The organism is Treponema sp. Marseille-Q4130 (assembly GCF_014334325.1).
In the GTDB taxonomy this organism is placed as follows: domain Bacteria; phylum Spirochaetota; class Spirochaetia; order Treponematales; family Treponemataceae; genus Treponema_D.
The window spans coordinates 288,358-333,834 of record NZ_JACSET010000003.1; the positions used below are offsets into that span (position 1 = coordinate 288,358).

36 protein-coding genes and 1 pseudogene (1 of these 37 only partly in view) are annotated in these 45,477 nt (G+C 47.7%); 30 read left to right on the forward strand and 7 right to left on the reverse strand.

The genetic code is table 11. The features are described from left to right. From H9I36_RS05010 to H9I36_RS05030, 4 genes are all read left to right on the forward strand, one after another. A protein-coding gene (locus tag H9I36_RS05010; RefSeq protein WP_187384281.1) for an Ig-like domain-containing protein crosses the window boundary here: on the forward strand, positions 1-7,727 show its 3' portion. 1,873 nt of this gene lie to the left of the window's left edge; only the last 7,727 of its 9,600 coding nucleotides appear in the window; the start codon falls outside the window, past its left edge; it ends in the stop codon at positions 7,725-7,727. Between the two features lie 304 nt (positions 7,728-8,031). Beyond that, positions 8,032-8,304, forward strand: a complete 273-nt coding sequence (locus H9I36_RS05015; protein WP_187384282.1) for a type II toxin-antitoxin system Phd/YefM family antitoxin — start codon at positions 8,032-8,034, stop codon at positions 8,302-8,304. Continuing rightward, positions 8,292-8,609 carry a type II toxin-antitoxin system RelE family toxin gene (locus tag H9I36_RS05020; RefSeq protein ID WP_187384283.1) on the forward strand — a complete coding sequence of 106 codons (318 nt, stop codon included), beginning with the start codon at positions 8,292-8,294 and terminating at the stop codon, positions 8,607-8,609. The genes H9I36_RS05015 and H9I36_RS05020 overlap by 13 nt, the downstream gene beginning before the upstream one ends. A gap of 182 nt (positions 8,610-8,791) precedes the next feature. Beyond that, a complete protein-coding gene (locus H9I36_RS05030; RefSeq protein WP_255422663.1) occupies positions 8,792-8,968 on the forward strand; it encodes a PIN domain-containing protein in 177 nt (58 codons plus the stop codon). A 188-nt stretch (positions 8,969-9,156) separates the two neighbouring features. Here the strand turns inward: H9I36_RS05030 and H9I36_RS05035 are convergent. Continuing rightward, positions 9,157-9,393 (reverse strand): annotated as a pseudogene (locus tag H9I36_RS05035) (lysophospholipid acyltransferase family protein); the annotation flags it as partial. Between the two features lie 90 nt (positions 9,394-9,483). Between H9I36_RS05035 and H9I36_RS05040 the strand changes: the two are divergent. From H9I36_RS05040 to H9I36_RS05075, 8 genes are all read left to right on the forward strand, one after another. Next, positions 9,484-9,741 (forward strand): type II toxin-antitoxin system HicA family toxin, encoded by a 258-nt coding sequence (locus H9I36_RS05040; RefSeq protein ID WP_187384285.1) that lies wholly within the window; start codon positions 9,484-9,486, stop codon positions 9,739-9,741. Next, positions 9,738-10,088 carry a type II toxin-antitoxin system HicB family antitoxin gene (locus tag H9I36_RS05045; RefSeq protein ID WP_021329492.1) on the forward strand — a complete coding sequence of 117 codons (351 nt, stop codon included), beginning with the start codon at positions 9,738-9,740 and terminating at the stop codon, positions 10,086-10,088. The genes H9I36_RS05040 and H9I36_RS05045 overlap by 4 nt, the downstream gene beginning before the upstream one ends. Positions 10,089-10,424: 336 nt before the next feature. After that, complete coding sequence (gene lspA, locus H9I36_RS05050) at positions 10,425-10,976, forward strand: signal peptidase II (RefSeq protein ID WP_187384286.1); 552 nt, start codon at positions 10,425-10,427, stop codon at positions 10,974-10,976. After that, entirely contained in the window at positions 10,966-11,367 is a 402-nt protein-coding gene (locus H9I36_RS05055) for a hypothetical protein (protein ID WP_187384287.1), read from the forward strand. Before lspA ends, H9I36_RS05055 begins: the two co-directional genes overlap by 11 nt. A gap of 12 nt (positions 11,368-11,379) precedes the next feature. Further along, entirely contained in the window at positions 11,380-12,102 is a 723-nt protein-coding gene (locus H9I36_RS05060; RefSeq protein ID WP_187384288.1) for a 5'-methylthioadenosine/adenosylhomocysteine nucleosidase, read from the forward strand. A 23-nt stretch (positions 12,103-12,125) separates the two neighbouring features. After that, positions 12,126-13,625 carry a DUF1538 domain-containing protein gene (locus H9I36_RS05065; RefSeq protein WP_187384289.1) on the forward strand — a complete coding sequence of 500 codons (1,500 nt, stop codon included), beginning with the start codon at positions 12,126-12,128 and terminating at the stop codon, positions 13,623-13,625. Continuing rightward, positions 13,622-14,269 (forward strand): P-II family nitrogen regulator, encoded by a 648-nt coding sequence (locus H9I36_RS05070; protein WP_187384290.1) that lies wholly within the window; start codon positions 13,622-13,624, stop codon positions 14,267-14,269. The genes H9I36_RS05065 and H9I36_RS05070 overlap by 4 nt, the downstream gene beginning before the upstream one ends. Further along, on the forward strand, positions 14,266-15,267 hold the full coding sequence (locus tag H9I36_RS05075; protein ID WP_187384291.1) for a biotin--[acetyl-CoA-carboxylase] ligase: 1,002 nt from the start codon (positions 14,266-14,268) through the stop codon (positions 15,265-15,267). The genes H9I36_RS05070 and H9I36_RS05075 overlap by 4 nt, the downstream gene beginning before the upstream one ends. Before the next feature lie 65 nt (positions 15,268-15,332). On the opposite strand, the gene H9I36_RS05080 is transcribed toward H9I36_RS05075, so the two are convergent. Together H9I36_RS05080 and H9I36_RS05085 are read right to left on the reverse strand one after the other, a co-directional pair. Continuing rightward, positions 15,333-15,881, reverse strand: a complete 549-nt coding sequence (locus H9I36_RS05080) for a C39 family peptidase (RefSeq protein ID WP_255422664.1) — start codon at positions 15,879-15,881, stop codon at positions 15,333-15,335. A 152-nt stretch (positions 15,882-16,033) separates the two neighbouring features. Continuing rightward, positions 16,034-17,368: an acetate kinase gene (locus H9I36_RS05085; RefSeq protein ID WP_187384292.1), complete on the reverse strand. Its 1,335-nt coding sequence runs from the start codon at positions 17,366-17,368 to the stop codon at positions 16,034-16,036. 210 nt (positions 17,369-17,578) lie between these two features. Here H9I36_RS05085 and H9I36_RS05090 point away from each other — a divergent pair, with 210 nt between their 5' ends. The 4 genes from H9I36_RS05090 to H9I36_RS05105 all read left to right on the forward strand — a co-directional run bounded on the left by H9I36_RS05090 (position 17,579) and on the right by H9I36_RS05105 (position 21,864). After that, entirely contained in the window at positions 17,579-18,844 is a 1,266-nt protein-coding gene (locus H9I36_RS05090; protein WP_187384293.1) for an ABC transporter substrate-binding protein, read from the forward strand. Positions 18,845-18,920: 76 nt separating this feature from the next. Beyond that, positions 18,921-19,802 carry a carbohydrate ABC transporter permease gene (locus tag H9I36_RS05095; RefSeq protein ID WP_187384294.1) on the forward strand — a complete coding sequence of 294 codons (882 nt, stop codon included), beginning with the start codon at positions 18,921-18,923 and terminating at the stop codon, positions 19,800-19,802. Continuing rightward, positions 19,799-20,641 carry a carbohydrate ABC transporter permease gene (locus H9I36_RS05100; RefSeq protein WP_187384295.1) on the forward strand — a complete coding sequence of 281 codons (843 nt, stop codon included), beginning with the start codon at positions 19,799-19,801 and terminating at the stop codon, positions 20,639-20,641. The genes H9I36_RS05095 and H9I36_RS05100 overlap by 4 nt, the downstream gene beginning before the upstream one ends. A gap of 56 nt (positions 20,642-20,697) precedes the next feature. Continuing rightward, entirely contained in the window at positions 20,698-21,864 is a 1,167-nt protein-coding gene (locus H9I36_RS05105) for an aminotransferase class I/II-fold pyridoxal phosphate-dependent enzyme (RefSeq protein ID WP_187384296.1), read from the forward strand. 364 nt (positions 21,865-22,228) lie between these two features. Here the strand turns inward: H9I36_RS05105 and H9I36_RS05110 are convergent, their stop codons facing one another. Then, on the reverse strand, positions 22,229-23,236 hold the full coding sequence (locus H9I36_RS05110; protein ID WP_187384297.1) for an ABC transporter substrate-binding protein: 1,008 nt from the start codon (positions 23,234-23,236) through the stop codon (positions 22,229-22,231). A 159-nt stretch (positions 23,237-23,395) separates the two neighbouring features. Between H9I36_RS05110 and H9I36_RS05115 the strand changes: the two genes are divergently transcribed. From H9I36_RS05115 to H9I36_RS05130, 4 genes are all read left to right on the forward strand, one after another. Beyond that, positions 23,396-24,442, forward strand: a complete 1,047-nt coding sequence (locus H9I36_RS05115; RefSeq protein ID WP_187384298.1) for a GumC domain-containing protein — start codon at positions 23,396-23,398, stop codon at positions 24,440-24,442. A 2-nt stretch (positions 24,443-24,444) separates the two neighbouring features. After that, entirely contained in the window at positions 24,445-25,923 is a 1,479-nt protein-coding gene (locus tag H9I36_RS05120) for an SLBB domain-containing protein (RefSeq protein ID WP_187384299.1), read from the forward strand. A gap of 62 nt (positions 25,924-25,985) precedes the next feature. Then, positions 25,986-27,593, forward strand: coding sequence for an ATP-binding cassette domain-containing protein (locus H9I36_RS05125; RefSeq protein WP_187384300.1), 1,608 nt, complete (start codon positions 25,986-25,988; stop codon positions 27,591-27,593). A 19-nt stretch (positions 27,594-27,612) separates the two neighbouring features. Continuing rightward, on the forward strand, positions 27,613-28,683 hold the full coding sequence (locus H9I36_RS05130; RefSeq protein WP_187384301.1) for a glycosyl hydrolase family 18 protein: 1,071 nt from the start codon (positions 27,613-27,615) through the stop codon (positions 28,681-28,683). A gap of 37 nt (positions 28,684-28,720) precedes the next feature. On the opposite strand, the gene H9I36_RS05135 is transcribed toward H9I36_RS05130, so the two are convergent. Both H9I36_RS05135 and H9I36_RS05140 read right to left on the reverse strand, forming a co-directional pair. Then, positions 28,721-32,428, reverse strand: coding sequence for a UvrD-helicase domain-containing protein (locus tag H9I36_RS05135; RefSeq protein WP_187384302.1), 3,708 nt, complete (start codon positions 32,426-32,428; stop codon positions 28,721-28,723). Between the two features lie 14 nt (positions 32,429-32,442). Continuing rightward, positions 32,443-35,322, reverse strand: coding sequence for a PD-(D/E)XK nuclease family protein (locus tag H9I36_RS05140; protein WP_187384303.1), 2,880 nt, complete (start codon positions 35,320-35,322; stop codon positions 32,443-32,445). Positions 35,323-35,785: 463 nt separating this feature from the next. Here H9I36_RS05140 and H9I36_RS05145 point away from each other — a divergent pair, with 463 nt between their 5' ends. The 9 genes from H9I36_RS05145 to H9I36_RS05180 all read left to right on the forward strand — a co-directional run bounded on the left by H9I36_RS05145 (position 35,786) and on the right by H9I36_RS05180 (position 43,436). Beyond that, positions 35,786-36,517, forward strand: coding sequence for a hypothetical protein (locus H9I36_RS05145; protein WP_187384304.1), 732 nt, complete (start codon positions 35,786-35,788; stop codon positions 36,515-36,517). A gap of 266 nt (positions 36,518-36,783) precedes the next feature. Continuing rightward, complete coding sequence (gene ychF / locus H9I36_RS05150; RefSeq protein ID WP_187384305.1) at positions 36,784-37,923, forward strand: redox-regulated ATPase YchF; 1,140 nt, start codon at positions 36,784-36,786, stop codon at positions 37,921-37,923. Positions 37,924-38,005: 82 nt separating this feature from the next. Beyond that, positions 38,006-39,490: a phosphohexomutase domain-containing protein gene (locus H9I36_RS05155; RefSeq protein WP_187384306.1), complete on the forward strand. Its 1,485-nt coding sequence runs from the start codon at positions 38,006-38,008 to the stop codon at positions 39,488-39,490. A gap of 38 nt (positions 39,491-39,528) precedes the next feature. Next, positions 39,529-40,146 (forward strand): SGNH/GDSL hydrolase family protein, encoded by a 618-nt coding sequence (locus H9I36_RS05160; protein ID WP_187384307.1) that lies wholly within the window; start codon positions 39,529-39,531, stop codon positions 40,144-40,146. Beyond that, positions 40,146-41,276 (forward strand): elongation factor P maturation arginine rhamnosyltransferase EarP, encoded by a 1,131-nt coding sequence (earP, locus tag H9I36_RS05165; RefSeq protein ID WP_187384308.1) that lies wholly within the window; start codon positions 40,146-40,148, stop codon positions 41,274-41,276. Before H9I36_RS05160 ends, earP begins: the two co-directional genes overlap by 1 nt. A 54-nt stretch (positions 41,277-41,330) precedes the next feature. Further along, positions 41,331-41,900 carry an elongation factor P gene (gene efp, locus H9I36_RS05170; RefSeq protein ID WP_021330369.1) on the forward strand — a complete coding sequence of 190 codons (570 nt, stop codon included), beginning with the start codon at positions 41,331-41,333 and terminating at the stop codon, positions 41,898-41,900. A 238-nt stretch (positions 41,901-42,138) separates the two neighbouring features. Beyond that, positions 42,139-42,528 (forward strand): hypothetical protein, encoded by a 390-nt coding sequence (locus tag H9I36_RS12805; protein WP_222864641.1) that lies wholly within the window; start codon positions 42,139-42,141, stop codon positions 42,526-42,528. Continuing rightward, positions 42,479-43,105, forward strand: a complete 627-nt coding sequence (locus H9I36_RS05175; RefSeq protein ID WP_222864642.1) for a nucleotidyl transferase AbiEii/AbiGii toxin family protein — start codon at positions 42,479-42,481, stop codon at positions 43,103-43,105. Before H9I36_RS12805 ends, H9I36_RS05175 begins: the two co-directional genes overlap by 50 nt. A 133-nt stretch (positions 43,106-43,238) precedes the next feature. After that, positions 43,239-43,436 (forward strand): hypothetical protein, encoded by a 198-nt coding sequence (locus H9I36_RS05180; protein WP_187384310.1) that lies wholly within the window; start codon positions 43,239-43,241, stop codon positions 43,434-43,436. A 138-nt stretch (positions 43,437-43,574) separates the two neighbouring features. Here H9I36_RS05180 and H9I36_RS05185 read toward each other — a convergent pair whose 3' ends face one another. After that, positions 43,575-43,793: a hypothetical protein gene (locus H9I36_RS05185; RefSeq protein WP_187384311.1), complete on the reverse strand. Its 219-nt coding sequence runs from the start codon at positions 43,791-43,793 to the stop codon at positions 43,575-43,577. Positions 43,794-44,179: 386 nt separating this feature from the next. Between H9I36_RS05185 and H9I36_RS05190 the strand changes: the two genes are divergently transcribed. Beyond that, entirely contained in the window at positions 44,180-45,460 is a 1,281-nt protein-coding gene (locus H9I36_RS05190; RefSeq protein WP_187384312.1) for a hypothetical protein, read from the forward strand. The last annotated feature ends 17 nt before the right edge of the window (positions 45,461-45,477 follow it).

The following is a 45,477-nucleotide window of genomic DNA, read 5'->3' on the forward strand; positions in this document are numbered from 1 at the left end:
ACTGGGAAACCGTCGTCACGGAAGCTACATCTCTTCCCGACGGCAATTACAAAGTCAAATTCAAGTTTACGGTAGAAGACAATGCGTACGCGGAAAGCTCCGTTACGCGGAGTATATATATCGACAAAAAAGCGCCTGTTATCACCGTTGAAAATATTCATAACGGTGATCTGATAACGGAAGAAAACAGCTATATTCAAACGATAAAAGATTCCGGCGGCAACATAACCGGTCGTCGTTACAGCTTCCGCGGCAAGTGGAGCGATGTAAAAGGAAAAGGTACAAAAACACTCGAATACAGTACAGACGGCGGCGCACATTGGCATATCGTTACCGATTCGGTAAACGGAAGCGCCGTTCCCCAAGTAACGTCGGAAGCGTCGTGGACGGCGAATATCGATGTAACCGAAACAGAAAATTATAGTATTAAATTCCGCGCAACCGATGCTGCGGGATTGCAGACGGAATTTTCCAATTATACGGGCATCAAATTCGATTTCAGTGTGCCGACAATCACTCCGCTTGAAGCGAAAGTCAATACTACTCCTACCGATACGGATGTTGCGGGTAAATACGTCAATAAGTCGATGCAGGGAAAAACGCTTACGGTAGAAGCAAGTGTTTCCGATAATCTTTCGCTCGGCATCAGCAATGCGGCTGTTGAGGCAAATATAACCGCGACTGTTCAGCATAATGGAACCCCTTATACCGGCTCCGACTTGACGGTTACGAAAGAACCGTCTTCGGATAAAAAATCCGCTGTTGTAAAATTCAGGCTTACGATTCCTTCGGATAATACGAAAGACGGCTCCTGGACATTTACGGTAAGCGCGAAAGACGCAGCCGGAAGAGATGTTGTCACGGAACAGTCGGTCGGCGTAACGGTAGATACGACAGAGCCGGCATGGAAAACCGACAATACGCCAAACAAAGTGCCGTATATTTCTCCCGAAAATACCGGCGGCTGGTATAACAGAACAGCTCTTTTGATAAAAGCACTCGCCGAAGATGGCGGAAGCGATGTAGATAAACTGCAATATAAATTAAGCACAGAGTCCAATTGGAATGATGTGGGTAACGGTAACTTTACATTTACGGTAAGCGATACGTTTAACGGAAATATTATCGCGCGTGCGACGGACAAAGCCGGAAATTATATCGAATCGATACATACGGTAAAAATCGATACGGCAGCACCCGATACCTGTACACTCGGTACGGTAGACGGACAAAGCGGCGTTACGACAAAGCTCGTAAACAACGATACGGCTCAGGTTGAATTTACATTTACTGCAAGCGATGCTTCCGGCGGCAGCGGTTTGAATCCGGCCGAAATCAAAGTTATCAAAATCGGGAACACGGTTTTGTCTCCGGCAATTGTGCCGACGGAAAGCGGCGGTACATATACGGCAATCATTCCGCAGGCGAGTCTTGCGGACGGAGCGGTAACGGTACGCCTTACTGACAATGCGGGAAATACGGCCGACTTTGCGCTCTTTACGCTGCAAAAGGATATTGCGCCGCCGACAGTCAGAATAAATACGCCGGCATCAGAAGTGACGGTAAACAAAACGATTACGGTTTCGGGAACGGCGTCAGACAACAGAGAAATTGCAAACAAGGTCGAAGTGTTTATTAAAACGGGAAGCGGCACGAACGATTGGGAAGTCTACAAGACGACACCGGTCGATACATTGATTACGGACGGTGTTTGGACATTTGACCTCGACACGAATAACATAACAGCGCCGTCGGCGGGCGGCATCGATACCTACGATTCTGACGGCAACACGGCAAACGGCAGACAGCTGACGTTTAAAATTACGGCAAAAGACGCCGCCGGAAACGTAAAATCGGAAGAAAGAACGGTAACGGTCGATCAAAACGCCGACCGGCCTGTCATTAGATTTACAAACCTGTCTCTTACCGGTATGACATCCTCAACCCCCGTCTGGTTTAAAGGCTCCGATACGATTTACGGCGGCATCACCGATGACGACGGAGAAGTGAAGTCGGACGGAGCGGAGCAACGGTTTAAATACAGCACCGACGGCGGTGTAAACTGGACGTATATTCCGGTTTCGGGCGGATCATGGAATTTAACGCTTCCCGATGGTCCGAAGACGATATTGTTTAAAGTTACGGATCCGGCGGGTAACGAATTTACTTCGTCGGATGCGGACTCGACAATGAGACCTAAGCTTAACGACGGGACGACAACATTCAGCGAAGATACGAAATTGTATCTGAAAGTCGACACGCACGCGCCTGAAATGCAGAACATTCAGATAAGCAGCGACGGTACAAATTGGTCGGATGATTTTAAAACGGTAGGCGGAAATCCGCTTATGCTCGGCGGTACGACCGATAAATTCTTTATCAGGTTTGAGGCAAAGGACGCAAACGATATAGACGAAAATAATTTATTCGTTAAAGTATCAAATCTTTGGCTCGATAGCGGAACAGAGATAGCAGCCCACAAATATACGACGGCCTCCGCCGGTGCGAATGAAACCCATGTCAACGTTACCTCCGTTCCGATGGCGGACAGATGGAAGCAATACACATTCAGCAATATTTCTTGCAAACCGGGAAGCGGTACGATGAAATTGGAAATCGTCGCGACCGATACGGCAGGCAATACGTCTCCAATCATGCGCGAAGTAAAGGTTGACAACACTGCGCCGAAGGTCGATTTTTCAAGTCCTACAACCGAGACAGGTTCGGGAATATCTCCGACAAAGGGCGACACGCGAGTTTCCGGTGAAATCGATGACAGTACAGCGCAAGTGTGGTTTGCCGTATCTCCGAGCGGAACGGTTTCCCCCGAAAGCGACACCGCTTCGAATAATTCGTATACCTATGTCGATGCGGGCGGTAATGAGCATACGGCTAGTATTTCTTCCTTTGATCCGAGCAAAACCGTTTACAAGCCTGTTGAGGATGTTTCGGCGCGCTGGTACATTATGTTTGATGCCGACACGGATGCTGCCGCAACAGGAACGCACAGCCTGACGCTGAACAAATGGCTCGTCAAGCTCAAGATTACGACGGATGCCGATATTACCAGTACTGCATACGACAAAATTACCAAACTTTACGTTTGGATAAAAGCGACCGATGCGCACGGCAACACGAAAGAATATAAGTTCCCGATATGGCACGATCCGCAGGGCGACCGTCCGTCTGTAACGATAGACTATCCTGCGAACAACGCAAAACTTGGCGGTACCGTCCGCCTTGCAGGAAATGCTACGGACAATAACGAACCTAAAGCGGTATTCGTGCAGATACTTCGTGATGAAAATAATATACCCACAGGAGCTCCGACACCAGCCGATCTCAACTATTGGCAAAGCAAAGGCTATGGCGTATACCTCATGAGCGGAAGCGGAAGCAGCGGTACCGCGTGGACAGGTACGCCCGCGTCCGGTAAAACAGCGGCCGACTACGGTATTCTTGCGACGCTTACCGGCGGCAGCTGGAGCTTACCGATAAACGGAAATGGTGAGCTTAATCCATCCGGGAATACGCCGAATAACGTCAAAATTACCGCCTACGCGTATGACGCTTCGCATAACAAGAGTTTGCCGAAAAGCGTCAACGTTACGTTCGATAAAAACAACCCTGTATTCGGAAGCATACAGCTCGTTAAATCGGCTAATGAAAATCTTTCGACTCCCAACAGCGCACAGCAAACCACCGCTTCCGGCGGCACCTACAGCGTTAAAGACACATGGTACATTTACGGCAGCGTAACGGATGCCGACTCGATAAAAAGGCTGACGATTAAAGACGGCAGTACGACGCATGCGCTCATAACCGGCGGTACTGCAACTTCGAGCTCTGGCTCGTGGAATGTAACGAACACGGGCAATACCGCGACATTCAAATACAAGCTCGATACCGCAATCGGCGTCGGTGAATGTCCGATAGAAATCGAAGCGTACGATGCAACATCGCAGGAGTACAGCTCAAAGTATACCCTTACGATAAGGTACGATAATGAACCTCCGGTACTGCTTGCGTCTTCGGAAACGGGTTACAATATCGATGTGAACGTTTCTCAGTCCGACAGCTTCTATACGTTCGGTTCGAAAGTAAAGGAAAATCCGGTAGGAGGCATTGCACAAAGCGGTTTTAAGCGTCTCGCATTTTACTTTATGCGGCACATCGGCGGCAACTTTGTCTACGATCCGATGCTCGTAAAGACCGACCCGAAAAATAAACTCACTATCGGTGGTAACATCTCCTACGATTCGGGACTCTACTGGAAAGAATACAGCGGCGTATCGTGGAACAGCAGTAATCCGGCAGCCTTAACCTTTTCCACAGATGCAAACGTGCATGCGGGCGGTCTGGTGCAGGCGAACGGCGCCATATACCGCATACAATCGGTAACCGGTTCCGGCATAACGCTCGATACGGCACTTGCCGCAAATCCGGGTGTAACGGTAAAAGTCGCACTCGCACTCGTTGTGGATCACCTCAGTTCGGAAGGCGGTGTAACATCCGCTTCACTTGAAGCGGACGGCTATTATTCCGCTGCAAACCTCTTCAATGACGACGGTGACCGCATGATAGAATCGGTTTCGAAAACCGGCAGCGTATGGACATGGGAAGCGAGTATCTGCTCGCGGAATATTCCCGACGGCCCGATAGAACTGCACTATGTCGCATTCGACGAAGCGGGCAACTACCAAACGGGTGTCGTAAGCAATGCAAAGGTCAGCAATAACCGGCCGCGCATTGCAGGTGTTACCTTCGGTACCGACTACAACGGCAACGGAGCGATCGAAGAAAGCGAAAAAGTTAAGGCATACAGAGCTCCGAAAACGAAAGCTGAGTACGATGCGGATAACGGCGATCACGTGCCCGGCATAACATCGCTTACGGGATTTATCGGAGCCGACAAAGCAATATACGACCCAAGCGGAAAGCAATATAAATACCCAGGACGGAAAGCGGTACAGCTTACAACCGATCTGACGCTCGATGTAAAGGCCGATATGACGGTCAGGGGCTATACGGAAATTACGCCCGAAATCGTCGGCGGCAACGGTGCGATTTACTATCAGTATGACCTGCCCGGAATCGGAGCGGGAGTAAATACGACGGCGTTTATCGCTTCGGGTACGGACAACTATACGATAGCTGAAGGAACGATTAAACTGCAGTTCGGCGATATCCTCAAGCTGAGCGACAATACGGCGCAAAGCGAGAAGACGCTTTCGTTTAGGTTCTGGGATTCTACGGAAGGTGCGGCACTGATCACAACACCCGGCACCGGCTGGCAAGCGGGCAGACAGAGTGCAGATTTAAAAGTGAAAATGACGCTTGCTCGCAAAACGCCGACCGAGCCGAAAACGACGATAGCGCCGTTCTACTGGAACAAGGAAAACGATAACAGCCTGTACGATAACAGCAGAGAAAACGGACACCTCGAAGTCGAAAACGGTTTGCCGGCAGCCTTTAGCGGCAGTACCGGCGTTATGGATAGAGACCCGAAAGTGTCGGGACAAATCGTTATGCGCGGTACGGCACACGACGACAGCTTTATCGAAGGGCTGTATATACGCGTACCGGGCATGGAAAGCGTCTTTACAAGTGCAGGGCTTACTGTAACGCAAACGGTGGATTCCGTTACGTATTACAGGATAGCAGACGGTTCAAGCGGACACTTGACGGGTACGAACAGGTGGAGTACTCACGGATTTAAATTTGAAGCTTACGATGAAACAATCGGCAAAGGCGGACACGATGCGAAGTGGACCTTCTCGTGGGATACGTCAAAGATAATCAATGCCGCAAAAGCCGACGTCGAAGTACATGTACTTGCATACAACAAGGGTACTCCGACCTGTGCGGAAAGTACATCGCATAACGCAACGTATAAGCATGCAAGTGTTGACGGCAAAAACTACTATGCGGATGCTGCATACGCAACTCCCATAGGCAGCGCACCCTCTACAGTGCAGACGACGGCAGGTACGCCTACAAATCGCTACCGCATGGACGTGGTACCGTTTATTACGGAGATAAAAACGGGATTAACAAGTGCCGACGGCGGATTCAAAGGCGCTTTTTCGCGTGCATCTACGGGTGAATATCCGGTGCAGGAAGGTGAAAGGATACAAATATTCGGCTTTAATATCGGTACAAATGCGGCAAAAGTCAGCATTCCCGGTATGACTCCCGATACGCAGCTCGCAGCTTCCGGTTCTCTTGCTAACACGATACTTCTAACAGGTGCGACGTCCGGCGATATTGTGCTGAAAGTAAACAATATTACAGCGATTAACAATATGATCGATGAAAGGAAGGCGTATAACATTGAAGCGAATAACATGAATAACAACAAGCTTACCGTGAAGCGTAAGCTCTTTGTGTGGAAAAACGTAGAATTGATCGATAATGCGGCGTTGGAAAGCCCGCAGTTTGTGATGGACAAAAATTCAAAGTACTATTTGACATACGGGAATTTAAAGAGCTTCGGTAGTGGCAGCGATGCTATGAGATTGTCAACTAAAATTAACGGCGCAGAAAACAATGACTGGGAAAAGTGTTACAGCAAATACCATAACACAGTTATTGCCTATGATGAAAGCGGAAATCCTTATCTCGGAGCCACGAATACGGACAGATCCGGTCAGAGTACGGCCTTTACGCTCTTTTTCCAGGAAGCGCAAATAGGAGCATACGCTTATTCTACTAATTCAAAAAAACGCCGTCTTGAAAACTCTGATAATGCAATTAGAGGAGTATATGATGTAAATCGTGTACAGATTCCGAAAATGGCCGTAAGAGGCAGCGGAACCTTAACTGATCCTGCAAGGTTGGCGCTCGTGTATTTTGATAAAAACGTTGCAAATGATGCTCCTGTGAAATTCCGTTACGGTACGGTAAAATCGCCAACCAATATTTCAGGCGGATTGCAGTACAATATTCAACCGAGTGGCGGTGATGGAGATCCGGATTCTTCGGGTTCTGCCAAAGGCTACGAAGTTGTTGCGAATACCGCTTCCGGACATCAGGGTGGCGGTTATGCTGCGGTGGGACTTACGTCTACCAACCGTGCCGTCGTTGTATGGTACGATGCGGCGAATTCTCAGTTGGTATACAGCTACCGCGATATGGGTACAAGCTACACGGCGCCGGGTATCGGAGCAGATCGGAAAACGACCGACTGGCAGAATCATGCCGTTGTTATCGACGACGGTGCTCCGCTCTATGTAGACCTTGTTATAGACGATGAGGACGGTTTACATATCGGCTATTATTCAAGCGGTAACGGCGGCGTGCGCTATGCGTATCTTGCTCCGGACAAAGTAACGGGGACGGCTAAGCCGGACACAAGCGACTTTAAGATTGCTACGGTAGATACCTACATGAATCCGGGTACATTCCTTAAAATGGGAGTGCGCAAAGAAAACAACAAGCAGGTTCCGTACATCAGCTACTACCATAACGGCTTTTACGGTTCCAAAAATGCCGCCCGCATAGCGTGGCTCAAAGACGGTATTGCCTCTACAGATGACGTTAAAAACGGTGTGTCAAACAATAAGTTCACCGGCGACTGGGTTGTTATGACGGTTCCTGCAAGAAGCGGTATTCAGCAGTATACGATTTGCCAAGGTGTACCGACAAACGGCATCTATGCAAATAAGGTTATCGCAGCGTACTTTACGAATAAGAATTATGAAATGGCAGTGCTGACGAAGAATTGACATCCGTGTTAATTCTTGGACGCGAGGGGCTGTCCAAAAACTTCAGTTTTTGAACAGCTTCCTTGATTTTATATCGCTACTGCTTAACAACAGCGCCATCCGTGGCGGGGATGACGAAGTAAAAGAAGCAGTAACAGCCGGCAGGTGTCAGCTTGCCGGCTGTTTTATATGCAAGGAGCAGTGTTCCAAACCTTTGAGATGAAGAAGCGGGCTCGCGAAAGCTGTAAAATATGCGAACAGGTTTGCCGTTTGCTCTTGCTGTTTTGTACAAAATAATGTACATTATAAGTAATAGGAGGTTTTTATGATTACAACTATGACGATAACAGAAACAAGAAAGAAAATCACATCACTTGAAAATACGATGAATTATGATGATACAATCTCCATTACTAATCATGGGAAAGAAGTATTTGCTTTGATTCGCTGGGATACCTATGAATGTATTCAAGAAACATTGGAAATACTTGCAGACGAGCAATTGTCAAAAGACCTGTCTACCGGAATTAAGCAGATAAATGAAAATAAACTTGTAGATTTTGACACATTTAAGGCGGGTCTGATGTGTACACAATAAAATTAACCCAAATTGCCGCAGAATTTATTGCTAAATTGGACAATAAATCTCAGCAGCAGGTATTGCAAAAGATTGAGGTATTAAAAGAATATCCTCTAAAAGTAGGCAAGCCTTTAAAAGGCAATTTACAAGATTATCGTTCTATTCGTGCCGTTGGACAACGATACAGAATAATTTATCAAGTTAAAGAGAATGAAATTGCGGTTATTATTGTAGCTGTAGGAATCAGGCGAGATGGTGACAAAAAAAGAGATATTTACGAACTAATGAAAAAATATCTGAAAATCGGTTTATTACCGCAATGACAGTAAATAAAATCTGTCCCGGAAAGCGTTTTCGGATAATAAATAACATCATGAGGCCTTTGCATGCTTCCGGTTATAAAACAAAAAAAGAAACGGTTGAAGAAGCTTTAAAACTTTTAATAACATTAAAAAATCAAGCAAGCATAAGAAATTTCCGCGGGAAACTGTTTTAGGATGGTGATTTGGAAAATTTGATTGATTATGTAAGGGGGATTTATGCACCTCATACCGATATGTTGGATAAGGAAATTGCAATACAAGCTGCACATAATTATAGGAAATTGAGAAAGCAGGGCATCATGGTAAGAAAAACAATAGATGGGTATTTGAGCGAAAATCTATACTGTGAATACGATTGAAAATACCGAAGACTTTCAGCGCATTTACCGATGATTGGGGGTATGATGGTGTATTTACCGGCACCCTCTGTGATATAGAATCACTATGTTTTCACAAAGAGGAAAATTAATATAAAATGTCCGATTTGCAAGCTCGGTTCCCGGCTACGCTACACCCGTCCCGTTTCCGCCGCTTCGTGCTGTTCTTCTAAATCCATCATCATATTGTCGGGGGCTTCCGGATTGATGCGGAGGCAGTTACCGTTGATCGACACGAGCAGCATGACGTCGAAGAGGCGCAGATAGCTGTCGATTTCGCGCAGTCCGCGCTTCGTTTCGGGCTTACCCGGTCTGTAGCGCGTCCCGCTCGGGAATACGAGTATCGCCTGACCTCTTTTTTTGCAATCGTCCATAGCGTGCATCGCCGCCAAATTGATTTTGCGCGCGCTGTCGAAAAAAAAGAGGATTACTACAGCAGCTTATAATTACAACCGGAAAACAGTTGCAGTTATAACATATATAGAGTATTATTAGATATGAGCCAAAGAGAAAAACTTATAAAAAGGCTTTTAAATAAACCGGTTGATTTTACATATGATGAATTAAGGAAATTATTAGGAAAACTGGGCTATAAAGAAAGTCAAAGCGGGAAAACGTCAGGTTCTCGAGTAGCGTTTTTTAATGAAAAAACAGGGCACATTATTCGGCTTCATAAACCGCATCCTAAAAATGTATTAAAACAATACCAAGTAGAGCAACTTGTAGAAGAGCTGACAACAAGGGGATTAATATGAAAGATATCTTACAGTATAAAGATTTTATAGGTTCCGTTCATTTCAATGCCGCTGATGAAATCTTTTTCGGAAAAATAGAAGGCATTGACGATCTGGTGTCTTTTGAAGGGAATACGGTCAGTGAATTGAAACAAGCCTTTGAAGAAGCTGTAAATGATTACATAATTTTATGTAAAGCGAGCGGTAAAAGAATAGAGAAATCATACAAAGGCAGTTTTAATGTTCGTATTGCGCCGGAGTTGCATAAAAAGGCGAAACTGCTATCGGTAATGCAAGGTATATCATTAAATCAATTCATACAAAAAGCAGTCGAGCAAGAAGTAATACGTGAATCACTGACTAATTAAGGATTTTTCACCCACTGTGATGGACTTCTGCTTTCACAAAGCGAAGGTCATATATGCCTTACACAGTTCTGGAAAAAGAAATAGCAGTGCTTCCTCCTGCTGCAATAAGTGAAGTTGTTGATTCGGGGATGATCGATTGTCGAAAAGTGCTAAAGATATAATTGAGTCTAATATATGATGTAAAACTATTTGGTAAAAGATATGAAACCTAACAGCCGCGCCAGCCTGACATTTGCTGTGCAATGCATCTGAGCGAATGTTATACGGATTGCCCGGTGGGCAATTTTTTTTCCCCCTGTAGCCTATCGTGTATTTTATCGATATACTTACACTATTATGGATAATCGAACGAAGGCGGAAAGACTGTGGCCGCTCGTGCTGACGCTCGTCGTCGTTGCCGCCGACCAAATCACAAAATATATAGTCGTCAAAACGATACCGCCGTTTACAATCGGCTCGTCCTTTTTCGACGGCATACTGCGCATCGTGCACGTATCGAATACGGGCGTCGCGTTCAGCGTCGGTGACAGCTTGCCGGATACGGCGAGACGTTTTCTATTTGCGATCCTTCCGCTCATCGTCATAGGCGTCGTGTTCTCCGTCTACTTCAGAAACAATACGTTTACGAAGTTGCAGCGGTGGGCGATCTGCGGCATCGTCGGCGGCGGGCTCGGAAATCTCATCGACCGATTTGCGAGATCCGAAGGCGTCGTCGACTTTATCGACGTCGATATCCCGAACATCACAGTGCCCGGATTGTTTTCGCTTGAGCGGTGGCCGACGTTCAACATCGCCGACGCATCGATCGTTGTCTGCTGCGCCGTGCTCATCGTTTCGTTTATGAAAACGGCCGGTGCGGAAAACAGGGAAAGTCAAAATGGAAGATAATAATTATTCGGATATCGACCGTATGGAAATCGAAGCGGAAAAAAAGCGGCGCGAAGCGATTATTAAAAAAAACGAGATAAAGCGCAATACGATTCTTTTTACGATCGCAAGCTGCATCGTTCAAGTGATCCTCATGCTTGCTCTGATGACGGCGCTGTACATCCTCGCAGCTGTTTTGAGCTATCGCGTTTTACACTTGGAATCCGCGTTCCCGATTCAAATCGCTTCTCCGCTCGTATTTATCGGCGGGATGATTTTCGGTTTTATCCTGCATAAAAAGATCATGTATGTGATTATCGATAGATTGAATCTGTACGATAAACTGCAAAAAGGGCTCGGCGATTATTACCGTCCCCGCAAAGCGCGGGATAAAAAGCAGGTTGATTATTAAATCGGGGTATCTATGAAAAAGATCGGCATTATCGGTGCCATGGAAGTCGAAGTGCAGACGCTTACATCTTCCATGACCGGAGAAGACGGAACAGGCGATGCAAAATTAATAAAATCAGCACATCTTTCGTTTTACGACGGCATGCTTTCGGGTGTCCGCGCGGTCGTCGTAAAAAGCGGTGTCGGCAAAGTGAACGCGGCTCTCTGCGCCGAGCGCCTCATATCGGAATTCGGCGTAACGCATATCGTAAATACCGGTATAGCCGGTGCGGCTTCCTCGTCTCTCGACGTCTTAGACATCGTCGTTTCAACGGATGCGATGTATCACGATGTCGACGCAACTCTTTTCGGTTATAAACCCTGCGAAATACCGCAGATGGATACGTACCGCTTTCCTGCGGATGAAAATTTAATCAGGGCTGCCGAAAAAGCGTTTGCAAAAACCGATGCGGCAAAAAAACATAGGTTGTTAAAGGGACGGGTCGCATCCGGTGATCAGTTTATCGCGAGCGGAAAAACGAAGAGGCGCATAAAGGAACTGTGCGATCCCGCGTGTATCGAAATGGAGGGCGCCGCAATCGCGCATACTTGCTATGTGAACGATGTACCCTTTGTGATCATCCGCGCCATGTCGGATGCCGCCGACGACAACGGCGGAAAAGCGATTGCGTTCAACGAAAAAGCGGCCGCCGAAGAGAGCGCTGCCATCGTTATTGAAATGATGAAATTATTATAATCGGAGTGTGTACTTAAGCATCTATGAACCTTTTTGCAAAATTTAAAGAGACGGCATCTTCCGTGCTTCCCGTTATGGCCATCGTGCTCATACTCGGCGTCACTGCAGCTCCTCTCGGAAGCGATCTGCTTTTGCGATTTTTCGCCGGCGGCATTTTGCTTATCACGGGGCTGACGATTTTTTTGCTCGGCGTCGACGTCGGCATTCTTCCGCTCGGAGAGCAGGGCGGTTCGGAGCTGACAAAGCGGCGGAATCTTCCGCTCTTGCTCGGCGCGTCATTTCTCATCGGTTTTCTCGTCACCGCGTCGGAGCCCGATATCCAAGTGCTCGCCGATCAGGTGCGGAGCGTTTTCCCTCTCGTAAACAAAACGCTTTTTATCTTTATGATAGCGGGGGGCGTTGGGCTGTACATCATGTTCGGACTCTTGCGCACTGTCATGCACTTGTCGCTGAAAATAATCCTCGCGATTTCATACGTCGTTATCTTTATAATGGCGTTTGCAGCTCCGCAAAGCTTTATCGGTATCGCCTTCGATTCGGGCGGAGCAACGACGGGACCGATGACGGTGCCCTTTATCATGGCGCTCGGCATCGGCGTTTCATCCGCGCGCATGAATTCGAAAGGGGGATCGAGCGATTCTCAAAGCGATAATTTCGGACTCACGGGTATGGCTTCCGTCGGACCGATCATGGCGGTGCTGCTTTACGGTTTGGTGCTTTCTCATCACGCCGGTACCGTTTCCGAAACGGCTGCAGCGGGCGCGAGCGGAGAAGCGGTGCAGGGACTCGGCGCATTTACTGCGGTGCTGCCTCATATCGTACAGGAAGCGGCTCTTTCGCTTCTTCCCGTCGTCACTCTCTTTGTCGTGTTTCAGATTTTTTTGCTCCGCCTGCCGCCGCGTCGAGTCGCGCGTATGATCGCGGGTTTTATCTATAGCTATATCGGACTCGTTATCTTTCTCATCGGCGTCAACGGCGGTTTTATGACGGCCGGCCGGAGACTCGGGGAATTGCTCGGCATGCGTGCAGCTCAAAGCGGCGGACTGTGGACTGTCCTCCTTATCGGCACGGGGCTCCTTATCGGTGCGGTTGTCGTATGCGCAGAACCCGCCGTATGGGTACTCACCGATCAGGTCGAATCGATTTCCGGCGGTACGATAAAACGAAAAGCGCTCCTCGTCTTTTTGTCGGCCGGAGCTGCGATCGCGATAGGGCTTGCGATGGTACGGGCTCTTACCGGATTCAACATCATGTACATCCTCGTACCCGGCTATGCGACGGCTCTTATATTGATGCTCTTTTGTCCGAAGCTCTTTACCGGTATCGCTTTCGATTCCGGCGGCGTCGCGTCGGGGCCCATAAGTTCGACCTTTGTACTTTCGTTCGCACTCGGCGCATCGCAGGCGGCCGGCGGCAGCTCCGATGCGTTCGGCGTTATTGCACTTATCGCCATGACGCCGCTTATCGCGATCCAAGTGCTCGGCCTCGTATTCCATCATAAAAAGAAGAGAGGAGAAAAATGACAGTATACAATTTAATAATCTGTATCGTTCCGCACGACGAAGGCGAGTTTATCACAAAGACTGCGGTAAGCGCGGGAGCGGGCGGCGGAACGGTTATGATGGGGCGAGGTACGACGGCGAGCGGCGTGCTGCATGCGTTGGCTCTCGGCGATATGCCCAAAGACATCGTATACATACTCGTTCCCGCAGAAAAAAAATCCGATATTGTCGGTGCGATCGCCGCCGCATCGGAGACGAAAAAGAAAAAATTCGGCGTACTTGTTACGACCGATGCGGCGAAATTATTAAAAACCGGAAAGGTTTCGGGAGGCGACGATTATATGGTTCAAAAGACGACACATCAAATGATCACCGTAATTGCAAATAAAGGTTATGCGGACGATATTATGGCAGCGGCGCGGAAAGCGGGAGCTGGCGGCGGCACGGTCATCAATGCGCGGGGAACGGCGACTCCGGGAGATGCGAAATTTTTCGGTATGGAAATCATCCCCGAAAAGGAGATGATATTCATCATTATCGATGCCGAAAAGCTCGACGGTGTTTTCGAAGCCGTCCGCACGCTGCCCTGCCTTGCCGAGCCCGGAAGCGGCATCGCGTTTTGCACTCCGGTCGGCGACTTTACCATCCTCGGAAAAAAATCATGAAAACCGCCGATGCCGTACTGAGTGCGCTTTCAAAGCCCGAGACGGCAGACGGTTTTATTTCAGGCGAAGCGCTTGCCGAACGCTCGGGCGTCTCCCGGCAGGCAGTGTGGAAAGCGGTAAAGCAGCTGCGTTTGCAGGGGACCCGGATCGAAGCCGTGACGAACAGAGGTTATCGTCTTACGGGAGCGGGCGGTCTCCTTTCGGAAAAAGCCGTCGCTTCGCTTATCGATGAGGCGTTCGGCGCGCGCGTTTACGTCTATCAAAAAATCGATTCGACGAATACCGAAGCGAAGCGGCGTCTGGCGGAAACTTCCGACGTGCGCTCCCTCGATCACACCGTTATCGTCGCGTCTTCTCAAACGGCCGGCCGCGGGAGACTCGGACGTGCATTTTATTCGCCGGACGGTTCGGGTTTGTATCTTTCGATCATCTATGCGCCGAAGGAAAAAATCGAATCGCCTGCGCTCCTGACCGCGACGGCGGCAGTCGGCGTATGCCGCGCACTCCTTTCGGTTTACGAAGCCGATGCAAAGATCAAATGGGTAAACGATATTTTTATGCGCGGCAAAAAAGTTTCGGGCATCCTCACCGAAGGTCTTACCGATTTTGAGCGCGGCGGCATATCGTGCGCGGTCGTCGGCATCGGTGTAAATATCGCACCGCAAAATTTTCCGCGTGCCATCGCAGACATTGCAACTTCCGTCCTCGAAGACAAAGACGCGGATACGAAGCGAAGCGCGCTTGCAGCGGCGATCGTAAACGACGTGCTTTCGATTTACGATTCCGGCAAAAAAGGTTTTGTCCGCGCGATGGAAGAATATCGAGAGCGTTCGATGCTGACGGGAAAAACGGTGACCGTACACCCTGTTGTAGACGGAGCGGAAGCGTATGAAGCGGAAGTGTTGGATGTCGGCGAGGACGCGAAACTGATCGTAAAAACCGGAGACGGGAAAACGCGCTTTCTCGACAGCGGAGAGGTAACGCTTCATTCGCACTGACCAGGGATGCACTTCTATGATTTTAAGATCGAATCGAGCGGAATTTGTAAGCAAAGATGATGCATTCACAGACTGCACACTGCCGCCCAATTTCTGAAAAACAGTTTGTAGCCGCCGCTATCCCATAAGTCAAGAAATTCTTCATACGAATAATATCGATTTCCGCTGCGGCATTTTTTATCGATGACGGTTTTTCGCGGATTTTCGATGTTCTTTTCCTGCAGCGAGTCATACAGCATAAAGCCGTTTTCATCATATCCCAAAACCGTTACATAGTGTTGAATATGATGCACTTTTATTAAAACGATTACCGGAAAACCTTTGTCGACAGTTTGTTGAAGCCAACATATCTTTTCTTTTTCCGTCTTGTTTTTCAAAACATATTCTTTCGTTTTTATCGCATACGAATTTAATAATTTTACGACGCCGCGCGGGAATGTGAGGTTTTTATATATTCTCCACGATATTTCGCTTGCAAGCAGCTCGGGAGAAATTTTTTCGTTTTTCAAGATATTGATGACTGCCATAACCGAATACGGGCCGCAATTATTCAATGTTTGCCGATAGAGCAGATCGGCATCGAGCGGCAAATTGCGGCTTATTTCATGATGCATCGGTTTTATTATTACGCGAGATGGGAGAGCTCTTCCGAAAATCGATAAAAATATGATTAGAAAAAGAAAAGGTATGATTGCTATTACTGCGGGTTTTATCTTCATATTAAAAAACGGGATGCGGCTCGGCATCCCGTTTGCATCTTTTTTGCTTACGGACGCGCGATGATGTCCGCGAGGTGCGGGCGTTTTGCCAAATCCTTCGGCAAAAGCTCTTCGCGCGCTTTGTTGACGTATTTCGGATCTTGGAAGCTGTACGTAAACTTCGTGTGGATGTCGTACGTACCTTTCATGAGCGCGTACGCGTCTTCGGTCATGACAAGTTCTTCATCCGTCGGGATAACGAAGATTTTCGTTTTGCTGTCGTCGGCGCTGATGCACGTTTCCGCGTTTCCGGTGTTCGACCATTCGTTTTTCTGTGCATCGATTTTGATGCCGAAATCTTCCAATCCTTCGAGGCTTTTTCCGCGCACGATCGGTGAGTGTTCTCCGATACCCGCCGTAAACACGACCGCATCCACGCGACCGAGAGCGGCTTTGTATGCGCCGATGTATTTCTTCAAGCGGTACGTAAACATTTCGATCGAAAGAGCGGCGAGTTTATCGCCCGATGCCGCAGCGTCTTCGATGTCACGGCCGTCCGTGTATTTTCCGTCCGTGATGCCGAGCAAGCCGCATTGCTTGTTGAGCGCCGTATCCATCTCTTCTGCGCTCATGCCGGTTTTGCGCATGATGTAAAACGGGAGCGCCGCATCTATGTCGCCGCATCTCGTGCCCATGACGAGCCCTTCCAGCGGCGTAATGCCCATAGACGTATCGAAACATACGCCGCCTTTTACCGCGCATACCGATGCACCGTTTCCGAGGTGGCAGATTATTAAATTCGTGTCTTTCGGCTGTTTGCCGAGCAGCACCGCAGCGCGTTTCGACGTGTACATAAATGACGTGCCGTGGAAGCCGTAGCGGCGCGCGTGATATTTTTCGTACCATTCGTGCGGGATCGCATACATATACGACGCTTCGGGCATCGTCTGGTGCCAGGCTGTATCCATGACGGCGCAGTGCGGAACCTTCGGCAGCACTTTTTGCGCGGCTTCGATACCCATGATATTTGCAGGATTGTGCAGCGGTCCCAAGTCCTGTACTTCACGGAACGTATCGAGTACGGCCGGCGTGATGATGACGGACTTTGTGAATTTTTCACCGCCGTGGAGTACGCGATGGCCCACCGCTCCGATAGCGCTCATGTCTTTGATGACGCCGACTTTTTCGTCGGTGATTTCTTTCATGATAAGTTCGATCGCTTCTTTGTGTGTCGGGCAGGGACTTTCGATTTTGTGTTTGTCGGCGCCGACGCAATGCGTGATAACCGAACCCGGGCGGCCGACACGTTCTACGATACCCGTGCACAAAACGGATTTATCGTCCCAGTCGTAAACTTGGTACTTTGCGGAAGATGAACCGCAGTTAAGCGTTAGAATAACCATACTCGCTTCCTTAATAAAAAATTGTGTGTAATATTATAAAAGTATTTGCCGTTCTCCGCAAGTCTCCATATATGCTCCTTATAAAACTGTCACGCGTCACGTGTCCGCGATATCACGTGTCTTCGATCTGTGTCTTCGATCTGTTGACAAATTTCAAATATCGGACTTATAATTGGTGCAATTCTCATTCGTCAATTCTGGAGGCTTTGAATGAAAAAACTGCTAACGTGCATCTTTTTTTGCACATCGTTATTTGCATTCTTTTCATGTGCAAAAAAAGAGCAAAAAACGACGCTGAATTTTTTGGAAACGATGACCGCTCCCGATCGCACCGCGATTATCAAACAGATAATTGCCGATTTCGAGCAGCAGCATCCGAACGTCACAATCAACCTTATCTCTCCGCCGTATGATCAGGCGCAAAACAGAGCATCGCTCATGCTCACAAACGAAGATCCGCTCGATATCATCGAAGTGCGCGATTACGATGTGCGGCAATATGTCAATAACGGAAAATTAACGAATCTCGAAGACATGATTGCGAAATGGGATGAAGGCAAAGATTTGCTTCCCATCACGATGGCGTGTGCACGGACGACGGACAATACGGCCTACATTCTGCCGCAGTTTTTGTATGTCAAAGCGCTTTTCATCCGTACCGATATCCTTGCGGCGAACGGCATTACGGAAGCGGATTATCCGAAGACAAACGAAGAACTCTATGCGCTGTGCCGTAAAATCACGAACCCTGCAAAAAATCAATTCGGTTTCGATTTCAGAGGTAAAGCGAACGAATTCAAAATTTCCGATCTGCTCATCCTCGCCGATGTCGATAACATCGATCCGAACAATGTATACAAAACGCTCGACGGCAAATTCTCATTCGCGGAACCGAGCGCACTTTCCGCATTGAAAGATTATATCGCCATGTTCAAATCAAGCGTTCCTTCCGACGGAATCAACTGGGCGTTCAACGAACAGGTCAACTCCTTCGTTTCCGGTATAACGCCTTTCCTCATTCAGGATCCGGATACGGTCGGTTTGCTCGACACGCAGCTCGGACGCGACAAGTACACCGTCATTCCGCTCACCGTCGGCAAGAGCGGCAAGGCCCCGATCGATTACGGCTATGCATCGCTTTCGATCCCGTCGTATTCGAAGAACAAAGAACTCGCATGGGAGTTCATCTCGTATATGTCTTCGGCGAAAGTGAATGCCGAACTGTGCAAAAAATACGGTCCGCTGCCGACACACATTTCAACATTTAAAGACGATCCGTATTTTTCTACGGGCGTTTACAAAGCGTGGGATGTACAGTTCAGCTCTCCGGATAAATATCTGCTCGTCAAGTTTCCGCTCGACGATGAAAAATGGCCGGGCTGGCCGCAGGCGCACGAGCAATATATGCAGTCGGCATTGCTCGGAAATATTTCAGCGGCAGATCTCATTCAAAAAAGTACAGACTACTGGAAATAATTAATTGTTAAATGTAAACGGGAAAGGATGTCGAAAATCACCGTTCTTTCCCGTTAATCTATCTAAGAGGATTACAATGAAATATCACAACCGCGTCTACAGGCTTATGGTGCTGCCTGTTTTTATTATTTTGACGCTGTTTATGTACTGGCCGGTTTTACGCGGCGGTTTTATTGCGTTTCAGCATTATACGCTTTTTGATTTATCAAAAGTCAGATTTAACGGTTTCGATAATTTTTTAGCGATAATTAAGGATGCCGATTTTCCGTTTTTTCAAATTTTATTAAATACCCTGATATGGCTTTTCGCTTCGTTGATTCTTCAATTTATTCTGGGATTTTCGCTTGCCCTGTTATTGCAAAAACCGTTTCCGCTGCGCGGTTTATACAGCGGACTCGTATTTTATTCGTGGACACTGTCGGGCTTTGCGATCGGTTTGGTTTGGGCATGGATTTTCAACGGTCAGTTCGGTCTCGCAAACGATATACTGCTGCGGATCGGACTTATAGAATCTCCGATCGGTTTTCTTTCGAATCAAAAGATCGCGATTTTCTCCGTCGTCATAGCGAACGTGTGGTACGGCGTACCGTTTTTTGCAATCATGCTGCTTGCCGCACTGCAATCCATTCCGAAAGAACTGTATGAATCCGCCGAACTTGACGGTGCAGGTCCCTTTGTGCGCATGTTCGGTATAACGATTCCCTATATTTTACCGACCATCATCAGTACGACGCTTCTGCGTACCATGTGGATCATGAATTTTCCCGACATCATCTATGCGATGACGGGAGGAGGTCCGGCAAACAGCACGAATATTTTAGCCACGCAAATGATCAACAAAATTCAAAAAAGTTACAACTACGGTCAGGGTTCCGCCGTCGGTGTAATGATAATATTCATATTATTGCTCTACGCGATAGTATATTTGAAAATCGTAAACAAAGGAGCGGACAAATGAAAAAAAACGGTGTCGTGGAATTCAGATCCGCATTTCGCATCTTTGCACTGGCTCTTTTTCTCATCGTCGCAATAGCGCCGTTGTATTGGATCATCGTCACATCTCTTAAAGGACCGCGCGAAATTTATTCCAATCCGATAAAATATTTTCCGAGCCGTATCACTTTTGAAAGCTATAAAAAACTTTTCAGCTTCAGCAATTTCGGCAATTATTTTTTTAACAGCGTCGTACTGTCTGTCGGAGCGGCTTTTGCCGCGCTTATGATAAGTATGTTCAGCGGCTTTGCCCTGTCGCGCTACAAACGTCCGCGCGAACGGAACAGGATCGTTCTCGCGTTTTACTTTACGCAGATGATTCCCAATTTTATAATCATGATGCCGCTGTACACGATGATGGCGAAGATGCACCTTACGGATAATCTGGTAACGATGGGCGTACTTTATACCGCAACGTCGGTTGCATTCAGCACGATTATGGCAAAGAGTTTCTTTGACAATATTCCGTCGGCGTTGGAAGAAGCCGCGCTGATCGACGGGTGCAACACGCTTCAAGCGATATTTTACGTCATCGTGCCGGTTATGTTTCCCGGTCTCGCTGCAATTTTTTCTTTCTCTTTTGTTAATATTTGGAACGAACTGTTTTTAGCGGTGATGTTTTTATCGTCGGAAACAAAAATGACGATTCCCGTCGCGCTCAATTCGTTTATTTCGAAAGCGGGCGTTTCATGGGATATACTCAGTGCGGGGATCGTGATCGCTCTTCTTCCCACGATGATCATCTTTGCCTTTACGCAAAAGTACATCGTCGCAGGGTTGACCGAAGGCAGTGTAAAAGAATAGGGCATATCTGAAAACTGAAGTTTTTGGAAGTTCCCGATAAATTTGGAGGCATGATTATGGAAAAGGATATCACCGAGATCCTTCATCACATGGGAGAAGATGCACTCCCGCTCAACGCGGTAAGCCCGCCGATTTTTCAAACATCGATATTCTGTTTCAAATCGTTCGACGATTTTAAGGGTGCGCTTGCGGACGAACCGTCGCACTTTATTTATTCGCGCGGAAATAATCCGACGGTCAACCTGCTCGAAGAAAAGATTGCCGCGCTTGAGCACGGCGAACGGGCAAAGCTCGTTTCGTCGGGAGTCGCAGCGATCTCCGCTGCCGTCATGGCTTTTCTGAAAACGGGCGATCATGTCGTCGCAGTGCGGGACAGTTATTCGTGGGCGAAATATTTATTTACGACGTATTTGGCCCGCTTCGGCATCGAAACGACGTATGTTGACGGTACCGATCCGGAAGATTTCGAACGCGCCGTAAAACCGAATACGAAACTGTTTTATCTTGAAAGCCCGACGACATTCACATTCAAATTACAGAATCTTTCCGCCGTCGCACAAATTGCCAAAAAGCACGGTATCAAAACCGTCATCGACAATACATGGTGTACGCCGATTTTTCAAAACCCGATCGATTGCGGCATCGACCTTACCGTGCATTCCGTAACGAAATATATGGGCGGAAACAGCGACGTCGTCGCAGGCGTCATAGTCGGTTCCGACGAAGACGTCAAAAAGATTTTTGAAAGCGAATTCCAGCTGCACGGCACCGTTCCCGATCCCTTTATGGCATGGCTCGTTTTGAGGGGACTGCGGACGCTGCATATCCGTATGCCGGTGCATTTTGAAAATGCAAAGAAAGTTGCGGCGTATTTACAGAGCAGAAGCGAAGTCGAAGACGTGTTGTATCCGTTTTTGCCTTCGTATCCGCAATACGATCTTGCAATGAAACAGATGCGAGGCGGCGCCGGTCTTTTTTCGTTCAGATTCAAAACGCGCAAGCTCGATGAGATACGAAAATTCACCGATGCTCTGAAGATGTTTAAACGCGCGGTAAGCTGGGGCGGTTATGAAAGCCTCGTCGTTCCGGCAGCCGTTTCCCGGTATCCGAACGATGTTATTCCCGATGACAGGATTTCGCTGATACGGCTGCATATCGGACTTGAAACGGCGGACAGTCTCATCTCCGATCTCGATGCGGCGATCGCGGCGATGAAATCGTAATACGAATTTTATTCGTGCGGAGGGTTTAATACCCCGACGCACGAATAAAATATTTTTCACAAGTTCAATTTAAACCGTTCCTTAAAATTCAACAGTCGAACAAAATATCAATTTTGGAGACTGTTGAATTGGTGCGCGTAAGCGCACAATTAATAAGCGATGTTTCGGCTTCGTCCGAAACTCGAAGTTAAATTGAACGGCGCAATTTCAGACGTTCAATTTAAACCTTCCTTAAAATTGCACAGCGAGTAAATCTTCGGATTTAGGAGCCGTGCAATTAGTGCGCGCAAGCGCACCGTTAATAAGCGATGTTTCGGCTTCGTCCGAAACTCGAAGGTAAATTGAACGGCGCAATTTCAGACGTTCAATTTAAACCTTCCGTCAATTTTCCGTTTTTGTAAATATAATTCGCGCTGTCCGCATATTTTTTCGGAATCGCAATACCGCATGCGGCTGCCGCATCGACGTCGATGAGCAGATCGCTGTCGCTCGGCTCGGTCATAAAGCGGATCGGCATATCCGCAGGTTTCGCACCGCGCAAAATCTCTACGACCATTTCGCCCGTTGCGCGCCCGGCTTTATAATAATTAAAACCGCTTGCCATAAAGATACCGCCGTTTTTCGCTCCCGTCACGTCGCCTGAAAAGATCGGTTTTTTCGCTTTGGCAAAAACGTTTACGACGGCGGGAAGTGCGCTGAACACCGTGTTATCGGTTGAAAGATACAGACCGTCGACGCGCTTTACAAGCGTTTCGGCCGCCTGCTTTACTTCCGACGAATTCGTAATCGCCTGCGTTACAAGCGCAAGCCCCTGTTCGGCGCATCCCTTTTTAACAAGGTTGAGCGCGCTTGCCGAATTGGCTTCATTGCTCGTGTAGATGTAGCCTAGCGTTTTGATACCCGCGACTTCTTTAAATAATGCAATATGCTGATCGGTCGGAATCGCGTCGCTCATGCCGGTTACGTTGCGCTCTCCGTGAGCCGTCGTCGATACGAGTCCCGCGCCGACAGGATCGGTGATCGTTCCGAATACGACCGGCACGTCTTTGATCGTATTCGCAAGCGCGACGGCAACCGGAGTTGCGATACCGACGGCAACATCGACTCGCTCGTCGCGATAGCGCGATGCGATTTGGGCGGCCGTGTTTACGTCTCCGTTTGCGTTTTGCAAATCGTAGTTTGCTTTGATGCCCGATTCATTGATCACATCCATGATGCCCCGCTCGATATCGTCGAGCGCTTGGTGCTGCACGATTTTCGCAATTCCGATTTTATACGTTTTGCCTGAAGAAGGTGCATCCGCACCTCCCATCGCCGATACCGTACCCGCCGCAAACACCGCCGCCGTTAAAGCCGCACATAATTTTTTCATACAACGCTCCTTTTATACATCCGCACTCTGCGGATCGATTTTATTTGTTTCTACAAACAGTAACAACAGTATAATACTATTTATAGAAACATGTCAAGAGCTCGAAATACCTGATAGATATGTATTGTAAAATTACATATTAGTTATATAATATCCGGTATGGAAAATTCTTCGGAACAAAAAAATGTATCGCAGGCTTCGCAGGACGATGAGATTTCGCTTATCGATCTCTTTGCCGTTTTGTTGGAGTATAAAAAACTTATCATTTTAATAACGGTCTTTGTTGCCGCCGCAGCTCTTTCGTTTTCCGTTCTGTCGCTCATTCTCCCGACGGAAAAGTCTCCACTTCCGAACATATATACATCGGAAGCGCTTATGCTCATAAACGATTCGTCGTCTTCAGGCGGCTCTCTTTCTTCGATGCTGAGTTCAAGCGGCATGAGCGGACTTTCCAGCCTCATGGGGCTTGCGAATCTTTCGAAAGGCTCGACGTTCAGCGCGCTCGCCGTCTATATTGCCGGAACGAATACCTATCTCGATGCGATCATCGATAAGTTCGATCTTACCGCGCGTTATAAAATAAAAAAATTTCAAAAAGCCGAAACGCGAAAAGCGTTGAAAAAATATTTGACTGCCGAATTCGATGATAAATCGGGCGTGTTTTCGCTTGCATTTTCGGATACGGATCCCGTTTTTGCCGAATCGGTTGCAAACTTTGCGGCGGACTATATGGAAACCGTTTTTACGTCGCTCGGCATCGATAAGCATAAACTTGAAAAAAAGAATCTCGAAGAAAATATCGATATAAGCTATCGGCAAATCCTTTCGCTTGCGAAGCAGATTCGGGAAAACGAAAATGCGGCTTCATATCGCTATAATCCGGACGGTTCTCTCGTTGTAGAAAATGCTTTGCGTTCATTGGAATTGTCAGCGCAGGAACAGGTGTACAAGCAGCTTAAAACGCAGTACGAACTTTTAAAAGTACAGATGGCGAGCGAAACGCCTGTCTTTCAAATATTGGAACGCGCGGAAGTACCGGATAGAAAGTCAAAACCTTCCCGCGGCAAGCTGTGTATAATAGCGACTTTTGCCGCTTTTTTTATTTCGGTATTTATCGCTTTTGCATTGAACGCGGTGGAAAATATCAAACGCGATCCCGAAGCCGTAAAAAAGCTTTCAGCTTCGTTGGGTAAAAATCGGAAATAATTATGAAGAAATATTTTTACGTTTTTGTCTTTTTCTTTTGCGTGTCGATTTTTACGCGCACGGTAAACGGGTACGAACTTTACGCAGCCGATCCGATAACTGTGGGGAATTCTACGGTGACTTCGAACGCATCGATTGCGATGTCCTCGTCCGACTATCTTGTTACCGCGGGAGATATCTATACACTCGCGTTCGCGGTAAACGGAAATGTCGTAAGCTATGCCATACCGGTCGATGCTTCATACCGCATCCGTGTGGCAAATATTACGACGATCAATGTTGCGGGAAATACGTTTTTGCGTCTCAAACAGAGAGTGGAAGAACTCGTTACGCAAAACTATCCTATGAGCGGAGTGCAGTTTGCGCTTACATCTCCTGCGGCATTTAAAGTCGTCGTCGACGGAGAAGTAAAGGAAACGGCAATCAAACAGGCGTGGGCGCTCTCTCGTCTTTCCGATGTCATCGCGGGAACGCTCACCGATTATGCGTCTACGCGCGATATCGTTATTACAGACGAAAACGGAAAAAAGAGCACATACGATATTTTCAAAGCTTCCCGCTTCGGCGATCTGTCGCAGAATCCCTACGTGCGTCCGGGCGACCGCGTCACTGTCGCGAGGATGAATCGGAAAGTTACGGTTCGCGGAGCCGTCGAGCGGCCGGGTACTTACGAATTGCTCGAAGGGGAAAATTTAAAGTGCCTCGTGGAATATTACGGGGGAGGGCTTACGGCACGGGCGGATACGAATCGCATGGAGCTTTCGCGGGCGTCCGATCATACTGATCCTGCGGGTGAAATACTGTATTTGAACGGTACGGCAATTGCATCGGATTATGCGCTTGTATGCTATGATACGCTCAATATTCCGACGTATGCCGAATTGAAACCGGTTATGTTTATCGAAGGTGCGCTTTCATCTGCGACCGGTACATCGCTTGATGCATCTACAAGGATTCCCGTCGTATTTGAAACGGGAGAAAACTACGGTACGCTCGTACGGCGCAATAAAGACCGTTTTTCACCGACGGCGGATATGAAAAACGCATACATACTTCGAGGAGGAAAACCCATTCCCATCGATATCAATCAAATGCTCTATGACGCTTCCTATTATGGAAATGAAATCGTACAACCCAACGATACGCTTATCATACCGTTCAGACAATACTTCGTTTCCGTCGCAGGAGCAGTAGCGCGGCCGGGCAGGTATCCCTATATTCCCGATCGTACATGGGAATATTATATCGGTCTCGCAGGCGGCTTTGTAAATGAAAAAAATTCGGGAAAAGCGATAACGATACGCGACATGAAAGGAAAAAAAATGCGTAAAACCGATCCCATCACACCCGAAACGACGATTACCGCTTCGGCCAATTCGTTTACGTATTATTTCGGTTTATATGCGCCGGTTATTACGACCGTACTTTCGGCCGTTTCGACGACGGTGACGATTCTCATCGCAACGAAGAATATGCGTTAGACTCGATCGCAAGACTCGATCATTTCATACACATTTCGGCATTTTTGCGTTATACTGATACAATGCAGCGCGCGCTCATCACACTGGAAAATTGCCGCATCGAAAACGCAAAGCGCATATTGATCGCGTCCGTTTCGTGGACTATGCGGACGGGCGAAGTGTGGCTTGTCACGGGATCGAACGGCGGAGGAAAAGCGGCTTTCCTTTCGGCGCTTGCGGGGGAACTCGGTATCGTAGCGAACGACGGCGAGACGAGCGGCCGAGTTTTTTCCGAATTTAATAATTCTGCGGAAATCGTTTCACTTGAACGCGCAGCCGCCCTTATCCAAGAAGAGCGTGAGAACGACGAAAGCGAATACTGCGAGGGTGGAGTCGATATCGGACGGACGGGGCGGGCATTTATCGCGGAAGCGCTTACAGACATCGACAAAAAAAAATCCGTTCCGCCCGAACTCCTCGATTCGATCGCAGAGCATCGGGCGGTAAAATTATGCGGCATCGAAGCGGTACTCGAGCGCGGGCTGAAATATATGTCGACCGGAGAGATCCGCCGCACGCTGCTCGCCCGTGCCCTCGTTTCAGAAAAAAAGTTGTTAATTTTAAGCGAGCCGTTTGCGGGGCTCGATGCGGAAAGCCGTACGATCCTCAAAAACTTTTTCAATGAGATTGCCCTCGAACAGCGCGCCGAACGCGCATCGAACGAAGCGAACCCCTATATCATCCTCGGTGCGGAACGTTATACCGAAATTCCCGATGCCGTAACGCACGTGATCGAATTTAACGAGGGTGCACTTTCATTTTGCGGGACGCGAGGCGATTACGAAAAAATTCTCAAAGAACGCAAAACCGAAAACGAAAAAACGAGAGGTGCCGACAAGGCGGCATTTGCCCGACAAATTATTAATCTTCAAAGCGATTTGAAAATGGCGGATGACGATTCCGCTTCGCAAGGAAAGACGCAATCGGATCGCCGCGTGCTTATCGAAATGCATCGCGTCAACGTCGGATGGGACGGACGCGCCGTGCTTAGCGATTTGAACTGGACGCTGTACGAAGGCGAACACTGGCTCATCAGAGGTCCGAACGGTTCGGGCAAAACGACTTTTCTCGAATTGATAACCGGCGACAATATGCAAGTGTATTCGAACGACGTGCGCGTATTCGGCTCTCGGCGCGGAAGCGGTGAAACGATGTGGGATATCAAAGCGAAACTCGGCATCGTATCATATCGGATGCACGTCGAATACCGCATGCTCGGAGGAACGGCGCTGCACGACGTCGTCGTTTCGGGATTCCGCGATTCGATCGGCCTATACGGAAAAGCGACCGATATGGAAACGGCGGCTGCGGAAAAGTGGCTTTCGCTCGGCGGGTTTTCCGGCCGCGGAAGTGAAACTTTTTCCGCACTCAGCTACGGCGAACAGCGCGCCGTATTGATTTTACGCGCCGCGGTAAAATGCCCGCTCATCCTCGTACTCGACGAACCCTGTCACGGTCTCGACGAAAGTCACCGGCGAAGGGTGCTTGACTTGCTCGAAACGATCGCACAGAGCGGTACGACGACGCTGCTGCACGTGACGCACGAAAGCGACGAAGCGCTCGCGTGCGAAAAACACATACTCGAATTCCATCCGGGCAAAACGCCGATGTATACGATATTAACGATATAAATAACAGGAGTACGCAAAAATGATTGACAACCGACAAAAATTAATAATTTTGATACTGCCGCTTTTTTCCGCGCTTCTTTTTGCCGGAGGGAAAAAAGATAAAACACCGCCGCCTGAAACTCCGCAAGAACGCGCAGAACGAATACTTGCTGAAAACGAAGGCGCCGCATATCTCCGCGAGCCGATAGACGGAGAACACTCTTCTTTCGGTGAAGTGTGGGGTTTTGCGCTGCAGGAGCGGAGCGAAGAAATCGACTTGGATGCGCCCGTTACCGACATCGCACTCTTTACGGCGACGCTCAATAATTATGCGGAACTCGACGCAGTGCCACGCCGCTCATCGCTTCCGTCGTTCGCCGGTCGCGTGCATCTTACCTTCGCATGCGACAGCCGTGCGCTCGTTCATTTTGTATTGGATAAAGATCTCGGTTTTCGAAAGGGATTTGAAACCTCTCTTGCGGAAGCGGCGGCGGACTTCGACGGATTGTGCATCGATATGGAGTATATCCCCGCGCGCGACAGGGAGAATTTTTTAACATTTTTGCGCGATATGAAAAAGCTCATCGGAGAAAAGATATTAAGTGTATGTGTGCCGGCGCGGACGCGCACGATTTCCGACGACATCTTTCCGTATAAGACGATCGGAGAAATCGCCGACCGCGTTATCATCATGGCGTACGACGAACACTGGAGCACGAGCGCTCCGGGGCCGGTCGCATCTTATGCGTGGTGCGCCAACGTCGCAGACTATGCGCTTACGGTAATCCCCAAAGAAAAAATCGTCATGGGACTTCCGTTTTACGGACGCACATGGACGGAAGAGCGGCACGCGGGCGCCTGGTATTTCAGCGGCGTCAATCGGAAAATGCTTGAAAACGGCGTATCGAAACTCGAGCGCGACGAAGGCGGCGTTGCGAAAATAAACTATACCGCTACGGTAAACGTAACCGGCTATTTCGACGATACCTATTCGCTCGTAAAAAAATGCCGCCTCTACGAAGAAAAGAAAATTAACAATATTTCATTTTGGCGGCTCGGGCAGGAAGACAAAACGTTTTGGCAATGGATAAAAATAAAAGAAAACTTTTAAAAAATTAATAAAATTTTCAAAGGCAATTCCGCACAATTCACAGGCCGGTTGCGTTATCTTCGAGTGAAAAATCTCCGTACGGAATTTCCGAAAACTCGTCATGCCTGACATAGTAGAGCACGCAGCGCACGTTTTCTTCCGGCACATTACGGAGAGTTGCGACCGCCTTTCGGTAGCACGCTTGCTGACGGTAATACCGCGCGGGATCGATTTCGTGATCGGTTTTATAGTCCACGATCGTATACGTGCCGCCGCTGTTGTCGAAAACCAAATCGATCGAACCCGTAACGATATAAGAGTCGATGCACATCTTAAAAGCGTATTCGGTTTTTATCCACGCGCCTTCTTCCCGCGCTTTTAGGGCACGCGCGCCGTATTCGGACGCTGCAAAGCGCGCGCAGATTTTTTCACACACGGCGTTCATTTTATCTTGCTGCGCTTCGGACAGTTTCCGCATATACTTTTCCGAAGCGAGTTTTATGCCGGCGGGATCGAAGCCGTTCATCGCGTTTTCAAGACAGGCGTGAACGAGCGTTCCGAATTCGTCGAAGCCGAAACGCACGTTTTCGTTTGCAAGTTTTTCAAGCAGCTCGTCGATTTCGGGATAGAGATCGCCTCCGGCCGCTTCTTCGGATCCCGCTTCCGCCGTGCTTTCCGCCTTTGCGTCATAGAGCTTTTCCAACGAACTCGGCGTAATGCGTTTCGAAAGTACTTCCGGCATTTTAATAAAATCGATTTCGGAAGACGAAAAGAGTACATCGGCATCCCGTATTTTACGCTTCCGTAGAATATCTATAGATTCTGGTATACGGGAAGACGCGTATATTTCCCGCTTCGATTTTTTTTCGATGCGTTCGAGGTCGAAGGGCGCGCCGCTTGTATATTGCACCGCAGCGTCCGAGTCGAGAAAATCGGGATAATAATATGCGATGACAGGATCGAAAACGGACGCATCGCTTACGCGGTGTTTGTGATCTTTGTCGTACGAATACGTTCCGACAAAATAATAATCTTTGATCGCGCGGGTTGCAGCGACGTAGATCAAGCGGCGGAATTCGGCGATGTCTTTCGCAAGGTTTTCGTCGCGCTGTTTGATAAAAAAATAATTCCGCTCGCCTTCGGCGGGCTTCAGCGAAACGCCCGCTTCTTCGCTGAAAAAATATTTTTCTTCGCTGTCGTTTTTTACGTTGTCGAAAGCGCCGAGTACGAACACGTGATCGAACTGCAAGCCTTTGCTTTTGTGAACGGTCATTATTTGAACGGCATCTCCTTTTTCGATCGGATAGGATATGTCGCCTATTCCCGTATCGCCGTCTCCGAAAGTGAAACCTTTATCCGCTTCTTTTTGGGATGCGAGCATATCGACAAAATACGCCGCATCTTTTCCGTCCGCGTCCGCCTGCCGCGCCGCTTCGAACAGCAGATCGTACTGTTCGGCAAAGAGACTTACGGCGCGGTTCAGCATCGTTTCATAGCGGTAGCCCATATCGTACCACAGCGTATTGAGCGTTTTCGTGAGCGGCTCGGCGAGCACGCGCTCCTTATGCGTTTTAAAAAAATCCGCTGCGCGGATATAGCGTTCTCGTTCGATCGATCCCTCTGCAAATACCGCAGCAACTTTTTCATCGTCCGAAAACGGAGCGAATACGAAATCTTTATTGCGATAATCCGATGCGTTTGCCAAGATGATTTTCACATCGTTTTCGGTAAGACCTGCGAAGGGTGAACACAAAAATGCCGCAAATGCATTCATATCCGACGGATAGACGCAGAGCCTGAGGAATGCGTATATATCGTTTGCGGGAGCGTCGGCAAAAAGATCGATTTGACGGTCGAGTACGTACGGAATGCGGAACTGTTCGAGCCGGCGCTTCAAATAATTTCTCTTTGTACGCGACCTGTCGAGCACGGCAAACGACGCATAGGGCTCCCCCGCTTCGTGCATTTTAACGATTTTTTCCGCGATATAATACGCAAGCTGTTCCTGCACGTCGGGTACGAGGCCCGATTCCTTTTCGAGAGCATAATCTTTTTGATTGTAAGGCAAAAGCGCAAAGTGAGATCGGATATTTGATTTGTCGAGCGCGATCGGCGCTCCGCGTTCGTGAGTCCTCTTATCGACATAGCGGGCGACGGTATCTTCCGTGTACAGCGCTTCATAAGAGGCGCCCTGCGTTTGCGAAAAGAGAGAGGGTGTGCCGTCTTTGTGCGCGTAATCATCGCCTGATTTATAAAAGCCGCCGAATATCTGATTAAAGCTCGTAAGCAGTTCCGGAAACGATCGGTAATTGTACACCATGCGGAGTTCCGCTTCGTCTTCGCCGCAGGCAAGGTCGCGTTTCAATTCATTGAACACCGACACGTCGGCTCCGCGGAATTTGTAGATCGACTGTTTTTCATCGCCGACAAAAAATAATGTATCGCCGGCAATATTCGGCACGAGCGCTTTTCGAATCGCCTCAGGATCGTCAGAAGCGACTTCGGTATATTCGTCGAGACGTTCGGCAAGGAGAAAGAGGAGATCGCGGTTTCGGCCGTTGTTGTCCTGAAATTCGTCGATCATGATTTTACTGAATGCGGCCTTTTCCTGATTGCGGATGTCTTTTTGTTCGATCAATATTTTCAGCGCCATATCGCTCACGTCTTTAAACGTCAGCGCGCCCGACGTCCGCTTTTGCCGGTTTACAAGCTCAAGCAGTTCGTCGAAGAGGCTGCACATATCTTTGATGTACGGAAACTCTTTGACATACACGGCAAGGGATGTGAGTTCGTCGGCGTAACGCGCAAGGTTTTCGGTACAGGCTTTTATCGCTTTGAGGGAAGAAGCGGCGTTGCCGGGCTTAAAGGCGGATAAGACCGTAACCCAATTCGCGGCAGAAAAAAGTTTTTCGTACAACGCTTCGCTCGTCTCCACATCGTCGGGCGAAAACACCGTCGAAGCGAAGTCGGGAAGAGGCTGCGTTTCGATAAAGGAAAAAAGTTTTACGGCGGCGGCGTTTTTTTGCCACTTGCATGACGCATCGCTTTTCGCCTCATTGCACAGCGAAAGGGCGTTTGAAACGATATCGAAGAGGGAGCCGTCAGTCTTATCGCTTACGATTTTTTTCCACGCATCTGAAATTATCGATTTTTGCGTTTCGAGGGAGCGCGTAAACCGGCCGCTTTCGGTTGCGAGCGAAGTGTAGTCGCCGATAATCTTTGCGACAAGGGAATCGGAAAACTCCTGCACTTTGCCCGCTTCGGCAAAACGGCGGATGCCCGGACGTGAAAGATTTTTCAGCACGAAGGGCAATGCAAGATTTTTAATATTCCGCTCGCTGTCCGTACTTCCCGTTGTAAAATCCGGGCGAATGCCGTAACGGTTCGCAGCCTGACGCACGACGGCGCCGCAGTACGAATCGAGCGTTTGAATGCGGGCATCGGCAAATTCGCTTACAGCCCGCGCGGCATTTTTTCTTTGGCGTTCGGGCACCTGTTCGTTTTTTGAAAAAAACACGAGCGTTTTGTAAATGCGCGCGTACATTTCGGCGGCGGCTTTTTTCGTAAACGTCAGCGTCAAAACAGCCGGCGCTCTGATATCGTCGAATTCCATAACGAGCCATGCAAAGCGCGTTGCAAGCACTTGCGTTTTGCCCGAACCCGCTCCCGCAGCGACGACGGCGTTTTTTACGGAGCAGCACACTTTTTTTTGCTGATCGTCGAGCGGATGTTCCAAAAGGTCAAGGTATGCATAATCGTTTTTCATCGCAGGCTCCCGAGTTACAGTTTGTGAGATGCGACCGTATACGCCGTGCGGCAGATCGTTTTAAAATCACAAGCCATACAGTCAGAATACACGTCGGGTACGATAAGCGCGTCGTCTCCGTGCCGCACTCCTCGAAGCGGTTCGGGATTTCCGTTTTCGACCGTTTCGTAAAAGAGGGAAGCATAGCGGTCGAATACCGAAAGCGTCGGCTCATAGGATTCGGGCGTTTTTTTTGCGTTTTCATCGTCGATAACGGCGACGCTTTCACCCGCATTTTTTATCGAACAGAAGACCATTTTATCGACTTTGACGGGATTAATAAGATTCCACAAGGTTACATACATGGCGCATTGGAAATTGTCGAGCGTACCCGTCGTTTCGTCCGCACGGCACGAAGCGATCGACGGAAGAGACGTATTTTTATAGTCGACGATGATGATCCGCCCCGCGTCATCGGAAAGTATACAATCGATTTTTCCGAAATATTTATAGCGCTTTCCGCGCTCCCACGCTTCACACAGCGCTTCCGTCGAAACGACGCGGCAGCCGCCGAACCCTTTTTCTTTTTTACAAAACTCGTGCAGAAAATCGATGATGATCTTTTCGAATTTATCGCTCTGCTTTTCAAGCACGCGAAGCGCAATCGGGCTTTGATAAAAATCGAACGACTTGTCGCGGATCGCTTCCCCTGTTTTTTCTTTTATTAATTTTCGTATATCGCTTTCACGCTCTCCGAAAGTTCCGTCTTCCCCTGTGACCGGCAGCGTGTCAAAGGTTTTAAAAAGCAGTTCGAGGATTTTATGATTGATGTTTCCCTGATCGTATTTTTCGAACAAGGACGCATCGAGGGAATCTTCGCGGAGTTTGACGACCGATTTGAAAATCCACTTCCGGGGACACGGGAAAAAATCCCGCATATCGCTCTGACTGATCTTTACCGCAAAAGCGTCTTCGCTTGAAGAGCCGTTCGGTGTGCGGCGCTCTTTCAAAACATAGTCGATTGTTTTTTTGACACCGGCGTCTACGGATTGCGGGCGGGGAGCGTTTACGGAAAAATCCGAAGACGCTTTCCAGTTTTCATACTGCACCTTTTGCAGGTCGCTTAAAGCGCGGGGAGCATCCGATTCCGATAAAAACCATTTTTTTTCATTGAGGATAAAATCGTTCGCATCGAGTTCGTCGAACGGCGTATGATTTTTTTCGACGGGAGCGATATCGAAATACGTATGCGGGATCGCAAAGCCTGAGAAAGTCCGTTCGCTGCACGAAAAGATACTCCGCGCCCCGACCGTATTATTAAATTTTCCGTACAGTCTGATAAACGCCGTTGATGCCGCATCGGAATCGCGTATGCCGAGCGCACGGCGTTTTTGCGTATTGAGAAAACCGAGCGGCTTACGGACGACGGTGAGCGCGTCCTGCGTACAGTTGATGACGATGTTGACAGGATAGGCGGCGCAGGCTGCGACTTTATAATCGAAGACGGAAACTCCCGAAAGCGCATCCTGCGGGCGATAGGTTTTGCTTCTCAGCTCGTTGATAAAAAAAGAAAACGGAGAGCGAAGCTTCAAATCAAGCGGCACGATATAATCCTTTTCGATAGCGACAAGCGTTTCAAGCTCTGCAATGCAGCGTCCGAGAACATTGTTCGCTTCGACGCTGAACTCGTCATCGGAAAGGAATTCGTTTTTAAACATAAGCCACGCCGTCCGCAAGCCTTCGAAGGTCTTCGCACCCGTAACGGCTTCGATCGATTTTTTTAATCGCTTGTATAATTCAAGCTCACGTTCGCTTCCTCCGGATTTAGCGAGCGATTCGATCCATACGTCTCCGCCGCCGTAATTGCAGATGCAGTGCAGCCGGTTCCCTTCGCGCACGAGGCTTTCGTTGAGCGCTTTGTTTTTCCACGGCACGCGCCCGTCGAGTACGAGGCGACGCACGCTGTCGTACGAATAATCGGTTTTGCGGCATTCGTCGATATCTTCAAAAATGCTTCCGGCGCTGCCGACCGTAAAGCGCACCCCGCTTCGGACGACAAAGGGAATGCGGTAGTTGGCAAGTTCCCGTTCGATATACGGCCGGTAGGTTTCGAGTTCGGGAACGTGCAGCGCGATATCTTCATACGAAAGCTCTCCGCCGCTTTTTCCGACGATGTCCCGAATGCAGAGCGCCGTTCTTCGAAGCTCCGTCCTCGCATCGGGATAGACGAACACTTCGCTCGTATGCACTTCTTTTTCGGGAAGCACGTAAGAAATTACGTTTTCAAAAGCGGCAAAGACTGCTTCGTATTCATCGAAATCTTCAAGCTGCTCCGGGAAAAAAATAATAAATTTTTTACGCTCTTCCGTAAAGTCCGGCACGAGCCACGCAGGCTCGAACATCTCATCGCCTAAAAAATCGACATAGCGCCGGTAGAGCGTAAGATAATCTTCGTCTTCATCGTCTGCCGCTTCGGGATGCTCGCTTGCATAGCGGGAAAATTTTTCATACCACGTTTTCAAAAGCGGAAGATTTCCGGCAATCCAATCGGCAAAGGAATCGGCTTCTCCGGCAAACTGCGGATGTACGATGCTCTTAAAAAGAGATTTACCGCTTCGGACGGCGGCGGCATTTTCTTCGATGAGATTTCGAACGAATACTTTTCGGAGCACGGCAGGCACGGCATGACGGCCGCTCTCTTTTGCGACGGCGTATTTTTCTTTAAAAGTATCCCACGCGATAAAGTGCTCGAGCGCAACGGCTTTAACGCCCGACGCTTGAGGGTTTTTTACACACCATTCCGCCCATGAAACGAGGGCGACATCGGTCGGAAAAACAAAGACGACATCTTCCTGGCCGAGATTTTCTTTCAGCACATCCGCGATGCGCGCCGGTTCAAGTTCAATACGTTTCATAATAATATTGCTGTAACCAGTATAGCACATAAAGCGTTTCATAGATACGGCAGGATTCAGGTGCCCTGTCACGCGCTATAAATTACCGTAAGGAGGTACGATAAAAAGCGCCGTCTGAAATATCGCCGTCGCTGGAGTCTAGAGTCGAAAAACGCTGAAGCGTTTTTCTTTTATCGGAGACACTCGCGATTTCTGTGCATTGCTCGAAGTCGCAGCGTTCTTATCTCGAGTTTGCGCGGATGTTTGCAGAAGACGTGTATACGTGGCGTTTTGATAAAAATCGCATGAATACGATACGCTTTATTTTGCAAACTCGACTATTGAACATGTGCGCACACGCGCACGGCTAAAAACTTTTTCGGAAATTGATTCGAAGTCCGCGAAAGCGGACACGTAGAATCAGTTCTTTGCAGAACGAGCCGAAGGCTCTAATTTCCTGCAAAAGTTTTTATGGGAGGTTTTTATGAAAAAATTAATAATTGCGGGGCTTGCGGTGGTGATCGCATGCGGAGCGTTCGCACAGCAAAATGCTCCGGCCTTCGACGATCCGAAAGCATCCGTCATCGCCGTTTCGTCCGCCGCCGTTCCGGGCAAAATGAAAGACAATATCAAGCTTATCAACCTGTCGGACGACGAAAATATTTCGTTCCGCGTATATATCTACGATTCGAAAAAAGCATCGTGGAATTTATACGGCAAAGCCTTGCTCAAAGGCTTTTACGACGGCGATACTATCGATTCGGATTTTGAAGACAAAATACGCAAAGTCGAATACGTCGCCGTCATTCCCGACGGAAACGGAGTGTACGAATACGAAGCGGAAAAAAAACACAACGACTTGCGTATCAAAATCCATTCGCCGAACGGCTCGGCCGACGAAAGTTATAAAAAAAATGCGGTGACAGTCGACGTACGGAGCATTCCCGGCGTTTTTAAAGACAATGTCAAATTCGTGAGCGAAACCAGCGATAAAAATATTTCGTTCACACTGTACGCGTTCAACGATAAAAACGGAATATGGCAAAAAGCAGGCGTCGCCGTTTTAAAAGACTTCGGCGATACGGACACGGTCGATTCTCCGCTCGAAGATTCGCTTCCGTCGTACGCCTGTTTCGCCGTCGTTTCGCGCAGCGGAAAAACATACGCATACGATTTTAAAAAAGCGAATAAAGACTTTATCATTACGGTACGGTAAAAGCGTGTATGCAAAGCGCACCAAACACGCGCTTTGCATACACGGAAAGGAAGACGACTATGCTTTGATGTCTCGTTTTGCAAGCTCTTTTTATATAACCCCTTAAATCTTCCGCTTTGTGTTCACCCTATCGTTTGCTTTTGGAATACAAGATCCACTGTCAACGATTCTCTGTCAATAGTTTCTCTTGTTTAGCGCTGGCAAATCCTATATACTGAATAATCGATTTTAATACAATTTTCTTTGCACGCTTTTACGGAGGAATCATGTCACTCGATTGCGGAATCGTCGGACTGCCGAATGTCGGCAAGTCTACGATATTTACGGCGCTGACGGCAGCTCCCGCCGCTGCGGAAAATTTTCCGTTTTGTACGATCGATCCGAACGTCGGCATTGTCGATTTGCCGGACGAACGGCTTGCTTTTCTCGCAAACGTTTTTCAGCCGAAAAAGATTACACCGACGTCGGTAAAGATTGTCGATATCGCAGGTCTTATTAAAGGCGCGGCACAGGGCGAAGGACTCGGCAATCAGTTTTTGGCGAATATTCGGGAGACGGCGTGCATCGCACACGTCGTTCGCTGTTTTGACGATGGCGATATCATGCACGTCCGCGAAAATGCGAATACCGTCGTGCCGATCGACCCGAAAGGCGATATCGAAACGATCGATATGGAACTCGCGTTTGCCGATTTGGATACGATAAGAAAGCGGCAGGAAAAAGTGACGAAGGCGAGCCGCGCGCTCGGAAAAGAGGAAGAAAAAAAATACGTGCATTGGACGAGCGCGGTTGCAAAGATCAAACCGCTGCTTGAAGCGGGAAAATGCGCGCGGCTCGCCCCGCTGACGCCGGAAGAAAAGGCGGCCGTGAGCGATATGTTTTTGCTTACGATGAAGCCGACGTTTTATGTCTGCAACGTTTCCGAAGACGCGATCGCTGCGGGTACGAACGACTACGTTGAAGCGGTAAAAAAAATCGCCGCCGAAGAAAACGCAGAGACCGTCGTCATCTGCGGGAAGTTCGAATCCGATTTGGCGGAAATCAAAGACGAAAACGACCGCAAAGAATTTATGGAAGCCGCAGGACTCAAAGAGTCGGCGCTTGCAAATCTTGCGCGGACGGCGTACAAGCTCATGGGGCTTCGCACGTTTTTTACTGCGGGAAGCGACGACTGCCATGCGTGGACGATCCGCGCGGGAGACACCGCTCCGAAAGCGGCAGGTGTCATACATACGGATTTTGAAAAAGGTTTTATCAAAGCCGAAGCCTATTCGATCGACGATCTGCGTACTTACGGCTCGGAAGCAAAGATCAAAGAAGCGGGAAAATACCGTATTGAGGGAAAAGATTACGTCGTGCAGGACGGCGACGTATTGTTTATTAAATTCAATGCCGCCGGAAAATAGCAACCGGTAATTGAAATCGAAATTAAATTTTAATAATTATTAATTTAATAAAAGAAACCGTACGCGGTTTTTTGGGGAAGATATGGCCGATAATACACTTGAAAAAATCGCGCATGAACTGTTTCACGCCTTCGATATAAGAATCGATGCCGAACGGCTGACCGATGAAACGGCGTCCCGCCTGTACAATGCGCAGGCGTGGTATTTCAGAGAATGCCTCGGCACCGACGAAATCGTTTTGTGCCGGGATACGCGCAAAAAAGGCGAACACTTTTTGCAGCTCGCGATCGACACTTTTTCAGGCTTGGGATTTCGCGTGTATACGAATGTGCTGCCCGTTTCGACGTGTCAGTTTTATTACAGCTGTATGCAGCGCCCGAGCTGTGCGGGAATCATGTATACGGCTTCGCACAATCCGAAAAATTATACCGGACAAAAGACGGTCGGGCCGAACGTGAGACCCATCGCCGAAAACGTCGGGCCGGAAGGCGGACTTGTCGCCGTCCGCGATGCGTTTTTAAAAGGAAAAACCGTTTCCGCAAAAGCGGGCGGCAGCGTTACGGTCATCGACGACAGCGATGCATACGTGCGCGCCTGTTCGGATTTGGCGCAGATCGGGGAGGACGAGCTTTCCGGTATCTCCGTCGTCGCCGATTTTTTATCGGGCAGCGCGGGAAGCGAAGTGATGCGTGCGTTTCGCTATGCGGGAATTTCATGCGCTCCGCGAAACGTCGTTCCCGACGGCAATTTTCCGAGCGGCGCGCCGAACCCCATTATTAAAGATAATATCAAAGCTACGCTCGACTACATACACGCGCATCCCTCGTCGGTCGATTTTTGCTTTTTATTCGACGGCGACGGCGACCGCGTCGATACGAGAAGCGGCGACGGTACGGAGATTTCTCCTTCCGTGATTATGACTTTTTTGTCTTCCGTGCTCACGTCGATCGTGCCGCATACGGGAGAAGCGCGTATCGGGATCGATTCGAAAGCGTCTCCCGTCGTTCACGCGGAACTGAAAAGCGGCGGCAACAATCCGCTGCTCGTTCCGAACGGGCATTCGCAGATAAAAGATATTTTGCTGCAAAAAAAAGCGATCGCCGCCGTCGAAGAGACCGCACATTATTATTTGAATTTTCCGAACGGGGAAAAAACGGTTCCGATGGAAAGCACGCTGCTCTTCTGCCTTTTGTTTTTGAAACGCTGGAAAAACGCTAAAACGGAATTCGATGCGCTCGTTGCCCGTCAAAACAGCGTGCTTCGCGAACGCGAATGGGGCTATACCTATGCGGATGAAAAAGACCGGGACGATGCGCTTTGTGCGACCGAAAATTTTTTTACGGCAAGAGGATACGTGGCGCTTAAAACGCTTGAAGACGGCTCTCCGCTCGGCACGACATTGTTAAAACGCGATTGGGACGGAGATAAGTGGTGTTGGATCGCACAGCGCGCGAGCCAAAGCGAAAAAGGCGTTGCCCGCTGGATGGTGACGTCTTCCGATGCCGATGAATTACAGCTCGCCGTTGCGGCTATAAACGACGCGGCGCAAAAAAAATTACGGTCTTGATGAAGTTATAGGGTGGTCGTATGTTTGCCTTTTCCGTTATGGGAGATTCCATTTCTTCGTTTGAAGGAACGTCTCCCGAAAATTACGCGGTTGCGTATCCGAGACCCGATTCCGGCGTTTACCGCAGGGACGATATGTGGTGGGCGCATTTCGAACGGCTGACGGGAAACACGATGGTCTGCAACGATTCGTACAGCGGAAGCCGCATTTCGGAAACCGGCTCGCGCCCTCTTTGGTCCGCTTTCGTTTCCGATTCGCGTATTGCGCGTTTGAAAGGAGACGCGGTGATCGTGTTCGGCGGTACAAATGATTTCGGTCAGCGCTCGGACGGCGCTGCGCCGCTTGCGGTGTTCGAAGCTGCATATACGCTTCTTATTAAAAAAATACGAAAAGCGATGCCGCATGCCGCCGCATATTTTTGCGTGCCGCTCGTACGTTCGGATTGGGAGCTGACGGAAAAAAACGACTGCGGCTGGACGCAGCTCGATCTGCAGCACAGTGTTCGTTCCGTCGTCGCAGCCGCACATGCTGCCGATCCGAATATCCGCGCGATCGATTTATCCGAAATTGCAGTGGACGGTTTGCTCGCCGATCGGCTGCATCCGAATAAAAAAGGTATGGAAGCACTTGCATCGTACATCGCTGCGCATCTGTAATGGATAAAACGCACCCGCTCGATATCACGATCCTCTGCAAAGTCGTCGACAACTACGGCGATGTCGGATTTGCGTACCGCCTCGCGCGCGCTCTTTCGGCGCTCGACGGCAACGTGCGCATTCGATTCGTCATCGATGATCTCGCGTCTTTCGCTCTGCTTGCACCCGGCATCGACTCTCATGCGGCGGTACAGCAGTACGAAAATTGGACGGTTTTCGATTGGAACGCGGCGGATGTATGTACCGCTTCTTTTTCGAAAGCGATGCCGGAAATCGTTTTGCAGTGTTTTCAATGCCCCTATCCCGAATGGCTTGAAGCGCTTTTATTCGATAAAAAAAATACCGCTGTCGTTCACGTCGTCAATATCGACTACCTTACGGCGGAAAATTACGCCGAAGAATTTCACTGCCTCAAGTCGCTCACGCGCTCGTCGCGCGTACAAAAAGTCAATTTTATGCCGGGCTTTACTTCAAAGACGGGAGGACTCATCCTCGATCGGAAGCCCGCTTGCGTACCGGTAAAAAAAAATCCCGATGAATTTTCGGTTTTGATTTTCGGCTATGCCCGAGATTACGCTCCCCTCGTCGGAGCCCTTTCCGCATTTGAAAGAGAAAGACGAAAAGAGGACGAGCGCTTTTCGCTTTGCGCGTATGCCGCTGCGGGGCAGGGACAGGATGCGTTTATGAAAGTGTACGCGGATTCGAATGCGCATTTTGCCGCGGAACGGCTCCCGTTTTTAGCGCAAAGCGAATGGGATGATCTGCTCTATGCTATGGACGCGCTTTTTATACGCGGGGAAGATTCGCTTTCGCGCGCGTGCCTTTCAGGCGTTCCCTTTGTGTGGCAGGCATATCCGCAGGAAGACGATTATCAACTCGTAAAAGTCGAAGCGCTTTTGCATCGCATAAAAATTTTTTTCCCGCCTGACGATTTTGCACTCGTAGAAAATGCGTGGCGGCTGTATAACGCTTCCGGCACGTCCCCTCGCGATACGGAAAAAGCGCTCCTTACTTTTTTGGAAGCTTCCTGTCGGATAAAAAAATATTTTGCCGCATTCGCATCCGCGCTTATTGCAAACGGCGACTTTGCCCGCCGCCTGCTTGATTATCTGCGGCGTTTTGCGTTATAATCATATACACTTTTCAATTTTGTCAAATCTTATTAATTTATAGAAGGTAGCACTATGGTTACAACATCGGAAATCAAAGTCGGTTCTGCATTTATGTATGAAAACAATCCGCTCATGGTACAGCGTATGCTCGGTCAAAAATCGGGCCGCGGCGGTATGGTGACAAAGCTGCGCGTAAAAAATATCGTCACGGGACAGACGCAGGATCTCGGCCTCGACGCCGGAGAAAAATTCGATGAAGTCGATCTCGACGAAAAAACGATGAAGCTTTCCTACATCGAAGGCGATACGTACGTGTTTATGGATCAGGAAACTTATGAACAGCTCGAAATGACAAAAGAAGATTTGGGCGACAACGCGGGTTACCTTTCCCCCGACGACGACATCGATATATCGATCACGTTTTATGAAGGAAAGCCGGTCGGCGTCAAACTTCCCGTCAACGTTACGCGTACGATCACGTACTGCGAGCCGGGCGTAAAAGGCAACACGAGCGGCAAAACGTTTAAGCCCGCGACGCTCGATACGGGTATCGAAGTGAACGTCCCTCTTTTTTGCAACGAAGGAGAGCGCATCGTTATCGACACGCGCGACGGCTCTTTTGTCGAACGTGCAAAAGACTGATTTGTCCGAGGCGGAGCGTTTGCGGCGTTTTGCCGAATCGGATTGTTGATTACATATCTTTATAAAAGAGCTGTCGGCAGATGTCGACGGCTTTTTTTATCGCTGCAGAATCGCAGCCGAGTATCTGTAGCGGTTTTATGCGCTCTTTGCTTTCCTATGTTTTCTGCAGTAGGCTCGATTGTGCCGCAGTATTTTCCGCACTATTGACGAAGCACAAGGTAAATGGGAAAATTGCGCTATGAAAAAATCCACGCTGGATGAAAAGACGCGATATAAAATACTCGACAGTCTTATGTGGGATTACAATATATCGGTCGACGAACTGCATAAACTTGCCGCCGGACAAGCGGATGAAGCGGTCGGCATGACGCGAGAAATGCTTTTTTTGCGGTCACTCGAACGGGTTCCATGGCATAACCTCGTTCCTCTGTGGTACGGGACGGAAAACTGTATACGGTTATATACGCCGAAAGTCAGAAGAGGGTTAAGAAATGACGAACTCAGAAAAAAATTCGACTTCATATTCGGACTATTACGAGGAGAATCTGTACGGCCTCCAAAATGGGGTTCTGAATATTGTGAAAAACTTAGACGTACCTTTTTATCTGACCGGCGGAACCGCGCTTAGCAGGGGCTACTATCATCACAGGTATTCCGACGATTTGGATTTTTTTGTAAATTGCGACGCTGCATTTGCTGCACATACCGAGTCAGTTCTTGCCGATTTGAAAAAAAACGGTTATACATGGGACAGCGAAATCGATTTTATTAAAACCGTCGATTTTTATTCCGTAACGGTTCATCACTCCGATTTTGACTGCAAGCTTAAGATCGATTTTGTAAATGACGTTCCGTCTCATTTCGGGGCGATTGCCGCGACTGATTTTTTTTATAGAACGGATTCGGTGCGGAATATACTTTCAAATAAAATTACCGCCGTTTTCCGTTTCGCGGGAAAGGATATTGCAGATATTTATGAAATTTGCAGACATGAGCATTTTAATTGGGGTGATGTTTTTAAAGAAGTGCGCGAAAAAGAAGTCGGTATCGAACCCGTAGAAGTATCGGAGATTATCAGCGGGTTGCCGGAAAAAGAATTTAATCAAATAAAATGGGTGAAACGATATGCCTTTCCTTCATTTAAAAACGGTATAGAGCGGATTGCAAAAGATATGCTTGCGCTTCGCGACAATACGCTCCCGTGATTTTCAGCGGATTTTCCGCCGGTCGATTCACGGAAATCAATTTCCAATTTATTTCTTTTTGCCCCTTTCAAAAGATAAAACTCGTCTACGTTTCGCCCGAAGGCCTTGCGACTGAGCGGATGCGGGATTTGTTTTGTTCGGACGGTGTTACGGTAAGCTGCATTACGATCGACGAAGCGCACTGCATCAGCGAATGGGGCACGATTTTTGCCCCGACTATCTCGAACTTGCCGCCGAGCGCGCATCGCATCAGGAAGCCTTTATCCGCGACAGGGTGCTCATCATGGTTGCGACCGTCGCGTATAGCATGAACGTTGAAAACGTCCCATAACTATATCCCATAACTATACATATAAATTTTTAAAAAATAAAATTTAAATAAATTAAATTTATATATAGTTATGGGACATAAATGTCCCTCCTGTATCTAACAATAGCAATAAGAAAAGGGGCACTTTTTAAAAACCGCCTAATTATATAAAAAAGAATACTCGTCACTTCGGCTTTTATCTTTACAAAGCGCTATTAAAAATTCTTTTTTCGCTTGATTATCCCCAACTTGTTCAATATCAATCTCGGGCTTATACTTCAAGATTGTTTCATCAAGCTTATTTTCCCTATTCAAAACCTCGACATATTCATCAAGCCAATCTCTAAAACAAAGCTTTTCATTTGCAGCATTTTCCATATTAATTTCCTCTACAAAAAATCCTTTAATTTTCAAAAGTCTAATTCAAGAGGAAAAACTACTGGAATTCTCAAAAGAATTTTTTCATTATCTTCCTAAAATTAAACTTTTCTTTAATGCAAACCGCAAGAAATGCAATACATGTAACAACAAGAAATACGATACCAATTTCCTGCACCAAACGGCCAACCTCTTGCTTACAGCATTCTAAACATACACATTGAGCCCCGTGCCCAAAATCCATTTTCAAAACCTCCAATTCAACCTACTATAGATAAAATAGATAAATAAAGATACTTTATGTGAAAAGGCCTAAAGGGCTAAAATCGGCATGTAAATATTTATACGCAATGTTTATATTAAATTAGCAAAGACTAATTATAGATATGGCAAAATTAAAACCGGAAGTAATATATATAAGAGGTGTTCACAATGAAACAGAAAATGATCAGGCACCTGATATTGGATTTCCACAACTTAAATTAGAAAATTTATTCGAAAACATAGTAATTGAGAAAATTGGCGCCAGTGAATCTTATGATAATGATAAAAAATATGTATATAAAGAAAATAATGAATATAAACCGATTGAGAATGAATACCATTTTGACTGTATTAAAAACGGCTATTATGTAATTACAAACAATGAAGATAATACTGAATCTAATGATATAGACCGTTATTATACAAAAGAAAATAATAATTATATATATCATATAATTCCAAAGACAAAGCCAAATACATGGACTTGGAAGGAAAGGTTTGATTTTAGTAATGAAATAAAAAATATTAATCTTGATTTTATTAAACCGAAACAAGGAAAGGATGACAAAAGAATATATATTAAAGATAATGGAAGCAACTACTACTATAATAAAGATAAAAATAATAATTATATAAAAGTAACAAGTCAGGTTAAATACAGTGTTCTTGAAGAAGTAGTAATTGATTGGGATAATAGTAAATGCCATCAAGAAAATAAATGGATTCCTGACCCAAATGCCCCAGGAGAGCAAATCCAAGTTTCTATATGGAAACTTGGTAAAAATAACTGTAAAAATGGACTTTATATTTCTATAAAAAATATAGATAGTTATTGGGAATTTAAATTACTTAATTTAGAATTTGATAATGGGCAACTTGCTAATAATGGTAGTATCCCGTTAAGTGCAGACCTCTATAAACTCTCTAATAATTTTACCAATTCTATTATTTACGTACTAACAACTAATGATATATTAGCTTCAGTTACTGTTGGTACTCTTGACAATGCAATCGGTATCAATAATTTTAACAATAATAATAAAAAACTTTATAATAAAGTTGATACCTGGTCTTATCCAAATACTTTTTTACCATCTTATAACTGTTTGATGGACTTAAATGGTATTTATTATTTTTGGTCTGACAAAACTTTCCCATTGTATTCTACTGAAGCTCTTAAAACAAATATAGAAAAAACTAAAATAAATTCACATTCTATTTTTAAAAAAACGGCTATAGCTATAAATTATAAATATAAAAAAACGAGTAACAACTTACAGTTTATTTTCACTGATAAAACTAAAGATGATGTTCTTGATATGTGTGGTCTTAAAGCAGCTTATTTAAATAATATAAATATAAACAAGTATGTGCATTTTACAAACTTAGAATACAATAGGTAAAGTAATTGATTCTAAAT

What these genes read in the sequence shown, in the direction of transcription:
- H9I36_RS05015 (WP_187384282.1), top strand. Translation starts at nt 8,032, where the DNA reads ATGATTACAACTATGACGATAACAGAAACAAGAAAGAAAATCACATCA.
- H9I36_RS05040 (WP_187384285.1), top strand. Translation starts at nt 9,484, where the DNA reads ATGAGCCAAAGAGAAAAACTTATAAAAAGGCTTTTAAATAAACCGGTT.
- H9I36_RS05045 (WP_021329492.1), top strand. Translation starts at nt 9,738, where the DNA reads ATGAAAGATATCTTACAGTATAAAGATTTTATAGGTTCCGTTCATTTC.
- lspA (WP_187384286.1), top strand. Translation starts at nt 10,425, where the DNA reads ATGGATAATCGAACGAAGGCGGAAAGACTGTGGCCGCTCGTGCTGACG.
- H9I36_RS05055 (WP_187384287.1), top strand. Translation starts at nt 10,966, where the DNA reads ATGGAAGATAATAATTATTCGGATATCGACCGTATGGAAATCGAAGCG.
- H9I36_RS05060 (WP_187384288.1), top strand. Translation starts at nt 11,380, where the DNA reads ATGAAAAAGATCGGCATTATCGGTGCCATGGAAGTCGAAGTGCAGACG.
- H9I36_RS05065 (WP_187384289.1), top strand. Translation starts at nt 12,126, where the DNA reads ATGAACCTTTTTGCAAAATTTAAAGAGACGGCATCTTCCGTGCTTCCC.
- H9I36_RS05070 (WP_187384290.1), top strand. Translation starts at nt 13,622, where the DNA reads ATGACAGTATACAATTTAATAATCTGTATCGTTCCGCACGACGAAGGC.
- H9I36_RS05075 (WP_187384291.1), top strand. Translation starts at nt 14,266, where the DNA reads ATGAAAACCGCCGATGCCGTACTGAGTGCGCTTTCAAAGCCCGAGACG.
- H9I36_RS05080 (WP_255422664.1), bottom strand. Translation starts at nt 15,881, where the DNA reads ATGCATCATGAAATAAGCCGCAATTTGCCGCTCGATGCCGATCTGCTC.
- H9I36_RS05085 (WP_187384292.1), bottom strand. Translation starts at nt 17,368, where the DNA reads ATGGTTATTCTAACGCTTAACTGCGGTTCATCTTCCGCAAAGTACCAA.
- H9I36_RS05090 (WP_187384293.1), top strand. Translation starts at nt 17,579, where the DNA reads ATGAAAAAACTGCTAACGTGCATCTTTTTTTGCACATCGTTATTTGCA.
- H9I36_RS05095 (WP_187384294.1), top strand. Translation starts at nt 18,921, where the DNA reads ATGAAATATCACAACCGCGTCTACAGGCTTATGGTGCTGCCTGTTTTT.
- H9I36_RS05100 (WP_187384295.1), top strand. Translation starts at nt 19,799, where the DNA reads ATGAAAAAAAACGGTGTCGTGGAATTCAGATCCGCATTTCGCATCTTT.
- H9I36_RS05105 (WP_187384296.1), top strand. Translation starts at nt 20,698, where the DNA reads ATGGAAAAGGATATCACCGAGATCCTTCATCACATGGGAGAAGATGCA.
- H9I36_RS05110 (WP_187384297.1), bottom strand. Translation starts at nt 23,236, where the DNA reads ATGAAAAAATTATGTGCGGCTTTAACGGCGGCGGTGTTTGCGGCGGGT.
- H9I36_RS05115 (WP_187384298.1), top strand. Translation starts at nt 23,396, where the DNA reads ATGGAAAATTCTTCGGAACAAAAAAATGTATCGCAGGCTTCGCAGGAC.
- H9I36_RS05120 (WP_187384299.1), top strand. Translation starts at nt 24,445, where the DNA reads ATGAAGAAATATTTTTACGTTTTTGTCTTTTTCTTTTGCGTGTCGATT.
- H9I36_RS05125 (WP_187384300.1), top strand. Translation starts at nt 25,986, where the DNA reads ATGCAGCGCGCGCTCATCACACTGGAAAATTGCCGCATCGAAAACGCA.
- H9I36_RS05130 (WP_187384301.1), top strand. Translation starts at nt 27,613, where the DNA reads ATGATTGACAACCGACAAAAATTAATAATTTTGATACTGCCGCTTTTT.
- H9I36_RS05135 (WP_187384302.1), bottom strand. Translation starts at nt 32,428, where the DNA reads ATGAAAAACGATTATGCATACCTTGACCTTTTGGAACATCCGCTCGAC.
- H9I36_RS05140 (WP_187384303.1), bottom strand. Translation starts at nt 35,322, where the DNA reads ATGAAACGTATTGAACTTGAACCGGCGCGCATCGCGGATGTGCTGAAA.
- H9I36_RS05145 (WP_187384304.1), top strand. Translation starts at nt 35,786, where the DNA reads ATGAAAAAATTAATAATTGCGGGGCTTGCGGTGGTGATCGCATGCGGA.
- ychF (WP_187384305.1), top strand. Translation starts at nt 36,784, where the DNA reads ATGTCACTCGATTGCGGAATCGTCGGACTGCCGAATGTCGGCAAGTCT.
- H9I36_RS05155 (WP_187384306.1), top strand. Translation starts at nt 38,006, where the DNA reads ATGGCCGATAATACACTTGAAAAAATCGCGCATGAACTGTTTCACGCC.
- H9I36_RS05160 (WP_187384307.1), top strand. Translation starts at nt 39,529, where the DNA reads ATGGGAGATTCCATTTCTTCGTTTGAAGGAACGTCTCCCGAAAATTAC.
- earP (WP_187384308.1), top strand. Translation starts at nt 40,146, where the DNA reads ATGGATAAAACGCACCCGCTCGATATCACGATCCTCTGCAAAGTCGTC.
- efp (WP_021330369.1), top strand. Translation starts at nt 41,331, where the DNA reads ATGGTTACAACATCGGAAATCAAAGTCGGTTCTGCATTTATGTATGAA.
- H9I36_RS12805 (WP_222864641.1), top strand. Translation starts at nt 42,139, where the DNA reads ATGAAAAAATCCACGCTGGATGAAAAGACGCGATATAAAATACTCGAC.
- H9I36_RS05185 (WP_187384311.1), bottom strand. Translation starts at nt 43,793, where the DNA reads ATGGAAAATGCTGCAAATGAAAAGCTTTGTTTTAGAGATTGGCTTGAT.
- H9I36_RS05190 (WP_187384312.1), top strand. Translation starts at nt 44,180, where the DNA reads ATGGCAAAATTAAAACCGGAAGTAATATATATAAGAGGTGTTCACAAT.